The sequence below is a fragment of the Streptomyces sp. ISL-43 genome, from assembly GCF_018614195.1.
Classification (GTDB): domain Bacteria; phylum Actinomycetota; class Actinomycetes; order Streptomycetales; family Streptomycetaceae; genus Streptomyces.
The window spans coordinates 1-57,671 of the sequence record NZ_JAGGOT010000029.1 but is presented as its reverse complement, the minus strand read 5'-3'; the positions used below and the strand labels follow the sequence as shown (position 1 = coordinate 57,671).

The 57,671-nt window shown below is 71.9% G+C and carries 39 protein-coding genes (1 of these 39 running past the window's edge); 24 read left to right on the top strand and 15 right to left on the bottom strand.

Annotation, left to right across the window (positions count from 1 at the left end):
* On the bottom strand, positions 1–662 hold the 5' end (the start) of the coding sequence (gene eccCa, locus J7F03_RS16365; protein WP_374104345.1) for a type VII secretion protein EccCa. The gene continues 3,346 nt to the left of window position 1, outside the view; only the first 662 of its 4,008 coding nucleotides appear in the window; the start codon lies at positions 660–662; its stop codon lies off the left edge, out of view.
* Between the two features lie 245 nt (positions 663–907).
* Here eccCa and J7F03_RS16360 point away from each other — a divergent pair, with 245 nt between their 5' ends.
* The 18 genes from J7F03_RS16360 to J7F03_RS16275 all read left to right on the top strand — a co-directional run bounded on the left by J7F03_RS16360 (position 908) and on the right by J7F03_RS16275 (position 31,989).
* Positions 908–1,441: a hypothetical protein gene (locus J7F03_RS16360; protein WP_214950101.1), complete on the top strand. Its 534-nt coding sequence runs from the start codon at positions 908–910 to the stop codon at positions 1,439–1,441.
* A gap of 136 nt (positions 1,442–1,577) precedes the next feature.
* Positions 1,578–2,978 carry a type VII secretion integral membrane protein EccD gene (eccD, locus tag J7F03_RS16355; RefSeq protein WP_214950099.1) on the top strand — a complete coding sequence of 467 codons (1,401 nt, stop codon included), beginning with the start codon at positions 1,578–1,580 and terminating at the stop codon, positions 2,976–2,978.
* A gap of 49 nt (positions 2,979–3,027) precedes the next feature.
* On the top strand, positions 3,028–4,488 hold the full coding sequence (gene eccB / locus J7F03_RS16350) for a type VII secretion protein EccB (RefSeq protein WP_214950097.1): 1,461 nt from the start codon (positions 3,028–3,030) through the stop codon (positions 4,486–4,488).
* A 142-nt stretch (positions 4,489–4,630) separates the two neighbouring features.
* Positions 4,631–4,969, top strand: coding sequence for a hypothetical protein (locus tag J7F03_RS16345; RefSeq protein ID WP_214950095.1), 339 nt, complete (start codon positions 4,631–4,633; stop codon positions 4,967–4,969).
* Between the two features lie 74 nt (positions 4,970–5,043).
* Positions 5,044–5,343, top strand: a complete 300-nt coding sequence (locus J7F03_RS16340) for a WXG100 family type VII secretion target (protein WP_214950093.1) — start codon at positions 5,044–5,046, stop codon at positions 5,341–5,343.
* 236 nt (positions 5,344–5,579) lie between these two features.
* Positions 5,580–6,044: a hypothetical protein gene (locus tag J7F03_RS16335; protein ID WP_214950091.1), complete on the top strand. Its 465-nt coding sequence runs from the start codon at positions 5,580–5,582 to the stop codon at positions 6,042–6,044.
* 17 nt (positions 6,045–6,061) lie between these two features.
* Positions 6,062–8,212, top strand: coding sequence for a hypothetical protein (locus J7F03_RS16330; RefSeq protein WP_214950089.1), 2,151 nt, complete (start codon positions 6,062–6,064; stop codon positions 8,210–8,212).
* 34 nt (positions 8,213–8,246) lie between these two features.
* A complete protein-coding gene (locus J7F03_RS16325; RefSeq protein ID WP_214950087.1) occupies positions 8,247–8,696 on the top strand; it encodes a YbaB/EbfC family nucleoid-associated protein in 450 nt (149 codons plus the stop codon).
* Positions 8,689–9,000 (top strand): hypothetical protein, encoded by a 312-nt coding sequence (locus J7F03_RS16320; RefSeq protein WP_214950086.1) that lies wholly within the window; start codon positions 8,689–8,691, stop codon positions 8,998–9,000. The genes J7F03_RS16325 and J7F03_RS16320 overlap by 8 nt, the downstream gene beginning before the upstream one ends.
* Before the next feature lie 107 nt (positions 9,001–9,107).
* Positions 9,108–21,818 carry a hypothetical protein gene (locus J7F03_RS16315; protein WP_214950085.1) on the top strand — a complete coding sequence of 4,237 codons (12,711 nt, stop codon included), beginning with the start codon at positions 9,108–9,110 and terminating at the stop codon, positions 21,816–21,818.
* A 61-nt stretch (positions 21,819–21,879) separates the two neighbouring features.
* Entirely contained in the window at positions 21,880–22,671 is a 792-nt protein-coding gene (locus J7F03_RS16310; protein ID WP_214950084.1) for a type VII secretion system-associated protein, read from the top strand.
* Positions 22,672–22,736: 65 nt separating this feature from the next.
* Entirely contained in the window at positions 22,737–24,161 is a 1,425-nt protein-coding gene (locus J7F03_RS16305) for a hypothetical protein (RefSeq protein WP_214950083.1), read from the top strand.
* Positions 24,162–24,219: 58 nt separating this feature from the next.
* Positions 24,220–27,564 (top strand): right-handed parallel beta-helix repeat-containing protein, encoded by a 3,345-nt coding sequence (locus J7F03_RS16300; RefSeq protein WP_214950082.1) that lies wholly within the window; start codon positions 24,220–24,222, stop codon positions 27,562–27,564.
* A complete protein-coding gene (locus tag J7F03_RS16295) occupies positions 27,561–28,850 on the top strand; it encodes a S8 family serine peptidase (protein ID WP_214950080.1) in 1,290 nt (429 codons plus the stop codon). Before J7F03_RS16300 ends, J7F03_RS16295 begins: the two co-directional genes overlap by 4 nt.
* A gap of 102 nt (positions 28,851–28,952) precedes the next feature.
* The gene (locus J7F03_RS16290) at positions 28,953–29,540 is read left to right on the top strand and encodes a sigma-70 family RNA polymerase sigma factor (RefSeq protein WP_308379607.1); all 588 of its coding nucleotides are present in this window, start codon (positions 28,953–28,955) and stop codon (positions 29,538–29,540) included.
* An 18-nt stretch (positions 29,541–29,558) separates the two neighbouring features.
* Positions 29,559–30,182 (top strand): hypothetical protein, encoded by a 624-nt coding sequence (locus J7F03_RS16285; protein WP_214950078.1) that lies wholly within the window; start codon positions 29,559–29,561, stop codon positions 30,180–30,182.
* Between the two features lie 172 nt (positions 30,183–30,354).
* Complete coding sequence (locus J7F03_RS16280) at positions 30,355–30,561, top strand: hypothetical protein (RefSeq protein ID WP_214950077.1); 207 nt, start codon at positions 30,355–30,357, stop codon at positions 30,559–30,561.
* A 3-nt stretch (positions 30,562–30,564) separates the two neighbouring features.
* Positions 30,565–31,989, top strand: coding sequence for a cytochrome P450 (locus tag J7F03_RS16275; RefSeq protein ID WP_214950075.1), 1,425 nt, complete (start codon positions 30,565–30,567; stop codon positions 31,987–31,989).
* 69 nt (positions 31,990–32,058) lie between these two features.
* Here J7F03_RS16275 and J7F03_RS16270 read toward each other — a convergent pair whose 3' ends face one another.
* Positions 32,059–32,700 (bottom strand): PadR family transcriptional regulator, encoded by a 642-nt coding sequence (locus J7F03_RS16270; RefSeq protein WP_214950481.1) that lies wholly within the window; start codon positions 32,698–32,700, stop codon positions 32,059–32,061.
* A 71-nt stretch (positions 32,701–32,771) separates the two neighbouring features.
* Between J7F03_RS16270 and J7F03_RS16265 the strand changes: the two genes are divergently transcribed.
* From J7F03_RS16265 to J7F03_RS16255, 3 genes are all read left to right on the top strand, one after another.
* Positions 32,772–33,623 (top strand): class I SAM-dependent methyltransferase, encoded by an 852-nt coding sequence (locus J7F03_RS16265; RefSeq protein WP_214950073.1) that lies wholly within the window; start codon positions 32,772–32,774, stop codon positions 33,621–33,623.
* Positions 33,624–33,820: 197 nt separating this feature from the next.
* Entirely contained in the window at positions 33,821–34,495 is a 675-nt protein-coding gene (locus tag J7F03_RS16260; protein WP_214950071.1) for a hypothetical protein, read from the top strand.
* An 8-nt stretch (positions 34,496–34,503) separates the two neighbouring features.
* Positions 34,504–36,831, top strand: a complete 2,328-nt coding sequence (locus J7F03_RS16255) for a M48 family metalloprotease (RefSeq protein ID WP_214950069.1) — start codon at positions 34,504–34,506, stop codon at positions 36,829–36,831.
* A gap of 29 nt (positions 36,832–36,860) precedes the next feature.
* Here J7F03_RS16255 and fusA read toward each other — a convergent pair whose 3' ends face one another.
* The 9 genes from fusA to J7F03_RS16210 form a co-directional block, all read right to left on the bottom strand.
* Complete coding sequence (fusA, locus tag J7F03_RS16250; protein ID WP_214950067.1) at positions 36,861–38,936, bottom strand: elongation factor G; 2,076 nt, start codon at positions 38,934–38,936, stop codon at positions 36,861–36,863.
* Between the two features lie 483 nt (positions 38,937–39,419).
* Positions 39,420–40,475, bottom strand: coding sequence for a tartrate dehydrogenase (locus tag J7F03_RS16245; protein ID WP_214950065.1), 1,056 nt, complete (start codon positions 40,473–40,475; stop codon positions 39,420–39,422).
* Positions 40,476–40,532: 57 nt separating this feature from the next.
* Positions 40,533–41,426: a LysR family transcriptional regulator gene (locus tag J7F03_RS16240; protein WP_214950063.1), complete on the bottom strand. Its 894-nt coding sequence runs from the start codon at positions 41,424–41,426 to the stop codon at positions 40,533–40,535.
* Positions 41,427–41,456: 30 nt separating this feature from the next.
* Positions 41,457–42,062: an ATP-binding protein gene (locus tag J7F03_RS16235; protein WP_251072022.1), complete on the bottom strand. Its 606-nt coding sequence runs from the start codon at positions 42,060–42,062 to the stop codon at positions 41,457–41,459.
* A complete protein-coding gene (locus tag J7F03_RS16230) occupies positions 41,990–42,928 on the bottom strand; it encodes a GAF domain-containing protein (RefSeq protein ID WP_214950059.1) in 939 nt (312 codons plus the stop codon). Before J7F03_RS16230 ends, J7F03_RS16235 begins: the two co-directional genes overlap by 73 nt.
* A gap of 146 nt (positions 42,929–43,074) precedes the next feature.
* Positions 43,075–43,701: a hypothetical protein gene (locus J7F03_RS16225; RefSeq protein ID WP_214950058.1), complete on the bottom strand. Its 627-nt coding sequence runs from the start codon at positions 43,699–43,701 to the stop codon at positions 43,075–43,077.
* An 89-nt stretch (positions 43,702–43,790) separates the two neighbouring features.
* The gene (locus J7F03_RS16220) at positions 43,791–45,791 is read right to left on the bottom strand and encodes an RICIN domain-containing protein (RefSeq protein ID WP_251072021.1); all 2,001 of its coding nucleotides are present in this window, start codon (positions 45,789–45,791) and stop codon (positions 43,791–43,793) included.
* A gap of 563 nt (positions 45,792–46,354) precedes the next feature.
* Positions 46,355–47,548 (bottom strand): MFS transporter, encoded by a 1,194-nt coding sequence (locus J7F03_RS16215; protein ID WP_214950057.1) that lies wholly within the window; start codon positions 47,546–47,548, stop codon positions 46,355–46,357.
* A gap of 301 nt (positions 47,549–47,849) precedes the next feature.
* Positions 47,850–49,037: a glycoside hydrolase family 64 protein gene (locus J7F03_RS16210; protein WP_214950056.1), complete on the bottom strand. Its 1,188-nt coding sequence runs from the start codon at positions 49,035–49,037 to the stop codon at positions 47,850–47,852.
* Positions 49,038–49,346: 309 nt separating this feature from the next.
* Between J7F03_RS16210 and J7F03_RS16205 the strand changes: the two genes are divergently transcribed.
* A complete protein-coding gene (locus J7F03_RS16205) occupies positions 49,347–49,967 on the top strand; it encodes a nucleoside/nucleotide kinase family protein (RefSeq protein ID WP_214950055.1) in 621 nt (206 codons plus the stop codon).
* 80 nt (positions 49,968–50,047) lie between these two features.
* Here the strand turns inward: J7F03_RS16205 and J7F03_RS16200 are convergent, their stop codons facing one another.
* The 4 genes from J7F03_RS16200 to J7F03_RS16185 form a co-directional block, all read right to left on the bottom strand.
* Complete coding sequence (locus J7F03_RS16200; RefSeq protein WP_214950054.1) at positions 50,048–50,488, bottom strand: hypothetical protein; 441 nt, start codon at positions 50,486–50,488, stop codon at positions 50,048–50,050.
* Between the two features lie 187 nt (positions 50,489–50,675).
* On the bottom strand, positions 50,676–51,869 hold the full coding sequence (locus J7F03_RS16195) for a serine hydrolase domain-containing protein (protein WP_374104343.1): 1,194 nt from the start codon (positions 51,867–51,869) through the stop codon (positions 50,676–50,678).
* Positions 51,870–52,041: 172 nt separating this feature from the next.
* Positions 52,042–54,243 (bottom strand): efflux RND transporter permease subunit, encoded by a 2,202-nt coding sequence (locus J7F03_RS16190; protein ID WP_214950052.1) that lies wholly within the window; start codon positions 54,241–54,243, stop codon positions 52,042–52,044.
* A gap of 100 nt (positions 54,244–54,343) precedes the next feature.
* Positions 54,344–54,742, bottom strand: a complete 399-nt coding sequence (locus tag J7F03_RS16185; protein WP_214950050.1) for a hypothetical protein — start codon at positions 54,740–54,742, stop codon at positions 54,344–54,346.
* Between the two features lie 56 nt (positions 54,743–54,798).
* Here J7F03_RS16185 and J7F03_RS16180 point away from each other — a divergent pair, with 56 nt between their 5' ends.
* Positions 54,799–55,005, top strand: coding sequence for a hypothetical protein (locus tag J7F03_RS16180; protein ID WP_214950048.1), 207 nt, complete (start codon positions 54,799–54,801; stop codon positions 55,003–55,005).
* Positions 54,992–57,484, top strand: coding sequence for a SpoIIE family protein phosphatase (locus J7F03_RS16175; protein WP_214950047.1), 2,493 nt, complete (start codon positions 54,992–54,994; stop codon positions 57,482–57,484). The genes J7F03_RS16180 and J7F03_RS16175 overlap by 14 nt, the downstream gene beginning before the upstream one ends.
* Positions 57,485–57,671: the final 187 nt, after the last annotated feature.

Below are 57,671 nucleotides of genomic sequence, written 5' to 3'. Positions count from 1 at the left end.
GGATCCTCGCAGCGCAGCATCACCTGCGCGAAACCGCGCAGGTGGATGGCGATGGGCTGGCCGTCGACAGTGCCGTACGCGTGGATGAAGCGGCGCAGCGCGTGGGCGGCGAGCGGTTCGAGGTCCTCGACCGGTTTGGTGGCGAGCGGTGCGAGGCGTACGGCGAGCCGCTGCGCGCCGACCGCGATGCGCACGTCGCTGAAGTCGGGGTGCGAGGAACGGCGCTCCCAGAGCCGGGAGGTCCGCACGAGGGAGGACAGCTCCTCCGGTCCCGGATTGCGCCAGGCGAGGGCTTCCTGCTGTTTGCCGATGTCCTTGCGGACCTGGCGGCGCATCTGGCCGAGGTAGCGCAGGTAGTCGCGCCGCTCTCCGACCAGCTGCGCCTTGCGGTCGCTGTTGCCCCGGATGATCTGGGTGACGAGCATGCCGACGGCGGAGAGCACCATGGTGCCCATCGCCACGTACGTCATGATGCCGCCGTTGGGGCGCAGGAACACGAAGACCATGGACAGCGAGCTGAGGGCCATCGGCACCATGGTGATCATGTTCGACGCGCTGCTCTGCCTCTCCGGCAGAACGGGGGGCTCCTGCAGCTGGAGCTCGCCCTCCGGCATTTCGGGACCGGGACGCCGGGCCGGCCGGCTGACTGGCACCACGCTCAACGGGAGGCTCCTCACTTCCGGACGGCCGTGCGGTCCGTCCCTCCGGGGAACGTGCGGGGCACGCGCCGCGGTTCAGGGGCCCCGCCACCCCGGCGCACGTCGGTGAACCGCTGCCCACGACGGGGACGTTGCAGTCGCCGACGGCGCTCGGCGGCCCGCGACCGCGGATACGGCCGGCGCCCGGCCACCGGCCGGGACGATCTGTAAGGTGCGCGGATGCGCGTCCAGACGACAGGGAGAGCCCGGTGGAACCGGTGAGCGGGAACAAGGACACCGAAGAGGTCAGCCGGACCCTGCGCGGCTGGCTGGCCGCGACCGCGCCGACGCACTCCGTCGGACCTTCGGATGCCGCCGATCACGCGGATCCCTCGGACGCCACGGACCCCACGGACGCCACGGACCCCTCGGACCCCACGGACCCCGGGAACCATGGGGCCCCAGGGGACTCCGGGGACCCCGCGGATGCCTCCGAGTGCACCGGCCTCGACGTACCCCCGGGCGACGCGGCGGCAGTGACCGGGGCCGTACGCGCGCTGCTCGGCCTCGCCTCCGCCCGCGGCGGCCTCTCCGCCCTCCTGGCCCGGTCCTCCCTGTCCGCGGCGGGTTTCGCCGAACTGCGGCTGCTGGCCCAGGCCTTGGTGGTCGATGAGCACCCCTCCGCCGGGCGGTGGACGAGCACGGAGCGGCTGGACGTGGCGTCCTGGGTGGCGCTCCTGCTCGACCGGTACGGCGAGGACGGGGTGCAGTGGCTGGTGGCCTCCTTGCGCGGGGAGGACTGACCCCGGGCGGCCGCGGACGGAGACGGGCCGGCCCCGCCCCGGCGACCCGCGGCCGACCGGTCGGCACGCCCGGTGAACCCGGTGGCCCGTCCCGGCCGTTCTCGCCGATGACGGTATTCCGGCATGCGGACGTGCCATGGGGAAGGGCGGGCGGGCAGTGAGCGGTGGCGCGGTGGCAGGGCTTTGCCGATTGAGGTTTCGCGGACCGCTGAAGGTGGTCGAGCTGTCCGTGCCCTCCGACGTGCCCTTGGCCGACCTGCTGCCGACCGTCGTCGATTTCTCCGGCGACGAACTGGCCGAGGAGGCCGTCGAGGCGGGCGGCTGGGTGCTCCAGCGGCTGGGGGCCGAGCCGCTCGACGAGGAGCTCTCCGCCGAGGCGCTCGGGCTCAGGGACGGGGAGGAGCTCCACCTGCGCCACCGCCGCGACACGCTGCCGCTGGTCCACTTCGACGACCTCGTGGACGGGATCGCCACCGGCCTGCGCGGCCGCGGCGACTCCTGGCGGCCCGCGCTGACCCACCACCTCGCGCTCGCTGTCGCCCTCCTCTCGCTCGCCGGCGGAATCGCCCTGCTGGCCCTGCCCGGACCGCACCCACTGCGGATCACGGCGGCGGCCACCATCGGGATACTGCTGCTGCTCTGCGCGGGCAGCGCCTCGCGTGCGGTGGGTGACGCCGGGGCGGGAACCGCGCTGGGAGCGGCGGCCGTGCCGTACCTGGCTCTCGCCGGAGCCCTGCTGCCCGCCGCCGGCGGCGGCGATCCGACGGCGGCGCGGTTGCTGGCCGGGAGCTCCGCGGCCGCGGGCGGCGCCGTACTGGCGCTCGCGGCGGTGGGCTGCTCGGCCCCGCTGTTCCTCGGGGTCGCGGTGACCGCGGCGCTCGGCATGGCGGCCGGCACCATCGCGCTGGCCGGGCTGCCGCTCGGCCACACCGCGGCCCTGGCGGCGGTGGTCGTCGTGGCGTTCGGCGCCTTCGCACCCAGCCTCTCGTTCCGGATGTCCGGGCTACGGCTTCCCGCGCTCCCCCGCAACGCCGAGGAGCTCCAGGAGAACATCGAGCCGTTCCCGGCCGCCGATGTGCTGGCCCGCAGCGCTGTGGCCGACGGCTTCCTCACCGCCTTCCACGTCGTCGTCGGTGCCGCGTGCGCGGGATGCCTGACCCTGGTCGCGGGCCTGAGCGGCTGGGCGCCGGCCGCCCTGACCGCGGCCCTGTCCGCGCTGCTCCTGCTGCACGCCCGTACGGTCGGCAGCGTGCCGCAGCGCATGGCGCTGCTGCTGCCCGGCGTCTACGGTCTCGCGCTGCTGACGGCCGGCTTCGCCGCGGGCCTCGCTCCCGGGGAGCGGCCCTTGCTGCTCTCCGCGCTGGTGGCGGTGGCCGGGGCGCTCGCCGTCGTGTCGTGGACGGTGCCGGGCCGCCGGCTGCTGCCGTACTGGGGGCGGATCGCCGACCTCGCGCACAGCCTGACGGCGCTGAGCCTGCTGCCGTTGGCGCTGACCGTCGCCGGAATCTTCCGGATGATCCGCTCGGCCGCCGGCTGACCTGGCGCCGCCCGCACGACGAATACGGTCTTCTTCAGAAGGAGTTGGGATGCAATCCAGGCGCGACCAGGTCCAGGCGCACCTGTTCGTCATGGGGCGCCTCGGGGCCGGCATGCTGCGGGCCGAGCCCGACGCACCGGACACGCCGACCGGCCGTACCAACCAGGGCATCCGCAGGGGTCTGTACATCGGCATCGCCATCGCCGTGGTCGTGGGCCTGTACGGGGTGATCTCACCCGGCGGCTCGACCGGCTGGCGCAAGCCCGGGACCCTGGTCGTGGTCAAGAAGACGGGCGCACGGTACCTGTTCCTCGGCGGTGAGCTGCATCCGGTGCTCAACCAGACGAGCGCGAGGCTCCTGGCCGGCGAGAAGATGCAGTTCGCCGAGGTGAGCGAGAAGTCGTTGAAGGGCGCCCCGCGCGGCGCCCCGGTGGGCATCGTGGGCGCCCCGGAGGGTCTGCCGGCCGCCGGCGAGCTGTCGGTGGAGGGCTGGCTCGCCTGCGGTCTGCCGCAGCCGGCGTCCGGACCGGCCGCGCCCCAGATCGCGCTCGCCGTCGCGATGGCCTCCCAGGGCACCCCGTTGACGGACGGCCAGGGAGTACTGGTCGCCACACCCGACGGTGAGCGCTACCTGCTGTGGCAGGGGCAGCGGCTCCGGCTGGACACCCGCAACGGGGCGCTCTCCGCGCTCGGCTACGGCGCCGCCACGCCGTTCACCGTCGCCGCGGCCTTCCTCAACACCCTGCCGGCCGGGCCCGATCTGGCGGCGGCGGACGTGCCCGGGCGCGGCGGCACCGGACCCGTACTCGCCGGGCACCCGACGACGACGGGGCAGTTGTTCACCGGGCCCGGCGGCGAGTACTACGTACTGGCGCAGGCGGGCCTCAGGGCGCTCACCCGGACGGAGTTCGAGCTGCTGCGCGGCGATCCGCGCACCCAGCGGGAGGCCTACGCGGGCGCTCCGGCGATCGCCACCCCCGTGGGAGCCGCGGACCTCGCCGCCCATCCGGTCGCCGCCGCGCCCACGAGCCCCGGTGCGGGTACGGTCCTGCCGGCCGAACCTCCCCGGCTCCTCACCCCGGCCCGGCACCAGAGCGTGTGCGCGGGGCTGCGGCCGGGTGCCGCCGGGCCGGCGACCCTGGTGACGCTGGCGGACACCGCGGCCGTCGCGGGAGCCCCGCCGGCGGTCCAGCCGGGGGTCGTCCCGACCTGCGCGGACGCCGACCGGATCATGGTCAGGCCCGGTGGCGGAGCGCTCGTCACTGCCCTGTCCGGGGCCGGCACGGGCGGCACCGCCTACCTGGTGACGGACAGCGGGGTGAAGTACCCGCTGCCGTCCGCGGACGCCGCGAAGCGGCTCGGCTACGCCGCCGCGCGCACGGTGGGCGTGCCCGCGGGCCTGCTGAAGCTGCTGCCCACCGGCCCGAGCCTGGACCCGGAGGCACTGGCGGCGGGCGGCATGGTGAGCGCCTCCCCGGGCGCGCCCTGTTCGGCGCGGAACTCGGGGTGAACCCTGCGCGGGTGGAGGCCCGTTACGTCTGACAGAGGCTCCCGGCACACGCCGTCGACGCGCTGGGCGGGCAACCGGAACCGGGCGCGCCACCCACCGGAACCACCTCATCGGCCGCCCCTGAAACGACCCAGGAGAACACGTGACAGCCAGCCCCGAAGAGCAGTTGGTCACTTCGGACCAGGTCATTCTCAACACCATCCAGCACCTGGACGGCTACCTGGTCCAGATGATGAACGCCCGTTCCCAGGTGGACGAGGTGATGGAGCGGGTCGGGTGGAACTACCAGGCCGAGTCGGCCAAGGCGTTCCTCCGCAAGGTCGAGGAGTGGATCATCGGCTACGACACGATCATGCAGAAGTACCAGACGCTCATCGACTCGACCCAGGGTGCCCAGAAGTTCCTCACCCAGGCCGAGGAGGAGGCGCACGCCACGGGAGGCAACTGGGGCGGGCCGATCTTCGAGGCGCTGAACGGCTGACGCCTGCCGGCACTCGTTCCTCCGTCCGAACTCGCGCAACCGCTCACCGGATCCCAGAGAGAGGCCCCGCTCCCGTGGCAGACCTAGACATCAATCACAACGCGCTCGCCGAGGCCAACGAGGACATGAAGGCGGCGGCCAAGAAGATGCACACCAACCTGGAGATGCTCGTCACCGAGCTCTCCACGGTCAAGGACAGCTTCAAGGGCGCGGCCGCCGCCGCGTTCCAGGACTTCGTCACGACCGTGCACCAGCTGGACACCGCGATGTCCCAGGAGTTCGACAGCGGCGCCGACAAGCTGGCGGACATGCACCTGACGATCAGGAACGCCGACAAGCGGAGCGCCTCCCTGTTCCCCGGCGGCCGCACCTGACCCGGCGGGCGACCGGCCGTACCGGCGGACGCCCGCCCCCACAGACCGGCATGACCGGAGGTCCCCCACCTTCGACGTGCCGACACGGACCCGGCCACGCTCCCCCAGCAGGCCGGGTCCGTGCTTTCTCCCCGTGTGCCTGAACCCCCTTCCGAGGGCGGCCCGTTCCTCTGGGTGGCGGCGCGCGTACGACCGGATCCACGAGCCGCAGCCGGCACCCCGACGAAGGAGCACTCATGGCGAAGGAACCGAAGCCCGACGGCGACGAGGGATCGGGCGACGGCGGCGACCTCAAGATCACCGACAAGTACCTCCTCGACTTCGCCGAGAAGAAGATCGCCCCGTACCAGGCCCTGCTGGAGGGCGATCACTCCCTCTTCATGCTCAAGAACAAGTGGCAGAACGGGTCGTTGATCGGGGACGAGGGCAAGCTGCTGCCGGGCAACACCGTGCGCCTGCCGAGTGCCGAGCAGTTGCAGACGAACTTCCAGGCCTACGCCAAACAGCTCGTGAGCGCGTTCGCCATCATCTCGGCCGCCGCCCACGGCTCGTACGTCACGCTGCACGACATCCGGCTGCTGCTGCAGAACGCGGACGACGAAGCGCTGAGCGCCGCCGAGATGTGGGAGGTGCTCACGCAGGTGCAACAGCATTCGAAGCCCCCCACGAGCGGCAACCCGCCCGCGGGCAACCAGAGCTGACGAGAAGGGCCCCCGCGATGCACAACTGGGACGAAGTCGTACCGATCTTCCTGCCCAAGACCGACTCCGTGAAGACCCGCGTCGATGTGGCGGGGCCGGCTTCGCCGAAGTGGATCGACAAACACCTGAAGGTCGATATTTCCATCCCCAACCCGAGCGAGGAGCATCTCAAGGCGAAGGCAGTCGCAGCCAGTCCACCCCTCGACGTCTTCAGCTTCGTCTCGAGGCCCTCGGGATACGGGTACCTGATCGGGCTGCGCATGAACTGGGACATGTTCAACGACAGCACGGCGAATTACAACACCTACCGCACCGGCGTCTACGCCCTGCTGGAAAACCTGAACAACACGAAGAAGAACGAGAACGTCAACGCCACGACCTTCGATCGGGCCGCCGACGCGCTCCAGGGGGTCGCGAAGCTGCTGGTCACGTCGCTCGACAAGAAGAGCGGGCTGCTGGGCTGGATCGACCAGCTCGGCGACACCGGGGACAACTGGCGCGGCAGCGCCGCAGGCGAGTTCAAGAAGTACCTCTCCAACATCGCCCTGGCCCTCACCCACATCCAGACCGACCTCCTGCACCCCGACGACTTCGAGGCCCAGCTCAGGGCCGCCGGGACGTCCCTGCGGCAGTCCCACCAAGAGATGCTCGAGGTGGAGGCGAAATGGTTCGCGACCCCCGACAGCGGCGCGACGCAAGTACTGAAGAGGGCCCTCGACCACCATCTGGCGATCGGCCCCAGGATCGACGAGCAGTACGCCGTCTGGGCCGATGGGCTGAACATCGCTCACGACCCTTTCTGGGACAAGGTGGAGCAGACCGCCAAGGGCTACTGGCTGGCCGGCCTCAGCGCCAATGTGCTGACCCTGTCCACCAGGGCGGGGACCCTGTACTCGATGGACTCGCTGGCCGACAGCGTCTACACGTACCTCGACGCCGAGTACACCCGTCTCGCCGGCGCCCTGGGGCGCGGCGTCATCCAGCCCAACCTCGGCCTGCCCCAGAGCCCCGGCGGCGGCGCCGGCGGCCCGGTGCCGGGGCCCGGAGCGGGCGGCGAGGGCGGAACGGGCGACGGGGGCGAGGGCGGGGGCGGGAACGAGCAGGGCGGCAGCCAGGACATCCCCCCGCCCGGCGGCAATCTGAACCTCGGCGGCGGGAGCGGCGGGAAGGGCGGGAAGGGCGGGGGCGACAAGAACACCGTCAAGCCCCCGGGCCCCACGCCCGGCCCCCTCATACCGAACCCGAGCACCGGCCTGCCCGGCAACGGTACGGCGAACCTCCTCGACAAGGAGGGCAAGCCGGTCCTCGGCAAGGACCACCAGCCGATCACGGTGCCGGTCGGCTCCGTCATCGGCAAGGACGGCAAGATCCGGGATTCCAAGGGGAACCTCGTCCTCGGCAAGGACGGCAAGCCCCTCGTGGCCCCGCCCGGCGCCAAGCTCAAGGAGCAGCCGGCAACCAACCCGGGCGGCGGCCTGGACCCCTTGCTGCTCGACCGGATCAAGGTGCCCGAGGGCGCGAAGGTCAACCCCGACGGCGTACTGGTCGACGCCAAGGGCAAGCCGCTGCTCGACTCCAACGGCAACCCGTACGTCCTCCCGAAGGGCGCGAGCGTCAACGCCGACGGCATACTCGTCGATGCCAAGGGCCGCCCCATCGACCGCTCTTCCCAACTGCTCGCCGACACCGAGCACGCACTGCTCGACTCCCGCCGGGACCTGCGGCCGGTCACCAGCTCCCAGTCACTGGGCTCCGGCGGGCGGGACGCGCTCGGCCTCTCCGGCGGCGGACACCTCTCCGGCCTCGGCGCCTCCGCGGGCGGCGGCGCCGGCGGGAAGGGCTCCGGCTCCGCCGGCCCGCTGCTGGCCGCCCCCTCCATGGTCAGCGACCGGGCCCTGCAGGCGGCCGACGCCGCGGCGCCCCCCGGTACGGAGGCCGACCGGGCCAAGGCCACCGCCGCCGAGGACGCGGCCAGACAGCTGGCCACCCAGCAGCAGACCCAGAGCGGGCCGATGATGCCCCCGATGGGCGGCGCCGGTATGGGCGCGGGCGCGGGTGCGGGCGGCGCCGGCGGCCAGAAGGACCGCCAGCGGACCACCTGGCTCTCCGAGGACGAGGACACCTGGGGCACCGACACCGGGACCGTCAGCGGAGTCATCGGCCGATGACCGTACGGACACAGCACACAGGAAAGAAGGACCAGTGAGTCTCGAAGCCGAGGGCCGGATCGAGCTGGTGATGGCCAGCCTGCGGGAGCAGACCGCGAGGATGACCGAGGCGCGGGCGGAACTCGACCGGGCGACCGCGAGCGCGACCTCCAAGGACCGCATGGTCACCGTGACCGTGGGCCCGCAGGGCCAGGTCATCTCCATGAACTTCCGCACGACGGCGTACAAGGAGATGGCCCCCGCCGAGCTCGCGGACGTCCTCACCAACGTACTGAACGACGCCCGCGGCCGCATGGGCGAGCAGGTGATCGAGCGGATCAAGTCCTTCGCGAACGTCGGCGAGCAGATCCGCATGGCGGCCGGGCTGACCGACATGCCGACGGACATGGACGAACTGCTCAAGCCCCTGCGCTCCATGCGCCCGGGCTTCGAGGCGGAAGAGGCGAGGAAGCGCTCCACGAAGCAGGAGGAATTCAATGGCTAAGCCGAAGCTCAAGTCGCTGGCGGACCTCAAGGGCAAGTTCGCCCACTACGAGGACTACGAGGCGAAACTGCACGACCTCAGCCTGCGCATCGCCGAGGTCAACCGTCTCAACAAGGACTCCGCGGGGCACGACGCGATCGGCAAGAAGTACCACGAGGTGGTGGACAAGCCGACCGAGAACCTGACGGGGACCGTCAAGTACATCGGGAAGTCCCTCGGCCGGGTCACCACCGCGGGCAAGGACTCGAAGGACATCACCGACAAGGCCGACGAGCAGGCCGGGGAGAACGCGGGCGACTGGTAGCCCGCGCGCACGCCGGCCGCCGCTCCTTCCCGTCCCGGTCCTGCCCTTGTCACGCCCCGTCCGTCGCCCCGCCCATCGCCCCGTCCGGCAAGAAGGTTGCCCGCACCATGTCGATCAAGCCCTCCGAGGACGTCGCCAAGTTCTTCTCGTTCCTCACCGGCATGCCCTGGCCGCAGGCCGACGAGGACTTGATGCGGAAGGTGTCGGACAACTACAAGGCCATGGCCTCGGACCTGGACACGCTGGCCAAGTACATCGCGGAACTCGTTCCGATGATCAAGGAGGACTTCGAGGGCGAGGCCGCTGACGCCTTCGTCGCCTCCATGCGGGACCTCATCGGCGGGGTGACCGGCTCCAACGTCATGCAGCAGACCAGCGAGCTGGCGCTCCAACTCGGCGATGCGGCGCGGAACGTCGCCAACCAGGTCGAGTACACGAAGATCATGGCGATCCTCCAGGTCGTCGAGCTGATCGCACAGATCCTGTTCGCCATGATCTTCGGGCCGGTCAGCTTCGGCGCGTCCGCCATCAACGCGGCCCTGCAGTTCGTGATCGTCCGCGAGGGCCTGCGCAACGTGCTGTCGTACCTGCTGCGGACGATCATCACGCAGACGTTCATCGGGATCACCGCCGGCATCTTCCAGGACATGGTGATCCAGCTCTACCAGCTCTCCTCCGGCCACACCGACAAGTGGGACACCGAACACACCCTGGAGGCCCTCAAGGGCGGCGCGCTCAACGGCCTGGTGGCCGGGCCGCTGGAGATCCTCGGGCACTACGGCGGCCAGTTGCTCGGCAAACTCCTCGGCAAGGACGCCGGCTCGATCATCTCGAAGAGGATCGACGACTCGATCACGGGCAAGCTGGGCAAGGAACTGGCCGACGCGGCCAAGGAGAACGGCCTCAAGACGACGGGCAAGGGCCTGGCGAAGGACGAGCTCAACACCATCGTCAAGAAGGACGCCGCCCCCAAGCCGCCGCTGACGGCGAAGTCGCCGGTCAACGACCTGCCGGGTACCGCCCCTACGCGCACGGCCAGCGCAGGTGCGGTGTCGAAGCCGGGCGCCACGGCCGGCACGACGGCCGGCGCGAACGCGGGCACCAAGACGGGCGCCAACGCGGGCAGCAAGGCCGGCGCGAACGCGGGCACCAACGCGGGCGCCAGCGCGGGCACGCGAACGGGCACCAGCGCGGGCTCCAAGACGGGCTCGACCGCCGGTTCAGGAGCCGGGACGAGCGCCACCGGTTCGGGAAGGGCGGTCACGGGCGGGGCCTCGGGCACGGCCAGGAACGTCGCGGGCGATGCCGGTGCCCACAATGCCGCCAACGACGCGAAGGCAGCGGCCGGGGTCAGGAACAGCGGCACCAAGACGGCGTCCGAAGGCCTGGACGGCATGAAGCCCACTGCGCCCGGCAAGAGCGCCACGGGCAAGGGTCTCGTACCCGACGAGGCCGCCGGCGCCGCGAGCAAGGGCACCCGTACCGCTTCGCAGGGCCTGGAGAGCCCGAACGCGAAGGCCGCGGAGGCCCCGGACGTAGCAGGGGCGGGTGTCAAGGACGTGGCGGGCAGCGCTGCCGCGGACACCGCCGCGGGCGTCGCCAAGGGCGAGAAGAAGGCCGTCGCCGGCGCCGCCGAGGGCGAGGCGAAGGCCACCGCAGGGGCAGCGGCCAAGGGAACGGTTCCGGACAGCAGCATCACCAAGCTGCTGACGACGGACGCGGCGCGCAGCGCCTTCGCCAAGGACGTCGGCAAGCTGCTGGGCGCTGCCGGCGGGCAGATCGAGCAGGGCTTCGTACGACAGGGCAAGGGGAGCATCGCCCACAAGGTCTCCGACGAGATGGGCAAGATCTTCGAGAAGCACCTCGCCAAGGAGGGCAGCGATCTCCTGAAGGACCAAATGCGTGCGGTCGGCAAGGAGTTCGGCGAGACCTTCACCAAGAAGTGGGGGCGGCTCGCCGCCGATCACACGGGGCTCGGCGAGGCCCTGGAGAAGTCGCTCGGCGATCTCGCCGGGAACAAGGGGCTGAAGAACCTGGCCAACGACCTGCCGGACCTCTTCTCCCCTTCCAAGATCACCGGAAACGCCTTCACCCAGCCGTTCAAGCGGATGTTCCAGACAACCCCGCTGCACGGAAACCCCATGTACCAACTGGGTCTGGCCGTCTCGGCCAACCTCAAGGACGGCGTCCAGAACAACCTCAGCGAGGGCTTCTACAACCTCATCTTCAGCGAGGAGCACGAGTTCACGACCACCTGGTCGACCTTCGTCTCCGGCATGGCCATGGGTGCCCTCGGCAAGGCGCTGCACAAGCTCTTCGAACCGGCCATGAACCGCTACGCGGAGTGGTTCGCCAGCCACCAGTTCAAGGCGAACCCGAACGACAGCAAGTACTTCGGCGCCCTGCACCCGCTGAACGTCGTCTCCTTCCTGGCCAATATGACGGGCCACCAGGCCCCCTATCCGGTGCCGCGGCCCACCTCGTTCGAGCACGACGTGACCTTCAAGCAGCAGACGAAGGACATGGTCGAGTGGGTCTTCTCCCACCCCTTCACCGGACGGTCCTTCTTCGACCGCCCGCTGCCCGTCCTGACTCCCGAACACGACGCGGACCACACCCCGGACGCCCTCTCCGAGGCGGACAAGGTCGCGGACGCGCTCCAGCCGAAGACGGAGAGCGCGGACGGGCCGGGTTCGGACAAGGACCCGAAGCACGCCCGCGAGGAAGGCGACGGCGACGCCAAGGACGACAAGGACGCCAAGGAAACGGACGACGGTACGACGAAGACGGACGAGGGGTCCGCGAAGGAGACCGCTCCGGGCCGTGCCGTGGGCAGCGACGGCGCGCCGGTCGGGAGCCCGTCCCGGCCGCGCACCGAGGGCGGCCTCCCGGAGAACCGCGACACCACGGCTGGGGACGACGACACCACCACCCCTCCGAAGAACGACGACGCGGAGGAGCTGGAGTTCCTGCCGGTCTCCGACGAAGCGGACGACGCGGACTCCGGCCCCGTGCCGCCGGACACCGGCGAACCGCTGCCGGAGGGGCAGCTGCCGCCGCCCACCGTCCTGGTGCCCCCGACCGCCCGCCCGTTCGACAGCGACACCGACCAGGGCGGCAGCCACATCGAGATGGGCCCGTACCAGCTCCAGCACGCGCTGACCCCACCAGGCGCCGGGAACCTCCCGAGTCCCTCCTCGACCCGCCTGCTCACGCGCCCGATCAGGGACGCGAGCGGCGAAGAGGTGGGCCTGTCGTTCCACCACGAACCGGACTGGAAGCTGCGCGAGCAGTCGCTGGCCCGGTTCGGCGGAACGTCCGGCGTGTACCAGGTGCACGAGGAGAACAAGGGCTACGACCAGGCCAGGCCGTTCGACTGGAGCGGAACCACCGAGACGGTGCTGGGCCGTCAGGCGGGGCGGCAGACCGGCGGCGACCTTGCCGCACCCTGGCAAGGGGAGCCACGGCCGTTCTTCCTCAACCTGCACAGCAACGGCGCGGGCGTGAAGGTCCTCGCCCCCGGCGACCACGACTACCGGACCGTGACCCTGCGGGACTTCGGCACGCAGATCAAGGAGCGCGTCAGCAGCCTGCCGCCGGGCGCCCCGCTCGTGCTGACCGCCTGCCGGATCGGCCGGCACGCCCCGGAGCTCCAGCAGTTCGCCGACATCACCGGTCGCAAGGTGTACGCCTCGACCGCCCAGACGTACTCGGCGCTGCGCCCCCGGCCCGGCACGGACGAGTCGGCCGTCGGCTCCGACCGGTACGAGGGGGTCATCGCCATGGTGAGCGACCCCTCCGGCCCCGAGACCGTCTGGACCTCGGCAACCCCCCGCCCCCAGACCCCCGAGGTGGCCGCCGCACACGCTGCCCCGCCCCCCGGCCCCCTGGACCCCGCCGGACCGCGCCGGTTCGTCCACGCCCTCACCGACCACGGCGCCGCGCAGCTCGGCATGGCCCTGCCCGACCGGCTGCCGGTGCGGGAACTGCACGCACGGCTGCGGCAGCTCTCGACCGACGAGACCGCCCTCGACGCGGGCCTGGCCGGGCAGCTCCACCCGGACGCGCTGAAGTCCGTACTGCCGTACCTGCTGCACAAGGACGGCTGGCCCGTGCCCGCCGAGCTGCTGGGCGGCCGCGCCGTCCGGCTGCGGCTCCAGCTGTCCGATCCGCAGGAGGCCCACCCGCTCGGCACGGAGCACGGGCCGCAGCCTGAAACCCGGCTGGAGCGCCGCGCGGGCGCCGGCAACGAATTCTCCCAGGCTCTGGGCGGCGGCAACCGGCGGCGCGTGACGGGTACGTACGGTGAAACCCTCGACATCCCGGCCGCGGGAATCCTGGCGAAGGCGCCGTGGAACGTCTCGGTCTCCGTGACCCACAACGAACTGACGCACAATCAAAACCTTTCCCAGGGGCACCAGGCCGTCCAGGCCCTGCGCAGCAATGAATCGTCCACGCCCCACACGTACAAGGCGACCTGGGTGATCGAGAGCGGCGAAGGCGGTAGCGGTGGCGACGGGAGCGGCCCGGCCGCCGACGACCACCGCCCGGTGACCGAGACCGAGCCGCTGACGGTGTACTTCCCGCAGCACCTGCTGACGTCGGTGGAGGGGGTGCACCAGCCGCCCACCGTGGAACAGTTGCGCACGGCTCCCCTGTGGGGGGTCGCCGGGATCGGCGAGCCGGGCGGGCTCGCCCAGCTGGTGGAGCACGCCCGGTTCCGGCCGACCCTGGACAGCCTGTCGGCCGAGTCCCTCGCCGAACTGCACCACTGGACCTCGGAGGAGTCACTGCGCGGCGGTCTGCCGATCGCCGTGTCCGGCGAGTTCTTCTCGTCCGTCCTGCACGACACGTCCGGCCGGGCACTCGGCTTCTTCGGCCTCAAGGCGGTGGTCGACCCGCAGGGCGAGGTCACCGCGGTCACCAGGTCCATGAACCTGGAGTCGCACAACCTCCGTTTCAACCGGTACACCGGCAAGTCCACCCTGACCAGCTCCCTCGCGTTCGAGGGCGGCGGCCAGGCCGGCTTCACCTCCTCTCGCGATGTCGGCCACCCGGGCGCCGGCACTGCCTTCGGCGGCGCGGTCGGCGGCAAGGTGGGCGGCAGGTTCCAGGCGAGCGAGGACTTCTCGGCGGGCGGCGGGGCACAGTTGGACCAGAGCCTGCGCAGCCCCGCACGCCACCTGCTGGTCGGCGGCACGGCCCGGTACACGGTCACCTTCCACGAGGGTCTGCCGCCCGACAAGGAGAAGAGGGTCGACGGCGACGCCACCCCGCTGTCGCTGTACGTCCCGGCCCGCAGCACCCTGGACCTGCAAAATGCGGGCACCAGGCGGCTGCCGCCCGAGCTGGACGGCCTGCGCTCGCTCGGCATGTCCGCCACCGCCACCCAGGTGAAGGGCGCGGAACGACATTTCGAGGCGGCCATGGCCGAGCTGACGACCCGGCACTACCTGCCCGGCGATACGGCGGGCGGGGCTTCCGACGGGCCGGGCGCCCCCGACCGCCGCACCCAGCTGATGAACCTGCACCGCCTCAAGGCGGCCTGGAGCGAGTTCGCGCTGCGCGGTGCCGCGGGGGAGATCGTCGACGGCGGTCATGTCGTCCGCCTCGACGACCCCCGCCCGGGCCGGATGGGGCAGATCCAGGTACGCCTGACCGCCGAGCTGACCGGGGAGCCTCCCCGGCACATGGGGACCCTGGACAAGGACCGTATGGCCTTGTCGAACTCCGTCAGCCACACCCTCCCCGCCTCCGGCCAGCGCACCACCTCTCCCTCCGGCACCCTCGGCTTCACGGGGCAGGTGAACATGCCGTTCGGCGGGTCGAACTGGCAGGCCCAGAGCTCCGTCGACCCCGGGTACGCCTACACCCGGGGCACCGCGGAGGGCTGGTCCACCTCGGTCAGCCACGACCAGCAGATCATCACCAAGGACGGCGTGGACTTCTTCGACGCGCACGTCACCTACCGCCTGGACATATCCGACGGTGGCTCCTGGCGCACCGTCGGGCCCGCCGAGGCAACGGACCCGGGCACGCCGTCCGTGATCTCGCTGGCCGTGGCTCACGACCGTACGACGGCGGCCACGGCCGCGGAGCCCGTCGCGGCGCCCGCCGCGGCGCAGGTCCTGCGGACGCCCGCCGCCATGGACGAGCGCATGGGGACGCTGGTGGACCCCGAAGGCGTCCTGCAGCCCGGTGTCGTCACCCTCCCCGGCGACTCCGTGGTGGAACACGTCCGCGGGGCACACGTCCTGCAGGACGTCGTACGGGAAATGCTGCGGGGCCGACCGCCGCGGGAGCCCGCGCCACAGCAGGATCCGGCCCCCGTCACGACTCCCGCCGCGGCACGCCCCGTCACCGACCTGGAGGCGCAGCGTCAGCAGCCGACCGTACCGCCGCCGCTGCTCCATCGTGTCGGCCCCGCGCTGGCCGACGCCGTCGCGGGCGGCGCCCTCTCCACCTGGAACTGGCTGACCGGGAAGCCGCTCGGCGACGTCCTCCCGCACGGCCACGTCCTGCTGGACAGCCAGCTGAACGCCACCGCGCTGCTGGCCCGGGGCCACCAGGTCTTCGGGGGCACGTACGTGGTGGAGCACGCGACCGGCTACGGCGCGGCGGCCGACCACCACCTGTTGCTGGAGGTCAAGGGGTACCTGCACGCCTCCACGGGGCCGAACAACGAGTTCCGGATCTCCCGCCAGGGGGACGCCTTCGGCCTGTACACGGAGACCGGCATCACGCACGCGGACAGCAGTACCTCGGGCGACACCTCCACGCACGGCGGCCGGGTCGGCGGCAGCCTGGCCTTCAAGGACACCGGCCCGCAGGCGTCCCCGAACGCGGGGACGCCCTCCGGCGGCTACCAGTACACGCGCGACACCACCACCGCCTCCTCCCGGACGACGGCGCTGACCGCCGTCCAGGTACCGAACGACGCCGGCCACCACCACCGCGTGCGGCTGAACGCCACCTACGAGATCACGCTCCGGCAGGGGTGGCGCAGCGGCACGGCCAACATGCTGGGTTTCGGGCAGGAAGCCCCGGTGCGCCGGGTCGTCACCCTTCCGGACTCGGTCGGCGTACTCCTCACTCCGGAACAACTCCTGCGTCACCGGCAGCAGTTCGAGACGGCCGGTCTGGACGTCGGCGCGCTGCTCCCCCCGGGGAACCAGGCCGGCGGTGCCCGCCTGCTCCCGGACCGGTTCGCCGGGGCGGGGCACATCGGCCAGGGGTCCGTCGACGAGGTGACCCTGCGCCCGCACGACGAGGGGATCGACGCCCCGGGCCTGCGGCGCGAGCCGTTGCGCGAGCGCCTCACCGAGCTGATCGACAGGATCGCCCCCGGCGTCCGCACCCCGGGGCACAGCTCGCACGTGGCCGGTGTGGAGACCGCCCTGACCAACCTCGCCTCGCCGGCGGTCATCCGCTCACTCCCCTCCCGGTCCCCGGGAGCGGTGACGCTCTCCTTCGAGCACCACGCGCTGGGCGGCGCCGACCGGGTCGAGGTCTCCCTCCAGGCGAAGCTGGTCCCCGGGCAGGGAGACGCACGCGGTACCGAACTCCCCGGAACCTCGGGCGTCGAGAACCAGACCCACCTGACGCGTACCGCCGTCGCCCCGAACCTCGGTACCACCGCGGCGCACACGTACTCCTTCTCCCCGCAGGTCACCTACCCGCATCCGCCGGCCGGCGCGATGAACGACCGCAGCGGCGCCACCGTGACGGGGAGCCACGCGGGGACGCTCACCCAGCCCACGACCCGCTTCTCCGAGAAGCGCACCTGGCTGCGCACCGAGCACGTCACCCAGTTCGACGGCATCCACTACGAGTACACGGTGTCGGTACGCCGGACGCCGCTCCACCTGAACCCCCTGCACGCGCCGGGGAACGTGGTCAGCGCGCTGTCGGGGCGCCCGCGCGACGGCAGCTTCATCCTGCAGGGGCGGGGGGTCATGCGCTTCCCCGTCGTGGACACCCCCCTCGTCGAGGGCGGCCAGGCCGGCCCCCGGGCCTGGCAGCCCGGGCTGCCCCTGCCCGCGCCGGTCGCCCCCGCGGAACCCGCGGCACCCGCGGAGCGGCGCGCCGGGCCGACGGCTTTCGTACCCGTACGCCACTTCTCGGTCCTGAGCTTCGACGCTCTACCGGGGTTGGCCTCGGCCCTGACGGGCCCCCGAAACGGCTCCGCGGGCGGCGGCCCGTCCTTCCTCTTGACCTCCGCCTCCCACCAGTTGAACCTCCTCGGCGACCTGGTGCGGGCCCGCGGGGGTCTGACCCTCGACCCGTCCTTCGCCTCGGTGTTCACCGGCACCATCGGCACCTCGGGCGGGGCCCACGTCAGCGTCCGGCTCTCCAACCCCGAGCACGCCGGCCAGGCCGCGGGCAGCGCGAGCATCGCCGTGGACCGGGTCAGCCGGCAGGGCACGACCAGTTCGGCCTCCTCTGCCCCGCGCGCCCAGCTCGGCGCCGACTACGTCCAGCGGTTCGGCGGCTCCGGCCTGACCGTGCCGGGAACCGGGCCCAACACCCGGCACAGCGCGACGAACGCCGCCTCCTCCCTGTCCATGGACATCGTCAAGAGCGGCAAGACCGATGCCCCCGGCGACGACCGGCTGCCCCCGGCCGGCGCCCCCGTGCAGCACGTGGTCCGGCTCGACGCCGAGATCACGGTCACGGGCCGGGACGGTACGGCCGGCGACCCCGTCCGGGGCCGGATCGAGCTGCTGGTGACCGAGGAGGACCTGCTCGGCCACGGCCTCTTCGACCGGTCCTCCCGCGGCCACCTCGACCTGCGCGACATCAGCCGCCCCGTCCCTCCGGCGACCGACGCCGTCCCCGTCGCCGACCGGATCAGCCGGCTGAGGACGGCCCTGGAGCGGCCGGACGGGACACCCCGGCAGGTGTGGTTCGCCGCCGACGACCATCTGCAGAGCGCCGATGCCCTGTACGTGGCCCACCGCACGGCCATGGCGCTGGGCCGCCCCGTGGAACTCGTACTGCGCGGCGACCACGGCCCGGAGTCCTACCGCTTCGCCGTGAACGGCGACCTGGAGACGGGGCAGGAGCAGCCCGCCCGACGCCTCCGGGCACTGTTCGACGCCCACGACACGGCAGAGGGGCCGGCGCTGGCGGACGCCGCCAGGACGCTCGCCGAGGCCCGGCGCGAGGCCGGTGAATTCTCGGTACGGCCGCTGTCCGCCGAGCTGGTCGCGAACGTCTACGACGCGGGTCACGGCAAGCAGATGAAGAAGGCACAGCCGTGGGAGGTGCTCAAGAGCGCCGACACCCATCCGGTGGTCCTCAGCCAGCCGGGATACGCGACGGGCGACCAGTTCGCCATCGCGGCGGCGCTGCGCGAGGTCCCCAGACTGCACGTCGCGATTTCCCAGGGCTCCATCGACCCGGTCACCCAGAAGCCCAGGGAGTCGGAGGACAAGGCAATGGAGATCCGTAATTTCTACTTGGCCAGCGGCATCGACCGCGAGCGGATCCACCTCGTCACAGTGGACGACCTGTGGAAGGACAAGAAGCTCGCCGACGCCAAGATCGACGGCCTCGTCCGGATCCTGCCGGCAAGGATCGCGTGGACACCGCCCCAGGGCGGGACGAACACGCACGGGGAACACCTCGGGACACTGGAGAGGGTGCTGGAGGTGTGGAACGCGTCCGAGCTGTGGCCGACCCCGGTCGCACAAGACGGTGCCGAGCCCCAGCGGGCCAAGGCCGACCCCAATGACCTGAACCGCCTGCTGGAGGCAGCCGGTCTCCTGGCGCCCTCCCCTGTCACCCGAGACGCGGAGGTGGCACGTCGGCAGGAGATCGGCGCACTGTGGCACGAGCGGGGCGAAGGTTTGCGGGCGACCACCCTCCCCGCCGGTGAGGCCCTGGCCGACGGGATCGGCCTGAGCAAGACAGTGGCGGGGAAGCGGAACCTCCCCCTCAACGGCGGCACGGGCTACGTGGCCGGCATGCACGGTCCTGACATGCAGGCACGGGTTCGCGACATGTGGCGCGTTTCCCCGGAAACGTTCCCCCCCGTATCGGAAGACCATCCCTCCGAAGGAAAGGTGAAGGCCTGGCTGGACGCGAAAGAGGTATCGGACATCGCGGGGCGGGAAGTCATCGTCCTGTGGTCCCGTTTCAGCGGAAAGCTCGGCGGCGCACACCTGGAACACGACACGAGCTACGAGGGAGTCCGCCAGATCATCACCGAGGTCGGCAGCACGGCCGCGGAGTCGGGCAACGGCCGGAAGCCGATCGTGCTGATCGTCGGAGATTCGCACGCGGACCCCGACCACCGGGAAAAGTACGCCACGATGGCCGCGGACCTGAGCGACGACCACGTCTCGGTCCACAACCTGACGGCGTTCTGGAACACCTCGAACTCATCGATCCGTGAGAAATTGGAAAGTTGGAACGGGCACGACCGAATCGGCCAGTTCAAGCTGTACGAATATCTCCAGCGTCAGGCCGCATCGGTACGCCACCTGGGTTTCCGCAGCGGCAACCTGGAAGCCATGGCGATGCTCGGCTACGAGCTCAGGTACATGGAGGAGCCCGGAAGCATCGGAACCGACCGCATGGCCCTCTGGCACAAGGCGGCCGACGGCTTGACGGTATACGGCGGCCAGCCCGTCGGCTACGAGCTCCTCAAGGTCGACAAGCCCCCCACGCGCAGCGGCAAGTACTTCAACGAAGCGGGCTTGCTCGGTGAGATGAAGAAGAACACCGACCGGACCGTAAGGATCGATGCCGACCCTCCGGACTTCATCCACGCGAAGCGCAGCGCGGCCGACCCCGTTTCCCGCGTGAGCGACGAGGCGAAAGCAGAATTCAAGAACGGCTTCGACAAGGGCTTCACATCGAAGGACATCCGCAACATCGTCCGGTTCCTCATGGACACCGGCCCTCACCCGGAGGGCGGCGCGGCATCCAGCGCCCCGCTCACAGCGCATGTGCTCGACGGCGGGCATGATCCTTCCCCGCCAGCCGAGCCGCCCGCCGGGCCTCCGGCGACGGAGCTGAGGTACCGGGCGGCCCAGCCCGCGTACCACGTCGTCTCGGAGGTCCTCAAGTCGAACATGAAGAACCCGGGCGCGGCCGAAGAGCTCAAGAAGCGCCGGGATCTTCGTGTGACCGAATACGAGTCGCCCGAAGGCACCGTGCTCAAGGTGGAGTCCCTCGCCCACCGCAGCGACGTGCGCGTCGAGCGGTTGGACGGACGCGACTACGTCCGGCTCTACCAAACGGTCTACGCACCGGACGGCGTCGAGCACAAGGACATCCAGCAGACCGCCGACGGCGAGATCAAGATCCTCCCCGACACCAAGGACATGTGGGTCAACGCGGGCCGTCCGTGGCGGGCCCTTCACTACATGCGGACCTACCGCCACCAAGGACACGGGCGGATCGAAAAGGGAAAGGAGGGGACGCACGGCAAGCCGATCGTGCGCTCCTTCCTCGTCCCCGTGGAGACGTACAACCGGCTGACCGACGGGGCGATCGAAGAGGCCCAGGTCAGCGGGCTCGGGAACGGGCACGCGCTCAACACGGACAGGAACAAGGACTCCGACCAATACCTGATCCGCGACTCCGGCGTGGAAGAGATCAGGAACGACGCGCTGCCCGGCTCCCTGCGCACCTACGTACTGGACCAGTACCAGGGCGAGTACCTGCCCGGAACACGTGACGGCGAGGTCCGTACGCTCAGCGACATGCTGGACGAGCTCTCCCTGCCGCAACTGCGCGACATCCCGGAGCTGGTGCGTCCACTGCCGCCCGTGCGGCCCGCTCCGGACCCGAACGGCGTGCCCGACGTCCCGAACGTCAGCCCGCCGAAGGTCCCCGAGCCCCGTTCGTTCCACCTGGTGCTGCCGCTGAGCGCCAACGCCGGGGCCGTGTCGAGGCACGTACAGCGGCTGCAGCTCCTGCACGACCTGCTGGGACCGGATCTTCTGACCAGCAGCGACAAGGCCAAGGCCAAGGCCCAGGCCCAGTTCAGGAAGCTTGCGGGCGGTCTGATCAGGGACGGCTTCCCGCGCACCGATCAAGAGCGTCTCGCCCTGCGCACCCGGGTGAACCGGGCCGCGAACTACTCGTACATGCCGACGGTGATCGAGGCCGTCTACAAGGAGGCCGTCGCCGGCAAGTTCGGCAAAGCCAGCAACCTCGGCGAGTGGACGCAGTCGCAGGACTTCCCGGAGCGCAACCTCGTCTGGACGGAGAAGGAGATCCGCCCTGCCCAGACCGAGGAGACCGAGACCGACGAGACCGAGACCGCCGCCCCGGCCGACGGCGACGCGGTCGGCCGGGGAACGGGTGACGTGGACGCCGGGACACCGACCGACCTGCACTCGTTCCCCAGTGACACCGGCAGCGACTACCCGGCCGTCCTGGCGAACGCGGTCCGCACGGCGAACGATCCCGCGTACGTCCCCCCCGTCCGCCCCCCGGGACGCACCCGGCAGAGTGAGTTCGTCCAGACCGCCCGGGACACCGACTTTCCCCGCGCCGCCGGGACGGGTGCCGATGCCTTCCAGCAGTCGATCCAGGACGTGCTGGCCGGCGGCTCGTCCCAAGCCCACACCCCGCAGTTCCGGGCGCGGCGCATCCTGGACGGTCTCGCGCGGGACCGTGCCGACGGGGACGCCATCGCGCTGGCCAGCACCATCGCCGCACGGGACCACGACGTCACGATCGTCTACGTGGCGGTGGACGGCTCCCGGCGCACCTTCGGAACCGGGCGGACCGAGGTGTTCCTGGTGGACGACGGGACGGAGTTCCTCTGGTCGGTCGTCCGGACCGGACCGGTCGCCTGATGAACTCCCCCACCCTGTCTCCTTTCCTTCCCACCGCCCCCTTCACCAGTTCGAGGACACCATGAGCGACACCCCCGACCCGACCCCCGCCGACACCGCAGCCGCAGCCGGGCTGCCGCCCGTGCCCGAGGACATCCGCCAGGCTGCCCGGCAGGCGCCGGAGCACTGGCTTGCCGTCATCGACCCCGCGTGGGACGGCGAGGAGGCTCCGCCGGTCTGGGCGGTACGGGGGCAGTGGCGCTCCGACGAGGCCGGGGAGGTCGTGGAGTGGCAGGAGAACCCCGAGTACCGCCCTTCCCCCGAGAGCCTCGGCTGGCCCCAGCCCACCGACGCGCTCGACTCGGCGGTCCAGCTCTCCGCCACCGGATACGGCCCCGCCGAAGCGGTTTCCACCGCTCTGGCCCAGGCCTCCCTGGCCGTGCACACGACCGCCGACGGCCTCCCGGTCACGGCTGCGGCCCCGGACGGCACACCGGTCGTCGCGGTCTACTCCTCCGCCTCGTACCTGCAGGTCGCCGGGCGGTTCGCCTACCAGGTGCTGCCGTTGCCCGAACTGGCCGCCCTGCTCCCGGAGGGCCACGAGCTGTACGTCAACCCGACCGCCGGCGTCGCCATGCGGATCGAGGACTCCGTACTGCGCGCTGCCCTGGAGATCCTCCGGCGGGAGCCGGATCAGGGGCCTGAGGAACTGCCCGAGGAGCTGCCCGAGGAGCTGCCCGAGGAGCTGCCGACGGAGGGGGAAACGAGGGCGCGGCCCGAGGGCGCGACCCCCGCCACCCTGCCGGAGCCCCTCGCGCCAATCCCGCGCGTCCGCGTCACGAGCGACGGCCCGCCGAGCGACGTACGGCCGTGAACCCTCCGGGGGTGCCCATCCGTCGAGCCGTGTAGGGGTCTGAAGGCGTGCGGAGGGGATGAGCGGTGGAGCAGAGCGAACGGCGCAACGGCGAGGGCGAAGCGCCGGCACCGGCACCGGCGGCAGCAGCTGTAGCAGCGGCAGGCGGTATCCAGCTTCCGGCAGTCGCCTGGGCCGAGGAGGAACCGGACGGTCCCGCAGGCACTTCGGCCGAACCGGAGGCCGAGGCCGAGGCCGTAGCCGAATCCGAGGCCGAATCCGCGCCCCCGGGCACCCCTCGCGTACTGCCCGCGCCGCCCGGCCCCGCGTCTCCCGAGGCGGCAACCGGGGCGGCGACCGAGGCGGACCCAGAGGGGGATCCAGAGGGGGAAACCGAGGCGGACCCCGAAACCGAAGCCGAACCCGAGTCCGCCGCGTCCCCGAGCCCCGTCCTCGGGGAATTCGTGGCCGCCATCGCGGCTCCGGAAAGCGCGGCGGGGGGCGCATCGACCGGGCAGGGCGTCGGCCGGATCCCCAAGCCGGTGGTCGCGGCGGCCCTCGTCGGCGGCCTGGTCCTGATCGGGCTGCCCCTGGTGCTGTCCCAGCTGGGCGGCGGCGGGCCCGCGCGCGGCTCCGACGCACCGCCGCCGGCCGGGATGAACCGTCCGGCGGGCGGCCCCGAAGGCTTCGTACCCGGCTTCGACGACCGCGGCAACCCGGTGCCGCCGCAGGGTCTTCAGGGCGGCGCCCCCTCCCCCGGCCAGGGCGACCCGAACTCCGCGGGTGGCGCCCAGGGCGGCTACACCAACGCGGAGAACGCGGGCGGCGCAGGTCTGGGCGGATCCTCCGCCCAGAGCGGCGCGGGTTCGCCCGGCGGCACCGGCTCGAACGGCTCCGGCGGCAGTGGCGGCGGTGGCGGCACCCCCACGAGCGGGGACGGAGGGGCCGGCCGGCCCCCCGCGCCCGATCCCGCGCCGCCCGCCGCCGCGAAGACGTACCAGGCCGTCGCCGGTGCCGGCTGCTCGGACAGCGGCACCGGGTACAGCCAGCACGGCTGGTTCGACAACGGGCAGGCCGGCTGGAAGACCTACAGCTCGGGCGGCTGGAGCGGCAACGGCTGCAAGGGGAGCTTCACCGCCATCCCGATGTCGGGCGCGGCGGGCGAGGACAACGGGAACTACGCGCTGTGGACCTTCCGCACCGGCCCGGTGACCAGCGGCCGCTGCAAGGTGTCCGTGTACATCCCGAACAACAAGGACATCAAGGCGGTCGGCGGCAGCCCGGCCTACTACACGGTGCAGAACTCGCTCTCCCCGGGCAGCGGAACGATCGACTCCTTCGTCATCAACCAGCGTTCCACTTACGGAAGTTGGGTCGACGGTGGCACGTATGACGTGCGCAACGGCCAGCTCGCGGTGAAACTGCACGACCGGGGCCAGGACTGGGTCGGCAACACGAAGACGTACGCCCACGACGCGGCGTCCGCCGTACGCGTCTCCTGCACCGCGTAACTCCCTTTCCCCTCACCCGCCTTCCCCCGCCCTCCCCCACCGAAGGGACCATCCAGTCATGTCGCGCCCTGTGCTGACCGTGTGCGCGCAGTCACGAAGTGGCTCGTACCGCACGATCGGCGAAGCCCTCCACGTGGCGCGCAGCGGCGCGGTGATCTCCGTACGTCCAGGTCTCTACGAAGAGAACCTGGTGATCGACAAGATGGTGACCATCACCGCGGAGGACGCCAGGGGCAGCGTCAAGGTCGCGCCGCGCAGCGGCGCGGTCGTCCAGGTCGTCGCCGAGGCCGTGCAGCTGACCGGACTGGTACTGCAGGGCAACGACGACGAACTGCCCGCCGTCGACGTGCCCCGCGGCCAGGCGGCACTGCAGGACTGCGAGGTCGTGGGCAGCTCCTGGACGGCCCTGCTCACCCGCCAGCAGGGCACTCTGGCGATGCGCGGCTGCCGGGTGGTCAACCCGGCGGGCGCCGGGATCGTGGAGACGTCCACCGGAGCCAGTGTCATCGAGGACTGCGTCATCGAGCACCTCGGCACCTCGGCGGTGGTGATCGGGGAGCGCGCCAATCCCACCATTCGCAACTGCGTGCTGCGCGACGCGCGCGGCAACGGCGTGTGCGCCAACGGGGAGGGCAAGGGCTCCATCGAGGACTGCGAGATCTCCTCGACCGACAAGCCCGCCGTGGCACTCGAGGAGAACAGCACGACCCGCGTCCTGCGCACGACGGTACGGGACTGCGTGCTGGGCGTGTACATCAGCTCGGCCTCGCGGGTCCTGTTGGAGGACTGCACGGTCACGAACACCACCGGCCACGGAATCGCGCTCGCGGGCGGCACCGATCCGGTGCTGAGGCGCTGCCGTACGTCCCGCACGAAGGGGGACGGCCTCCACGTCACCGGCCGCTCCCGGGGCACCTTCGAGGAGTGCGAGGTCAGCGGCGCGGAGGGCGCCGGGGTACGGGTCGACGAGTCGTCGAGCCCCTCGTTCGCCCGGGTCGCCGTACGCGACTGCGGGGCAGCAGGCGTGTGGCTGAGCGGGGACAGCGCACCCGATTTCGACCGGCTGGAGGTCCGCGACGGGGTCGGCGCCGGAGTACTGGTGACCGACGGCGCCAATCCGATGCTGCGCCGTCTGACGGTCCTGGACGTCCGCGGCCACGGCGTTGAGGTGACGCGCAACGGCCGCGGCCGGGTGGAGGGTTCGCAGATCGGGTCCACCGGAGGGTCCGGGATACGGATCTCCGAGGGCGGCCACGCCTACGTCGGCGACACCTCGGTACGGGGTACGGGTGCGGCCGGGGTGTCGGTGGGCGGCGGGGGCGTCGCCTCGCTGCGCGACTGCGATCTGGCCGAGTCGGTGGAGGACGGAGCGGTGGTGGAGGACGGCGGCGAGCTGACCGCGACGCGCACCCGGGCCCGCGCCAACCGCCGCCACGGCATAACCGTGGCCCCCGGCGGCCGCGCCACGCTCACGGCGTGCGAGGCGGCCGAGAACTCCCACGACGGCATCCGGGTCGACTCGACGGAGGCGGTACGGGTGCACGACTGCGCCGTCGTCGACAACCGGGGGTCGGGACTGCGCCAGACCAAGCCGGGCACGCGACTCGCGGTGGAGAACCTGACCAGCCGGGGCAACGCGATGCCGGACGCGCACGGCTCGGCGACCGCCCCCGCGGGTGGCGGGTCCGCCGAGGAGGGGGCGGGCGAACCGGCCGGGCCCGGGGGGCCGGCGCAGCCGGTCGCACCCGACGGCCCGCGGGCGGTCCTCGACGCCCTGGTCGGACTGGCCGGCGTCAAGGAGCAGGTGGAGACACTGGTCAACCTGAACAAGCTGGCCAAGCGGCGTGAGCTGGCCGGGATGCCCGCGCTCCCCATGAGCAGGCACTTGATCTTCGCGGGACCCCCCGGCACCGGCAAGACGACCGTGGCCCGGCTGTACGGGACGATCCTGGCGGAGCTGGGGGCACTGCGCAGCGGCCACCTGGTGGAGGTGGCCCGCGCGGACCTGGTCGCGTCCATCATCGGCGGTACGGCGATCAAGACCACCGAGGTGTTCAAGGGGGCGCTGGGCGGGGTGCTGTTCCTGGACGAGGCGTACAGCCTGTCGCAGGGCGGCGGCGGCAGCGGTCCCGACTTCGGCCGGGAGGCGATCGACACGCTGGTGAAGCTGATGGAGGACCACCGCGACGACATCGTGGTGATCGTCGCCGGGTACTCCGAGGAGATGCGCGGGTTCCTGGACTCCAACCCGGGCCTCGCCTCGCGCTTCAGCCGTACGGTCGACTTCGAGAACTACTCGGACGCCGAGCTCACCACGATCGTGGAACTGTCGGCCCACGGCCACGGCTACGAGCTGTCCGAGGGCACTCACGAGGCCCTGACCCGGCACTTCGAGACCATGGCGAAGGGCGCGGACTTCGGCAACGGCCGGGCGGCCCGCAAGGTGTTCGAGGAGATGGTCGACCGGCAGGCCTCCCGGCTGGCCGGCCTCACGGAGTTCGCCAACGCGGACCTGGCACTGCTGCTGCCCGAGGACGTGGCGGCGCCGGCCCCGGACTCGGCGGCCGACGGCGCGCCCCGCGCCGCACTCCTCGACCAGCTGCGGGCGATGATCGGGCTGTCGGCCGCGAAGGAACAGGTCCAGGACCTGGTCAATCTGATCAAGCAGGTGAACCGGCGGCGGGAGGCGGGGCTGGCGACCGCGACCATCAGCCACCACCTGGTCTTCGCGGGGGCGCCCGGTACCGGCAAGACCACGGTGGCGCGGCTGTACGGGAGGCTCCTCGCGGAGTTGGGCGTGCTGCCCGGCGGCCAGCTCGTGGAGGTGGCACGGGCCGACCTGGTGGGCCGGTTCGTGGGCCACACCGCGCAGCTCACGAAGGAGGCCTTCGACCGGGCCCGCGGCGGTGTCCTGTTCATCGACGAGGCGTACACGCTGACGCCGCGCGGCGGCAGCGGCAACGACTTCGGGCAGGAGGCCGTGGACACGCTGATGAAGCTGATGGAGGACCACCGCGACGAGGTGGCGGTGATCGTCGCCGGGTACTCCGACGAGATGGAGGGCTTCTTGGCGTCCAACCCTGGTCTCGCCTCCCGGTTCTCCCGGCAGATCCTCTTCGAGCACTACTCGGACGGCGAGCTGGTGGAGATCGTGACGAAGCAGGCGGAGGCCGCGGGCTACGTCCTGGCGCCGGACACCGCCGCCGCGCTGCACGAGCTGTTCGCCGCGGCACCGCGCGACCGCACCTTCGGCAACGGCAGGTTCGCCCGGCAGACCCTGGAGTCGATGATCACCCGTCAGGCGGGGCGGCTGAGCCGGCTGGAGCTCGACGACCTGTCGGAGATCAGCCTCCTGCTGCCGTCGGACCTGCCCGTTTCCGCGCGGACGGGAAGCGCCGCGTGAGGGCGGGTGCGGTACGCCGCAGCCTCACCGCCACGACCCTCTTCGGGGTTTTCGCGGTGTGCGGTGCGTCGGGGGTGTTCGGGCTGGTTCCGGGGGCCGCGGCCGCGCGGGCGGACGCGGCACGGGCGCTCGCCGACGGGGAGCCGGACTCGCTGCCGGGCATGACGCAGACCCTGCCCGACGTCCGGCAGAACGGCTGCCGCAAGGGTTCGGACCGGGTCAGCGGCCGGGTGCCGTGGGCGCAGGCGTACCTGCGCCCCGACGCGGTGTGGCCGCTGACCGAAGGGGAGGGCGTACTGGTCGCCGTGGTGGGCTCGGGCGTGGACGACACGGCCGGGGTCCTCGGCGAGCGGATGCTGTCCGGACCCAGGTTCCACGACGCCGGACAGGGAGCGGACTGCGTGGGACACGGCACCTTCGTCGCCGGACTGATCGCGGCGAAGCGGGGCCCGGGCACCGGGTTCGCCGGGATGGCACCCCGGGCGCGGATCCTCACCGTCACCGTCACCGACGCGGCCGGCAACACCGACGCCGAGCTGCTGGCCAAGGGCATCCGGGCCGCGGCCGACGGGGGCGCCCGCGTCATCGCCGTGGCCGCCGTCAGCCCCTCGGCCGGCGACTCCCTCGCGGAGGCCGTCAAGTACGCCACCGCCAAGGGCGCGCTGATCGTCGCCCCGGCCGCCGCCGACACCCCGGGGAACAAGGCACCCGTGTATCCGGCCGCCTACCCCGAGGTGCTCGCGGTGGCCGACAGCGGGCCCGGCGGAGCGCCGGCCGGGCAGGCCCCCACGGGCCGGGTGGATCTGGTGGCGCCCGGGGACTCGGTGCTGAGCACGGGCCCGTCGGGCAGCGGGCACTTCACGGCGTCGGGACCGAGCTTCGCGGCCGCCGAGGTCGCCGGGGCCGCGGCGCTGGTGCTCGGCTACCGGCCGGGCCTGAGCGTCGGCCAGCTGGTCCACCGGCTGAAGTCCACGGCCTACCACCCCGGTACGACCCTGCCCGACGCGCACCTGGGCTACGGCTTCCTCGACCCGGTCGCCGCCACGACCACCGTCCTGCCGGAGGAGGGTGATGTGACCGAACGGTCCCCTGCCCTACAGCGGCTGGCCATGCCCGAGGAGCCCGGCGACGGGGGTGCGCGGGTGGCCTACGGAGTCATGGGCGCGGCTTTCGCCACCGCGCTCGCGGCGGTCGGCCTCGCGTGCGTGGTTCCCCGCGGCCTGCGTCGCGGCTGGCGGCCGGGCCGCTACGAGGAGAGCGACGCGGGAACCCGCCGGGACCGCTAACGCGCGGTGCGGGCGGCGTTAGGCGTTGCTTAGCGGGGCGTTTGCGCGCGCTGACAGGCTGCGTTGCAGTCCCGTCCCCACCCCCTGCCCGGGAGCAAAGCAGTGACGACACCCGCATTCGAGTCCGCCGACGGAAGCACGGCGGCGGCCACGACGCTGGACCAGGACACCCTGGCGGAGCTGTACCGGCTCCACGCCCCCTATTTGCTGCGGGCCCTGCTCCGGATGGCCAACGGGGACCGCGGCAAGGCCGAGGACATCCTCCAGGAGACCTTCCTGCGCGCCTGGCAGAATCCGCGAGCGCTGGTCCGCGGGCCCGAGCACGCCCGTCCCTGGCTGTTCACCGTGGCCCGGCGCATCGCGATCGACCATTTCCGGATGGCGGCCGCACGCGTCAAAGAGGTAGGCGGCGAGGCGCACGAGGAGCGGGGCACCGCCCAGGACCCGTACGACGAGGTCCTCGCCGCCCACGACGTGGGCCGCGCACTGGGCGAACTGCCGCCGCACCAGCGGGAGGTGCTGAGGCACCTGCATTTCGACGATCACACCGCCGCCAGGACCGGTCGCGCCCTCGGCGTGCCCACGGGCACGGTCAAGTCCCGCAATTTCTATGCCGTCCGCGCCCTTGCGCCCCTCTTGGAGGCGCGCGGTCTGGCCCCCGTCAACCACGGATCGACCCGCTCCCGGTAGCGGAAGCGAAGGAGAGTCATGGCCTGGTATCAGGGATCCTGCCGCATCACGGTGATCGGTGTGGACGCCGACTGGCCCCAGCGGGCGGTGGTGACCGTGCACGGCAGCCGCACCCGGCTGGTCATTCCGGGCACAGTGGGGGCGACGCAGTTGGTGGACGCGCAGAGCTGGGATCTGGCGCTGGAGCACCGGTACGACAACCAATGGCGCCCCAACATCCGTGCTGTGACGAGCCGTTGGGAGTCGGTGGGCGGGATGGAGAGCCAGGTGGTGCGCAGCAAGGACCACGACTGGCCCGGCCGGACGCAGGAGCGCAACCTCGTCCTGCGCATCGACCGCGCCGGCGCCGCGCAGGAACTCCACCACACGCTCGTGGACGCCGTCCCCAAGGGAACCGCCCTCCTGGTCCCCAGTGTCACCGTCGGCGAAGCCCTCGCCCCGCAGCGGGCGGGCGCCGCCCTGCCGGCCGCTGCCGCCCGGCCGGCCTCGTCGAGCAACGGGATCCCGGCGTCCGGAGGGATCCCGGCCCGCCCCGCCACGTCGGGCGGCACGGCCGCTCCCGCCACAGGGGCCGCAGGGGCCGCACCCGCCGCAGGGGCGGCTCCCGGCCGCCGGGGTTACCCGACCACATCATCGGGCTGACGCCCTCCTGGCCATGATCGTCCGCGGGGGAGGCGGAGCATTGTGCCAGACGCGGGCGCGAGGGGCACGTCACGTATTGCCGTGGCGTGCCCCCAGGGCCTCCGGGGTGGCGTACTGAGTGCAACGTACCGGGCGGATCCGCCGCTCAGCACCCCGAGACAGGAGGACAGCCATGGCTGCCCTGATCCCCCTCCGCAAGTCGCTCCTCATCGCCGCCTCCGCCGTCGCCGCGCTCCTCGGCGCCGGGTCGGCCCATGCCGCAACGAGCTCCGCCCAGCTGGCCAACGATCCCTCCGGGGCGAAGGTGCAACGGAGCAGCACGCTCGGAGGCCAGGACCATTCCAGCGCGTATTACTACTACTACGTACAGGCGCGGTAGCCGATGCTGTCCACTCGTGTGCCGCCCGGCCCCGCAGGGGCCGGGCGGCACGGCAACAGGCGCGCGTTCGAGTGGGACCACCTCGGTTTCCTGCTCGACCAGCAGCAGTACGGAGACGTGGTCCGCTTCGACGACGACCTGTACATCGTGAACTCGCCCGTCCTGGCGGAGGAGGTCCTCAAGCACACCAACACCACCTACGCCATCTCCAGTGACCTGCTGGGCGAGGCGACCGACGGAAGCCGCGCCTCCGAAGACCTGGCCCTGTGGATGCGGGCCCGAAGCCTGGCAGGACGCGGCCTGAACCGGACCAGCCTGCGCGCCGCCGATGACAGCCTCGCGTCGACCGTCGTCCGCCACGCGGAAACCTGGCGCGCACGCGGCAGGATCGAAGCGATCCCCGCACTGGAAGATCTCACCGCGCACCTCATCGCCGAATTCTGCCTCGGGCCCGAGACCGGCAGTGTCCCCGACCGCCTCGCCCGCCTGCAGGACGCACTCCTGCCCCCCACCCTGCCCCTGCCGGCCCGCTGGCACTCGCTGCGCAAACGCCGCCTCCAGCGCGCCGGCCGCGACCTCGCCGACGAAGTCTCCTACCTGATACGCCGGCGGCGCACGACAAGGCGGGACGACTCCCCGTCCGTCGTCGCGGACCTCCTCAACACCGCAGGCGACGAAGGCGCCATCACCCACGAAGGCGCGACCAGCGTCATCGTCGCCAACCTGTTCGCCGCCCACGAGACCACCGCCGCCGCACTCGCCTGGCTGCTCCTCCTCCTCGACCGGCACCCGGAAGTCCATCAGCGGGTACGGGACGAGGCCGACCGGGAGCTCGCGGGCCGACTCCCCACCGCCGTCGATGTGCCCCAACTGGCCTTCACCGAAGCCGTCGTGAAGGAGACCCTCCGCCTCTACCCCCCGCTCTGGCTCCTGCGACGGACCGTGGAGGAGCCCACGGAACTCGCCGGCTACCCGCTCCAGCCCGGCCAGAGTGTCGCCGTCAGCCCCTTCGCCCTCCACCGCGACCCCCACCACTACCACCAGCCCACCGCGTTCAACCCGGACCGCTGGATCGACCGTCCCGCCAACCCGCTACCCAAATACGCGTTCATGCCCTTCGGCGGCGGACCGCGCAACTGCCTCGGAACACATTTCGCCACCACCGCCATGACCATCGCCACCGCAACCCTCGCCCGCCACTACGCGATCACCCAATCACCCGGCACCTCAACCGTCTTCAGCACGCGCACCATCCTCCAACCCCACAACCTCACCCTCGATGTCACCCATCGCCCCCACCCTCCCGGCCACCGACCCGGCGATCGGCAACCAACCACCTCGGCACAGCCCCACGACGACCAGGCAGCCCGGTGTCCGTTCACCGGAACGCCCCCGTCCGGCCTCCCGCAGGCACCACAACGGACGTGACCCGCAGGCCCGGTCCGGGCACGGGAGCCGCGACGGGAACCCGTCGCGTCCCCCGGTCCGGTCTCCTCATCACTCGGCCGCTGCCGTACCCCAGCTTGCCCGTCGAAGGGCCTCGGCCACCTCCGTGGGGTCGGGGGCGGCGTCCGCGGGATCGTCGGGCCACTGCTGGACGATCGCCGCGGCCCACTCGGCCCAGGTGGCGACGAGCCGGTAGTAGTCGGTGAGGAAGCGGCCGACGAGTACGGTCTGGGCGGCCCGTTCCTGGAACGGGGCGTTGCCTGCGAGATAGGCCTGCGCGGCCGCCACGTTGCCCTGGTTGCGCTCTTCGGCCCAGGCCCGGGCGGCGTGGAGGGTGGCCAGGGTATCTGCGCTGGTCCCGGAGTCGGCGAAGAACACCTTCAGTAGCTGTTCGGACTCCAGCACCGGCCCGGCGCTCGGTCGGGGCAGCCAGTCGGCCAGCTCGCGCCGTCCCTCGGCGGTGATGCTGTAGACGGTGCGCGGCCGCCGCCCGACCGCCTCCTTCGTCGCCTCGGCCAGGCCGTGACGGACCAGCTTCTTCGGCTCCTCGTACAGCTTGCTCTGGGCACGGGGCCAGATGCGGCCCAGGCTGCGGTCCATCTGCCGCGCGAGCTCGTACGTGCTCCAGGGCCGGACCGAGAGCAGCCCGAGGATCGCGTAGGACGTGGTGGTGAGCGCCGGGTCCATTGACATCGCCACCCTTGGGATGTAATCCGGTAAATAGTCCCTTTGGGAGTATTTTGAGAGTATAAACGGTGGTGGCCATGATCAGCACTCTTCAGGTCGATCCCTCCAACGCCGAGCAGGCCCGCGCCTGGGACGGCGAGGAAGGCGCGTACTGGGCCGAGCACGCGGATCGGTTCGACCGCGCGGTGCGCCCCCATAGCACGCACCTCCTTGCCGCGGCCGGCATATCCGCCGCCGACCAGGTGCTGGACATCGGCTGCGGCGCCGGCCAGACCACCCGCGACGCCGCGCGGCGGGCGAGCGGCGGCGGGGCCGTGGGCGTGGACCTGTCGGCCGCGATGCTGCGGGTGGCACGGCGGCGAGCGGCGGCCGAAGGGCTGCACAACGCCGGTTTCGTCCAGGCCGACGCCCAGGTCCACCCCTTCCCCGCCGCGGCGTTCGACGTGGCCGTCAGCCGCACCGGGACGATGTTCTTCGCCGACCCGGTCGCCGCGTTCCGCAACATCGCCGGCGCGCTGCGCCCCGGCGGACGCCTCGTGCAACTGGTCTGGCAACCGGCCACGGCCAACGAGTGGTTCCTCTCGTTCACCCAGGCCCTGGCCGCCGGACGCCCGTTGCCCACTCCCGCGCCCGACGCCCCCGGGCCCTTCGCGCTCGCGGACCCGGAGCGGGTCCGGACCGTCCTCGGCGCCGCCGGCTTCACGGACATCCGGCTGGAACCTCACAGCGAGGCGATGTGGTTCGGCGAAGACGCCGACGACGCGGAGCGGTTCACACTCGGCCTGCTCGGCTGGATGGTCGACGAACTCGACGAGGAAGGCCGGCGCCGCGCCGTCGGCAACCTGAGAGCCACCCTCACCGACCACGACACCGACACCGGTGTCCTCTACGCCTCGGCGACCTGGACCATCCGGGCGACCCGCCCGTGACGACCCGCCGGGAGGCGAAAGGGAGCCGAGTCGCCACAGCCTCAAACATCGCCCCGATGTGACACAACACTCCCGGCCCATGCGCCGGGCGGCCTTGTCATACCGCCGGAACACGCCAGACACTTTTTCACGTACGGTAGTTGCGAAGATCCCACGGGTGATGATCCCACCGGGGTGTGAGGGGCTGACAACCACCCATGACGACTCAATCGGCGGCGACGACGCGCCTCGGCGAGGCATCCGGACGGCTTTCCCGGGAGCGCCGGGAGCTGGCCCAGGACATCGCGCGGCGTGTGGTCATCGACCTGGCGCCGCTCGAGGCACGGCGCTTCGAGCAGCGCGCACGGGCGCACTTCCGCCGGCGCCTGCCCTGGAGCGGCCGCCGCACGACACGATTCGATCCGTTCGGGCTCCCCGCGGACCTGCTGACGCCGACCGCCCTGGCAGTGGCCACGGCACTGCTGGGAGCGGTGTCCACGGAAGTGGTCGGCGGTCTGACCCAACGGACCCGGGGCCGGCTGCGCCGGCGCAGGCAGCGTCGGGCCGAGGCCGCGGCGGCGGTCACGCCGCCCCACGTCCCCACCCCGGCCGCCGCGCCCGAGCCCACGGCCGCCGAGCTGGTGCGCTGGCACGCCAGTGCCCTGGCTGCCGCCCGCGGCAACCGTGTACCCGAGGAACTCGCCCGGCGCATCGCCGACGCCGCGCTGGCGCACCTCGTCCATTCCCTGGGTACGAGGACGGCCCCCACCGCCACCGAGGGCACCGCCCCGGACGCCCTCCCACCGAACCCGCCGACCCCCTCGACCCCCTCGACCCCCTCGAACCCACCGAGCCCGCCCGCTGACGACGGGCCGCCGTCGGCCGACCGCTGACGACCGCCGTGTTCCTGCGGGCACTCTTGTTCTGGTTCGCCCTCACCGTCGCTGCCGGCGCCATCGCCTTCCCGACGACACCCGACAGTCAGGCACAGGCCGCCTCGAACCACCGGTCCTGTGCCGCGGAGATCGAGTCCGAGTTCCGCCGCACGCTGCCCTACACCGCCGAGGAGGCACAGCGAGCCGCCGCGACCCCTTTCTGGCAGCGGACCCTCATCCCGGAGCCCTACCGCTCCGAGGTCGCCGAGACCATCGCGCGGAAGTGCGGAGTACGCCCCGTCGACCGTCCCGAGCAGCGTGCGGGCCTGGCCGTCGGCGTGCTGGCGGGCGGCGGATTCCTCCTCTACTGGCTGCTTCCCTACCTGACCATCCTCCGGTACGGCCTCAAGTCCGAGCATCCGCAGGAGGCCGGCGCCGTCGCCGCGGACGGCACGCCCCTTCCCTGCCTCGACACCGCCTTACGACGGCTCGCGGCCGACGCGGGGGTCACCGTGCACGCGGTGCTGTTCAACGCCGTCGACAACACGGCCAACGCCGTCGCCTTCGGGCACGCGGGCCGGCGGTACATCGAGCTGGCGAGCGGCATGGAAGGCCTGCTGGTGAAGGACCCGGCCGCCTTCGACGCCGTCGTGCTCCACGAACTCGGTCACATCCGCAACCGCGACCTCGACGTCACCCAGGGCATCACGGCCCTGTGGTGGGCGTTCGTCACGCTGGTCGCCGCCGCCTTCTGTCTCTCCCTCACGGGATTCGCGGCCGACGGCTCCGGGCTGCGCGCGCTGTGCCTGCAGCTCGCGCTGCTCACCTGCGTGGTCTACGCGGCCCGCAACAGCTACCTCCACTCCCGCGAGTTGCACGCCGACGCGTTCGCGGCCGCCCACCCCGCGGGCGCCGACAACGCCGAGGCGTCCCGGCAGTCGTTGGACCGCTTCCTCGTCCGGCTGGCCGAGCAACGCCCCGACAAGGGAGGCGAGACGTCCGCCTGGCCCTTCGCCACGCATCCCTCGCTCGCCCGCAGGAGGGCGGCGCTGGTCCGTCCCGCGCTCGCCGACGAGTTCACCGGATGGGAGGCGGCCCTGATCGGCTGCATCCTCACCTTCGCCGTGAACCTCGTGCTGGTGCACAGCTTCGACCTCACGATGTTCGCGCTCCGCACGGGCATCCTCGAACTGGCCGATCTGCACACGCTCCGGCCGGTGTACGTCTGGGCCACCCTGCCGCTGCTCCTTGTCGCAGGGCCCGTCATCGGCCTGGGCCTGCGGTACTCCGTCCTCGCGTGGGGCAGCCCGCACCACCGCGGCGTCCACCTGACGACCCGCCTGGCCAGGCTGTCCGCCTGTCTCTGGGCCGGGCTGTGCCTGGGCTGCCTGATCCATCCCGGGCCGATCACCGATGAGCACCCCCCGGACGAGCAGCCCGTCATGCTGTGGCAATCGCTCACCGACTCGGCGGTCCTCGGCCTGGCCGTGACGGCCGCCGTCTCCCTGGGTCTCTGCACCCTCCTGGTCCTCGGCACCGAAGCGGTGGCGCTGCGCCGCCGGCCCGCCCTGCTCCTGACCGGCGTCTACGGGGCGCTCGTCCCCATCGCCTGGTTCCCCACCGCGCTTCCGGCGGCCACCACGCCGTACCGCTACACCGTGGTCTTCGGCCTTCCGCTCCTCGGTGCCGTGTGCCTGCTCCTGTCCCGGCGCTCTCAACCGGCCCGCCTCCTTCAGCAGCCGGTGCGCGACGGCCACGGCCCCGGCACCGTGACGGCCGCATCGTCCCCCATGCGCACCTCGCTTCTCGTCGTGTGCCACCTGACGACCCTCGGGGTGACGGCCTGGGCTCTCGTCGTCGCGGGCCGGCTCCTGACCTTCTCCACGTCCCCCACGCCGTTGGTCCTGGCCAAGTCGCTGGGACTGATGCTGTTCGTCCTCGGCATCGCAGGTGCCGCCCTCGCGCCGCACGACACCGTGTTCCGGCAGCGCGTGCGCGCCGCGATGTGCTGCCTCGCCGGCGCCGCGGCCCTGACAGCGGTGGAGGGTCTCGTGGTCGGCACGATCCCGCCTTCTCTGTGCCTGACCCTCCTGGCCCCTGCCTGTGGCGTGCTCGTGTCCTCCCGCGTCACGGCGGCCGCCCTCTACGACCTGCGGCGCGGCAGGGCCGGCCTGCCGCGCGCTGCCTCCGCTCCCCCTTTCTCGGCAGGGCGAGCACCGGAGGGTTCACGGTCACCGGCGGGCGGAGCGCACAGAGCGCCCCGATCCGGCCTGCTGCGACGCACCGCCCACGGGGCGCACGAGTCCAGGCGGCCGCAAGCACGGCAGGCCGGCTCGGAACCGCGTCAGGGCTGACGCGGTTCCGAGCGCCGCCCTCCTTGCCGCTAGCGGGCGGCCAGGACCGCGTCGGCCACCGACCCCGGCACGGGCGCGGACGCGGCCGGACGGGTGGTGAAGGTGCCCCGGCCCCGGGTCCGGCCGCGGAGCCCGGACGCGTAACCGAAGAGTTCGGCCAGTGGAACGGCCGCCGTGACCACCGCGGTGCCGGCCTGGGCGGTGGAGCCCGAGACCCTCCCCCGGCGGGCCGCGAGATCGCCGAGCACCCCGCCGACGGCGTCCTCCGGGACGGTGACCGTGACCTCCACTACCGGCTCCAGGAGTTCCATCACGCTCGCTCGCAGCGCCGCGCGCAGCGCGAACCGGCCCGCCGCCCGGAACGCCATCTCCGAGGAGTCCTTGGAGTGCGTAGCGCCGTCGGTGAGCGTGACCCGCAGTCCGGTCACCGGGTAGCCGCCCAGGGGACCCTCGGCGAGGGCGTCCCGACAACCGGCCTCCACGGCGCGCACGTACTCCTGGGGCACACGGCCTCCGACGACCGTCGACCGGAACTCCATCCCCGCCTCCTTCCTCGGCTCGACGTCCACGACGACGTGCGCGAACTGGCCCGCGCCGCCGTCCTGTTTGACGTGCCGGTAGACCAGGCCCGTCACGCCCCGCACCACGGTCTCCCGGTAGGAGACCTGCGGCCGGCCGACGGCGACGTCCAGCCCGTGGCCGCGGCGGATCTTCTCCACCGCGACCTCCAGATGGAGTTCGCCCAGACCCGACAGAACGGTCTGACCGGTCTCCGGGTCGGACCGCACCACGAGGGAGGGGTCCTCGACGGCGAGCCGCGCCAGCGCCGACGACAGCCGGCCGATGTCGGCGTTGTGGCGGGCCTCCACCGCCACCGTCACCACCGGTTCGGCCACCAGGGGCGGTTCGAGGACCACCGGCGCCGTCGGCGTGCACAGGGTCGCCCCGGCACGTACGTTCTTCAGCCCCACTACGGCGACGATGTCACCGGCCGTCACCTCCTCCATCTCCTCGTGCCGGTCGGCCTGGACGCGCAGGATCCGGCCGATCCGCTCCGTCCGGCCCGTGCCGGCGTCCAGCACCGTCTCCCCCTTGCGCGTCGAGCCCGCGTACACGCGCAGGTAGGTGAGCCGCCCGGTCGCCGTCGCCGTCACCTTGAACGCCAGGGCGGTGAAGGGCTGCGCCGGGTCGGCGATGCGCTCCTGCTCCGTGCCGTCGAGCGTGCCGCGTACGGCCGGCACGTCGGCGGGCGAGGGCAGGTACGCCAGGACCGCGTCGAGCAGCGGTTCGACCCCGCGGTTGCGGTACGCCGAGCCGCACAGCACCACGACGCCGTCACCGCTCAGGGTCAGGTCGCGCAGTGCGACGGCCAGGGTGTGCTCGGTCAGGGCCGCCGCCGCGCAGAACTCTTCGAGTGCGGCCGGGTGGAGTTCGGCCACCGTCTCCTCCAGCGCCCGGCGCCGGCGGCCGGCCTCCTCCCGCAGCTGCTCGGGTACCGGTCCGGTCTCACACGTGTCGGAACCGGTACGCCAGACCAGCGCGCGCATCCGCAGGAGGTCGACCACACCGGTGAAGCCGTCCTCCCGCCCGATGGGCAGCTGGACCACCAGGGGGACGGTGCCCAGCCGCTCCCGGATCGACGCGACCGCGGTGTCCAGGTCCGCGCCCGCCCGGTCCAGCTTGTTGACGAACGCGATCCTCGGTACACCGTGCCGGTCCGCCTGCCGCCACACCGACTCGCTCTGCGGCTCGACGCCCGCGACGGCGTCGAACACCGCGACCGCCCCGTCGAGCACCCGCAGCGAACGCTCCACCTCGTCGGAGAAGTCGACGTGGCCGGGTGTGTCGATCAGGTTGAGGCGGTGCCCGCCCCAGGCGCAGCTCACGGCCGCCGCGAAGATGGTGATGCCGCGGTCGCGTTCCTGGGAGTCGAAGTCGGTGACGGTGGTGCCGTCATGGACCTCGCCGCGCTTGTGCACGGCACCGGTGGCGAACAGGATCCGCTCGGTGATCGTCGTCTTGCCCGCGTCGACGTGCGCGAGGATGCCCAGGTTGCGGGTGGTGGAGAGAGAAGCGGTGCTGCGGGGTCGCTGGTCGGTGCGCATGGCCCGATGCCTTTCGGGTGATGAGGATAGGGCAGCGCGATTCCCGGACGAAGAGGGCTTCGGTGGTCGGTCCTGACGGCCTGCGGGCGGCCCCGGGGCGGGGCGTCCACACGCCGCCACGCCGTAGGCCGGCGGACACGCACGGCCGGGCCCCTGTCGGGGGCCGGGCGGTGGGCGTGCGGAGGCGGCGGGACGGGCGGAACTCGGACCTCAGACGTGCGTCACGGGCATACGGTGGCGGCCGCGCAGCCGGCACCGCGCGTTCCGGGACACCGGGATCACGTCGTACCGCGCATGGGGAACGAAGGCGGCGGTGCGGTGACGGCACATGGCCCGGTTCCCCTTTCCTCAACTCGGCGACGAGCGCGCCGTGATGTGCTGCGGCGCGTGAGGCGAGTGTAGTGAGCCCGGCCGACCGGTGCACCGGACTTTCCTCCCGGCCGGCCTGGCCGGCGCAGTCGCTGTCGCGCCGGGCTCCGCCCGTCAGAGGTGCCGAAGGACGGCGGAAGTGAATTCGGCGGTGGAGGCGCGGCCGCCGAGGTCGCGCGTGCGCACGGGGGTGGTGGCCAGGACGCCGGCGATGGCATCGGTGATGTCGGCTGCGGCCCCGGGGTGGCCGAGGTGGTCGAGCATCATGGCGGCGGACCAGATCGCGCCGATCGGATTGGCGATGCCCTGCCCGGCGATGTCGGGGGCCGATCCGTGGACCGGCTCGAACATGGAAGGGTGCTCGCCCCGCGGGTTGAGGTTGGCGGACGGAGCGATGCCGATGCCGCCGGCCACCGCGGCCGCCAGGTCGCTGAGGATGTCCCCGAAGAGGTTGGACGCGACGACGACGTCGAACCGGGCGGGGTCGAGGACGAACTTCGCGGCCAGCGCGTCGATGTGCTCCTGGTCCCAGTCGACCGTGGGGTGCTCGGCGGAACGCTCGGCCACCAGCTCGTCCCAGAACGGCATGGTGTGCACGATGCCGTTGGACTTCGTCGCCGACGTGAGGCGCCCGCCGCGCCGTTCGGCGAGGCCGAAGGCGAAGTCGAGGACCCGGGTCACGCCCGGCCGCGTGAACACGGCTTGCTGCACGGCCATTTCATCGGGACGCCCGCGGTTCATCCGACCGCCGATCTCGCTGTACTCGCCTTCGGTGTTCTCCCGGACGACCACGAAGTCCACCTCGCCGGGCGCGGCCGCGCGTACGGGGCTGGGAAGGCCCTCGAACACGCGGATCGGTCGGAGGTTGACGTACTGGCCGAAGGCCCGGCGGATCGGGATGAGCAGCCCCCACAGGGAGACGTGGTCCGGCACACCCGGGTAGCCGACCGCACCGAGGAGGATCGCGTCATGACGGCGGAGCTGCTCCAGTCCGTCCTCGGGCATCATCGATCCGAGGCGCAGGTACCGCTCGCAGGACCAGTCGAACTGCTCGTAGGTGAAGGTGATGCCGTGGCGCTGTCCCACGGCGTCGAGGACCTCTCGTGCCGCCGGGAGGACTTCGGTGCCGATGCCGTCACCGGGTATGAGGGCGATGCTGTGGTTCGTCATGGCTCGAATTCCAGCAATCAGGCACCGTCCGGGTCCAACACGTATCCCCGATGTGCCTCATAGGCTGCTCCTATGAGGCGGTGGGACGGCGATCTCCAGGAAGGCACGGGCCGCCGGCGTCAGCTGCGCCTTGCGGCTCACCAGGACGTTGTGCTGGACGCAGGCCGGTTCCAGGTCGAGGACGAGGGCTCCGGCCCGTTCGGACAGGTCGGCCCAGGATTCCGTCACCACCGCCAGTCCGACACCCCCGAGCACCAGGGGCAGGAAGGCCATGCGGTGCTCGGTCTCCACCGCGATGCGGACGTCGATGCCCTGTGTTTTCAGGTCGTCGACGTAGCCGCGGATCCCGGTCCCCCGCTGCCCGACGATCAGCCGGTGCCCTCCGAGCTGCTCACGTTGGACTGCCTGTCCGGCCGGGAAGGGACCGTCCACCCGGGTGACCAGGACGAGCCTGTGGTCTCCGACAGGGTGCGGGACGACGTCCCGGCCCTGCAGCGGCGACGAGGTGGTCAGCAGTCCGAGTTCGCAGCCTCCCGTGCGCACCATCTCGACCGCGTCCGCGCGGGTGAGGGCTACGCGCAGGCTGAGCGACACCTCTGGATAGCGCTCGGTGAAGCGCTGGATCATGGTGCTGAGGGGTTCGACCGTGAGTGAGGCCATCGCGGCGATCTCCAGGCGTCCGCCGCGTAGTTCACGGACGGCCCCCACGCTGGCCCTGGCCAGCTCCAGGGCGTGCAGGGCTTCCCGTGCCCGTGGAACCAGTGCGCTACCGGCCTCGGTCAGGACCACCCTCCTGCCGATCCGGTGGAACAGGGAGCTGCCCACGTCGCGTTCCAGGGCCTGGATGGACTGCGACAGGGACGGCTGCGACACGTAGAGTGCCGCGGCCGCGCGGTTGAAGCCGCCCTGGTCCACGATGGCGAGGAAGTACGTCAGCTGCCGGAAGTCCACGGTTCAGCGTAGGCCGTCCCGTCTCCTGCCTCACGCCGCACTGGCGTCCCGGACCAGGGGGCCGCCGATCGCCTGCTCCGTCCAGATGGTCTTCCCGCTACTGGTGAACCGGCTGCCCCAGCGGTCGGTGAGCTGGGCCACGAGGAAGAGGCCACGCCCGCCTTCGTCCGTCTCCCGTGCGCGGCGCAGGCGCGGCTGGGTACTGCTGGGGTCGGACACCTCGCAGACGAGCACCCGGTCGCGGATCAGCCGGAGCCCGACCGGGCCGCCCGCGTAGCGGATCGCGTTCGTGACGAGCTCGCTGGCGACGAGCTCCGTCACGAAGCTCAGTTCGTCCAACCGCCAGTCGGACAGCCGGCCCACCACCAGCTCACGGGCGTGCGCGACGAGGGACAGGTCGGGTTCGAGTTCCCACTCGGTGACCTGATCGGACGAGAGGGCGTGGGTGCGGGCGAGCAGCAAGGCGACGTCGTCGGCGGGCTCTTGAGGCAGCACCCCGTCGAGAACGTCCTGGCCGATCTCGCCCAGGGTCCGGATCTGGTTCGCGCCGGCGAGCGCGCTCCTCAGTCTCTCCATTCCCTCCTCGATGTCGCCGCCGCGGCTCTCGACGAGTCCGTCCGTGAAGAACGCGAGCATGCTGCCGGGCCGCACTTCGAACTCCGTTGCCTCGAAAGGCATTCCGCCGACACGTCGAACCAGTCCCCGCCGACTCCCAAGCCGCCCCCCGCCGGCTGGTAGACGCCCACCGTCTCCGCGGCGGCGAAGTCCAGGGCGGAGCACGGCAGCAGGCTCCGCTGCAGGGCCACCACCGACAGGTGTTCCTTCGTGTAGCGGCGCGCGTTGTCCACGCCGAGGGCGGCCCTGGAGGCGATGTCCTGCAGGAGGGCCGCGTCCTCCTCGCCGAACGCGGAAGGCAGCTGACTGCGCCAGACCGTGACGCAGCCGAGGATCAGACCGCGCGCGTAGAGCGGCACCGCCACGGAGGAGTGCGCCCCGCTCGGGACGAACAGGCGCAGGGTCTCGGGGTCCACGCCGAGCGTCGCGCGGAGTACGGCGACGTCGGACACCAGTACCGGCCGTCCTGCCATGAGCGGCCGCATCACCTCGGTGTCCGGTACGGGAGGGAGCGCCTCTCCGACCGGCAGGAGGTCCTCCGCGGAGATCCCCGGGCTCTGCGCGGCGGCGGTCCGGCGCAGGCGGACATCACCGCTGGCGTCGAGGTGCGCGGGCGCGTCGCCCACCAGCACCGGCTCGGCGAGGTCCACCGTCGCCAGATCGGCGAAATCAGGGACGAGCAGATTCACGAGGATCCGGGCCATGTCCGTCACGTCCAGGGAGGCCCCGATGCTCGCGGCGGCGGCGTGGGACAGCCCCTTCCGGCGTCGCTCCGAGTCCCGCTCGACCGCCTCCGCCGCGGTTTCCGCCGGGGTGACCAGGACGAGCCACTGATCGTCGGCGTCGGAATCGGAATCGCCTGGAGCGTGCGCTGCGAGCCGGACCACCGTGCAGACCAGAGGGACCTCGCTAGCGGGAACCGCCAGCGGGCGACCGGCCGCTCCCGGCTCCGTCCCGGCGCGCGCGAGCAGCCCCAGCAAGAGCGCACAGGTCTGACCCGGCGACCCGCAGCGCGCCCTCGCGGGGCGGCGGGCTAGCCGCGCGCGCGCCGGCGCCGTACGAGGATCCCGACGGCCGCCCCGGCCAGGGCCGTTGCCACCACGCCCGCCGTCGTCCACCAGAGGGCGGGCCCCGATCCGGGCTCCGCGGGCTGTGCGGGGGCCTCGGAGGCCGGAGCCGGCATCGGTGTCTGGACCGGTGTCTGGACCGGTGTCTGTGTCCGGGTCGGTGCGGGCGACGGTGTGGCGGGACGGGGAACCGGGGTGCCGGTGACCGGTGCCGGGTCCACCACGGGTACGCCGACTTCGAGCTCTCCGTGCCCGAGGGCGGGGAAGCCCACGTCGACGGTGACCTTCCAGGCGCCGGGCGGCAGGGATTCGGCCGTGGTCCAGCCGGCCGGCGCCGCGGCGGGGTCACGCACCAGCCGCCAGGGCCCCATGGTGCGGGCGCCGTCGCCGCTGACCGCGTTCACGGTGGCGGCGACCGCCTCCTCGATGGCGTCCCCGTCGTTCTCCCAGGTGATGTCGGCGGTGATGCGGCCCTCCCGCTGCCCGGTCATCACCACCTTCACGGTGTCGCCGTGGGCGTGCGCCGCGGCGGGGGACAGCAGGATCAGGCCGAGTGCGGTCAGGACGGCCTGGAAAGCGATTCGTATGCGCATCGTGGCGGTGCTCCGGGTGGGGTGAGGGGCCGGCGGACGGCCGCGCGACGCGGCCGTCCGCCGGAGGGGACTTCAGGGGGCTGTGAGGGTCAGCCGGCCTTCTGCACGGTCCAGGCCTGCGCCGGGCGGCCGTCCGCGCGCTGGAGGTCGAGCAGCCAGTTCCCGTAGTAGGGGCGGCTGCTCACGGTCAGCGCGAAGCCGCCGCTCGGGTCGGTGACGTTCACCGCGCCGCCACTGGAGGCCAGCTTCCAGGCCTGCGCACCGGCGCCGCCGCAGGGCTGCTGTGCGACCCACATGCCCGCGGCCGGAGTGCCGCCCGGCTGCAGGCACTTGCCGGAGACCGCGGAGCGGATGCGGACCAGTCCGTTGCCCGCGTCGTCGAAGTACCACTGCTGCTGGGCGTACCCGTTGGAACGCGCCCCGACGAGCACGGTGCCGTCGGCGCTGCGCCCGCCCCAGACCTCGGCGGCCATGCCGGTGCTGCCGTTCCCGAGCAGGTACCGGGTGCCGGGGCTGGTCGCACCGCCGCCCGTTCCCTTCGTGCGGAAGGACGCGGCCTTGCCGGGTCCGCTGTCCCGGCCGGCGCTGTCGCGGACGGAGACGGCGACCGTGTAGGAGGTGTCGGGCCGGAGGTTGTAGACGCGCAGTACCGGGGACTGGACCCACGCCAGGTGCTTGCCGTTCAGCAGGACCTGGTACCAGGCGGCGCCCTCGGCCTTGGGCCAGTTCACGACGGCGGAGTCCGACTGGACCTGACCCACCGTCACAGCCGGTCCGCCCGTGGGCTTCTTGGTCGGTGTGGGTGTCGGCTTCTTGGTCGGCGTCGGGGTCGGGGTCGGACCGGGGTCGGTGCCGCCTCCGCCCTTGTTCCGCATCAGGAACTGGTTGTCGGCGATGTTCCAGTGCGTGGCCAGGTAGCTGCCGGCCTTCGGGCCGGTGTGGAAGTAGTCGTCGTGGTTGCAGTCCAGGATGTTCTCGGACGCCTGGTTGGTGCAGATGTTGCGCATCTGCGGGTAGTACGGGGTGTCCGAGTAGCACATGACGTCGAACTCGTCGGTGCAGTGCGCGCCGCGGCTGGTGTTCGGGGCGCTGTTGTTGACGGCGCCCAGGTTGTGGCCGAGTTCGTGCGCCGCGGTGTGGCCGCCCCAGCAGCCTGAGTCCGTACGCCCGTACGAGGGGCCGAAGTTGCTGAGGTTGGCCTGGCCGGGTCGCTCGTCGCCGTTGAAGGTGCCTATGCCGCAGTAGACCTGGGTGTCCGCGAAGATCATGTACTTGCGGTCCCGGCGGTCGAGCCCCTTGCCGGCGAGCGCGGCGTTGGTCGCGCTGAACTCTGCCAACGCGGAGTCCGGGAGCTCGATGTTGAGCACGGTCGGGGTGCAGTCGGCGGCCGTCACGTAGCGGATGTGGCGGACGCCGCCGGTCTCCTGGGCGCTCGCCGCGTAGATGAGGTCGGCGTCGGCCGCCCACTTGCGGAACGAGGCCACGTACTCGGAGAAGCGGTCGCGGCCGGGGCCGTGGATGTACACGACCTGGACGCGGTTGCCGGTGCTGCCGTCGCCGTCGCACTGGACGGTCTGGCCCGCGGGGCCGGCCGCGACGTCCTGGCCGGCGGCCGAGGGCGCGGGCGCGGCGGACTTGTCGGCAGCGCGGTCGGCGTCGGCGGCGGGCGCGTCCTGAGGACGTCCGCCGCCTTCGCCGGTCGCCGGGTCATCGGCGGCGGGGCGGGCCGGATCGGCCGCCGGCGCCGACGCCTTGACGGCGGGCGGGATGTCCTTCGCGATGTCGACACCCTTGGGCGGGGCGTCGGGGCCGTGGGTGCAGAGACCGGCACCGGTCCGGTAGACGCCGGCGCACCGGTCGCCCTTCGGTGCGGCGGCGAGGCCGTCGTAGACCATGCCGCGCGCGCTCTCGTTGGCGGGCGCGCTCGCGAGGGGTTCGGGCTCCTGGTCCCGGGCGGGCGCGGCGGCCGGTGCGGCGGCCTCCGCACCGGCTTGCACGGTCACGGCCTGGGCGTCGTCACCCAGTCCGGAGTAGGCGATGCCGGCGGCGATCACCGCCGCCGTGGCCATGGCGGCGGTGAGGAGTATCAACCGCCGGGGTTTGCGGCGGTGTTCACGCCGTCTGCGTCGTCCTGGCATGGGCACCTCAAGTCTGTGTCGAATGAGTGGGTGCGCGGAAGCCTGCCAGACGAATGCGGCGGAGAATTCGGACAAAGAGGAGCGCGCTTCGAGAAATCGTTCCGTTACCTGTCCGCCAAATCTGACGAACACTCAATACTCAAGTAAACAAGGCAAGTTACGCGCGTCACGTGTATTGGTCCAGGCCTTATCGGAGGGAGTCGTTATCAAATCGAGATAAGGGGCAAGGGCCTATTGACGGGAATTCAGTCAGGGATTCATCTAATTACTACCTGTCGAATTCCCTTCGTCACGACCCGTGAGGAACTCGGTGCCCGGCCGGCTCAGCGGAACAAGGCGGGGTTCTCCGTGGGCCCCTGACGCAGCGTCCGGGCCGGGATGCCGGTATCCGCGCGACCGTGTCGCGCGCCATGAGCAGCTCGTCATCGAGGCCCCGCCGGAGTTCGAGGCGAACCCCCGTGGGACACCAGCACCGCCCTGGACGACCGATCGACGCCGCCGACGGCCTTACGCGATCAGGCCCCGGCGGCCCGCACCGGACGCCGGATCAGGTAGAGGGCCGCGGACAGGACGAGCACCGCCATGCACGCGATGAACACCAGCCCCGCACCCTCCAGCCCGAGCGGACCCACCAGCAATCCCACGCCGATCACCGGCACCGAGATGCCCGCGTACGCCACCACGAACAGTGTGGAGATCACGGCCGCCCGCTGGTCCGCGGGAGACGCCTCGGCCACCGCGGACAGCGCCCCGCGAAACGCCAGCCCCTGCCCGAGTCCGCCGACGAGGGCGCTCAGCACCACCAGCGGCAGCAGATCCCACCACAGCGCGCCCGCGAGCAGCGCCAGCCCGGCGAAGAGCCCGGCGCACCCCAGGGGCAGCGAGCGCCCCACCCCGACCGCGCCGACCGCCAGCTGCCCGGCGGTCGAGGCGAAGAAGGCCAGCGCGACCACCAGTCCGCTCACGGCATGGTTGTGCACGTCCAGGGACTGTGCGAGGAACGCCGGGCTGACGGACGTGAACACCCCGAACAGTGCGAACCCCACGAACGAGGCGATCGCCGCCGGCCCGAACACCGCCCGCACCTGCGCGGGCAGACCGGGCCGCTGCGGCCTGACGGTGCTCAGCGGCCGCCGCTCCCGTACCGTCTCCGGAAGCCGCAGCAGGACGACGGCCGAGCCGGCCACCAGCGCGAGGTGCACGGCGAACGGCAGGTACAGCGGCCGGGAGGCGTACTGCGCGAGCACTCCGGCGAGCAGCGGACCGCAGCCCAGCCCGCCCATGTTGGCGGCCGTCGCGACGAGAGTGGCCCGCGAGGCGCCGCCGTGCGGTGCCAGCTCCATCACGTACGCCGTGGCGGCCCCGGTGAACAGGCCGGCGGACAGACCCGACAGCAGCCGCCCCGCGTACAGCCAGGCCATCGCGTCGGCGCACAGGAAGCAGACGGCGCTCCCCGCCGCGAAACCCAGCCCCGCCAGCAGCACCGGCCGCCGGCCCACGGCGTCCGAGGCATTGCCCGCCAGCAGCAGCACACCGATGACGCCGAAGGCGTACACGGCGTACACCACGGTCACCGTCAGCTCGGAGAAGCCGAACTTCTCCTGGTAGAGGCCGTAGAGGGGGGTCGGCAGCGTGGTGCCGGCCATGCACACGGCGAACACCGCCCCGCTGAGCAAACACTCGCGCCACCCTCGGCGATCACCGTCCATGCCGCCGACGGTAAACCCGCGAGGCACCCCGGACCGGGCCCGACCTGCGCGGCGCGCCGCCGCCCCCACCTGCACAGCGGAGAACGTCGCAGTCCCCGCCGCGCGCGGCGGCCGGGTAGGACTCGACGACCGGCCCTGCGCAGCCGGGCGGATCGGTGCTGCCCCCGTTCCCCGTACCCTTCCGGCGCGTCCGGTCGCGACCTCCCCCGACAGGGCGGCGAGCCCGCCCTGTCGGAGCCGGTCTCCTGCTCCGGTCCCCAGGTCTACAGGTCCCCGGGTCCCCGGGTCCCCGGGTCCCGGCCTAGTTGAACGGCTCCAGCGTCATGAAGGCCTCCTGCGGGTTTCCGTCGTGCACCAGCGACTCGTGGGCGCCGACGTCGTCGAAGGCGAAGCCGTACGCCTTACCGTCGGCCATCTGCTCGTGGATGATGCGGGAGTAGTGGTTGGTGACGGCGTCACGGTAGAAGTCCGCGCCGTTCGCGTCGGGCTGGTCGGGGTTGGTCAGGAGCGTCGACCGGTTGAAGCCCGCACACAGAGTGCGGGAGATCGGGCCGCGGACCAGGTCGTTGGGTGCGTCCAGCAGCTTGTAGCAGCCGAAGATGCTGTCGGAGTCCGGCTTCTGGAAGCTGGTGACCACCGCTCCCGAGCTGTTGGTGAAGTTCATGACGTTGCCCGAGACCCGGCCGTAGTACTTGGTGTTCGGCTGGTTCACGAACGGCGTCACGGTGAGCGTCGAGGAGCTGTACTTGTTCCAGACCCGATTGACGTAGTCGTTCATGACGCCGGCCGAGATTCCGCCCGCCTCGATGCCGTGACCCGGCGAGAGCGCTCGCAGCGGTGTGCCGTCGGGACGGTTCTGAATCAATCCTCCCCAGCCGGCCGAACGCAGCTTGCTGAAGACGGCGTTGTAACCGCCCGGCTTGAGCCGACCGGCATTCACGACCGTGCCGTTGGCCGCCTTCACACCCACCGCATACGGAGCCGAGAACATGTCGACCTGCGTGCTGTTGATCCACAGGCCGGCATCGTTGAGGGTGTACTCGGACCAGTTGAAGAGGATGTCGCGATTGGGGTCGGAGGCGTTCTGCACGGCAGGCTGCACCAGGCCGCCCGTGCTGACCTTGAAGACGATCTTCTGGCCGATGGAGAAGTAGACGCGTCCGGAGAACTTGGGCATCCGGATCGTCTTGGTCTGCCCGTTGGCCGGACCCGCGATCGACGCGTCGGGGGCCGGGGTGGGGGGATTGCCCCCCACGGGCCAAGGGTGGAACGTGCCGTTGGCGTCGGCCCAGCCCTGCTGGCCCGTCGCGAGCAGGGTGCCCAGGTTGTAGACGTAGACCGGCTCACTCCGTCCCGAGCTGTTCTTGATCGTGAGCGGGATGGTGACCGGTACGGCCTCCGCGGACGCCGACTGACCGAGAACCGTCAGGCATGCGGCGACGATCGACGTCGCGACCCCGGATGCCAGTACTTTCGATAAGCGGAACACGCTTTCCTCCTTGTGGGGGGACACGATGCCGGGCAGTGCGGTGCCCGGTGACGCAGATGGAGCGGGCGGACGGACGGAGCATGAACGGACGGATGGATCGATGGAAGGCTGGAAGGCTTGGACGACTTGAAGTCTGAGAGCGCTCTCAGAGTCGGGCCGCGTTCACCTTCTGTCAATGAATCTCGCACGGCCCGGACGTGACGGCGCCCGCTCGGCCCGCCGGCAGGCGACCCGATCCACGTACCACCGTTCGACCGGGCAGAAGGTGCGGCAACACCGCCGGGTGCGGTCCTCAGGCAAGATGCACAGGTGGACAAGACGACGGAACTCGTAGCGAGGGCGGGCGCGCTGACCGCCCGGGGAAACCGGCGAATCCTCGGCATCGCCGGGCCACCGGGGTCCGGAAAGTCGACGCTGGCCGCCCTGCTCGCCGACGCGCTCGGGCCGGAGACGGCCGTGGTCGTCCCGATGGACGGATTCCACCTCGCCCAGACCGAACTGGCCCGGCTGGGGCTGGCCGACCGCAAGGGCGCTCCGGAGACCTTCGACGCCGCCGGCTACGTCTCCCTGCTGCGCCGACTTCGCGCACCCGGCGCGGCCACGGTGTACGCGCCCGCCTTCGACCGCTCCCTCGAGGACCCGATCGCGGGCAGCGTTCCCGTCACCCCGGCCCTACCGCTCGTGATCACCGAGGGGAACTACCTGCTGCACGATGCGGGAGAGTGGGCGGCGGTACGGCCACTGCTGGACGAAGCCTGGTACCTCGCCCCGGACCGGGCCCTGCGCATCGGGCGCCTGGTCGAGCGGCACGTACATCACGGCAAGGATCCGGCGTACGCACGCGAGTGGGTGGCACGCTCGGACGAGGCGAACGCCCGGCTCATCGCCCCGGGCCGCGCCCGCGCGGATCTCGTGGTCGACACGGGCTGACCTCGCCAGGGCCGCAGCGCCCGGCTCCGCCCTGCGTCGGTGCGCCCTTGGTGTGCGTCCTTGGTGGGTGCGTTCTTCCGTCAGTACACGAGCTTGTAGGTCACGTCCTTGGGGACCGGGTCCGGTGCGGTGTCGGTGTAGAGGAGCCTGATCGTTGTGAAGCGCTGGACGTCGGGGTGCTCGGGCCAGGCCTCCGGATCGCTCAAGGTCACCGTTACCGGGTAGGCGCGGAAACGGCCGGCCGCGCAGTAGGGGCGGCAGTCGTTCACCATGTCGGTGCCGGTGGCCGTCGCGGTCCTCGCCCCCCAGGTGTCCCATCGGAGTCCGACGAGGCGGTTGTTCCCGTCGCCGCAGGCCAGGAGGTACTCCGCGGGGCGCATCTGGGCCTGCGAGAAACAGTCGACGACCACCACCGGATCCAGTGGATCCAGAGTCCGGGCCGATGACGTACCACCGGTGTGCGCGGAGGCCGGGATCACGGCGGCCGCCATGGCCGCCGCCGTGCACAGCAGGGTGGCCATACGCACCCGGCACCGGGATGCGCGTGCGGGGCGGCCGGCTGCTGAAACGTTCACGAAGGACCTTCCTCGCCTCTCTGCCCCCGCCGGCACTACGGCATTCCCAGCTTCCCCCATCGGTGTGAACCTCGCACCCCCTGGATCGGGGCTGACGGCGCCTGCGGCCTCGGCGGTCTCCACGACCGCCTGGTCACCTGTGCAGCAGGGCGCAGACGAAGTCCTCCTGGACCTCCCGGACCTGTGCCGACAGGTCGGGGTTGCTGGTGAGGGACGTCTGCGTGGTGATCGAGAAGGTCAGCGAGCGCCGACCGTCCGCCGTGGCCGCCACCAGCTGCGTGTAGCCGGGTGTATTGCCGGTGTGGCCGTACACCGCTCCGCAGCGCGTGGTGTAGCGGAAGATCGCCAGGCCCGCCTCGGTGCGGCCGGGTCCGGGGGGCTGGGACAGAGCGCCGGGGATGAATCTGAATTGCTGCCGTCGGGTGCGGTCCGAGACGAGCGCGCCGCCCGCGTAGCCCCGGATGAACGCGGTCAGGTCCTTCGGCGTCGAGACGATGCCCCCGGCCGCCCACGCCCCCGAGGCACTCACGGCCTCACTGACGTCGACGGGCCCGGCCTGCGGATCGATCTGGTAGCCGTGGAGGAAGGGCATGGGCAGCCGGTACCCCTGCGGCAGGCTCGTGGCTTCCATGCCCAACGGCTCGTAGACGAGCTCGCGCAGCAGCGTCTCGTACCGGCGTCCGGTGGCGGCCTCGGCCATGAGGGCGATGGCGATGTTGTCGGAGTTGGAGTACTCGTAGCGGCTGCCCGGCCGGAATTCGAGGTCCTCGTCGGCGATGAACTCCAGCAGGCGCCGGGAATCGAAGTGGTGGCGGGGGTCCTCGGAGATGATGTCGATGAACCCCTGGGAGGCCGGATAGTCGGGCAACCCGCTCGTGTGGTTGAGAAGTTGGCGCAGCGTCACCCTGTGCCAGGCAACCGGCTGACCGGGCAGCACCTCACCGATCGTGTCGTCCAGGTGCAGCCGGCCCCGGTCGACGAGCCCCAGGGCCACCGCTCCGCTGAAGGCCTTGGCGACACTGGCGATCCGCATGTGGTCGGTCGCCCTCGGCGGCCGGCCACTCTCCACGTCGGCCACGCCCGCCCGGTAGATCTCCGTACGGTCGCCGTCACGCAGGACGGCGATGACTCCGGGGGGCCCGTCGGGCCTGTCCACCAGCTCCCGCAGCTCTTGGCGGAGAGCGACCCCGGGCGGCGGATTGCGGTCCGCTCCGGCCTGGGCGGGCTGCACGGAGGCGGCGAGCACGGCGCCGCACACAGCGGTGGCGGCAGCCAGGCGCAGCGACGGGCGGATCCGGCCGGCGTGGCCGTACGGGCGTGGGGACACGGAGGTACCTCCCGGCGAAGACGGAGTGCGGTGGCCCACGATGGCAGGGGCCGTCCCGCTGCCGACGGCGACGCGGCCGCACTCCGCCGAGCCGTGGCCCATCCGGCCTCTCTTCTGCCGATCTCGGCGGATCGGCCTGCTCCGGAAACGCGGCTCAGAGCATCCGCCCAGGTCAGCGGCGCGCCGCGTGGGCGTGGGCACGGACGACGGTGCGGCTCGGGGAGCAGCGGCCCGGGGGGCACCTTCTCGCGGTGGCCGGTCGAGGACGAGGAGCCGGAGGCGGCACCTTGCGCCTCAGCGGCTTCGGTGCCCACCAGTTCAGGCCGCCCGCCAGGCGCATGAGCGCCGGTACGAGGACGCCCCGCACGAGGGTGGCGTCGAGGAGGACGCCGAGGCCCGCGCCGATCCCGAAGAACTGCAGGAGGGAGACCTGGGAGGTGCCGAAGCTCAGGAGGGTGAACGCGAGCAGGGCGCCGGCGGTCGTCACGATGCCGCCCGTTCGGGCGATGCCCGAGACGATCGAGTCGGCGTTGTCCTGCCCGGCGTCGCGCGCCTCCTTGATCCGTGCGAGAACGAACACCTCGTAGTCCACCGAGAGCCCGAAGACGATGCAGAACAGCAGCACCGGCATGGTCGTGCTGAGTGGTCCGGGCGTGAAGCCGAGCAGGCCGCTCAGATGGCCCGTCTGGAAGATCCATACCATCGCCCCGAGGACGGCCGTCAGGCTCAGGGCGTTCAGCGCGATGGCCTTGAGCGGCAGGAGCAGGCTGCGTGTGAATCCGAACAATAGTACGAACGTGGTGACGGTGATCAGGGCGAGCGCCAGCGGTATCCGGTCTCCCACCGTGTCCTTGGCGTCGACCAGTACCGCGCTCGGTCCGCCGACCATGACGTCGGTGCCCGCCGGGGCGGGGGTCGACCGGACGTCGTGCACGAGCTGCTGGGCGGCGCGCGACCGGGGGTCGACCAGCGGCACCACGGAGAGCCGGGCCGGGCCGTCGCCGTCGGGACCCACGACCTGGGCGACCTGGGGGAGCGCGGACAGCCGACGGGCGTAGTCCTCCTGCGCCGACCGGGGCGCCGTGCCCGTGACGAGGACGGTGAGTGCGCTGGAGCCCTTCATGTCGAACGCGTCGCGCACCAGGTCGCCGGTCTGGCGGCCGGCCGCGCTCGTGGGCAGCGCCCGGTCGTCGGGGGTGGCGAAACCAGCGTGCGCGAACGGCGCGGCGAGGAGCACCAGCAGGCCGATCACCGGCAGCGCCGCGATCAGCGGGCGGCGTACGACGATCCGCGCCAGCCCCTCCCAGAAGCGCGACCCGGAGCCCTTCTGCACCCGGTGGCGCCACGGCACGGGCCAGGCGTTCACCCGCTTTCCGAGCAGCGTGAGCACGGCGGGCAGGACGGTCACGGCACTCACCGCGGCGATGGCCACCACGGCGATGCCCGCGTAGGCGAAGGAGCGCAGGAAGTACGGCGGGAACACCAGCAGCGTCGCGAGCGCGGCGGAGACCGTCGCGGCACTGAAGGCGATCGTGTGGCCGGCGGTGCGCACGGTCCGGATGGCGGCCGTGCGCGGCCTGTACCCGGCCGCGAGCTCCTCGCGGAACCGCGAGACGATCAACAGCCCGTAATCGATGCCCAGCCCCAGGCCGAGCGCCGTGGTGAGGTTCAGCGCGAACACGGACACGTCGGTGACGGAGCCGAGGACACTCAGGACCAGCAGGGTCCCGGCGATGGCGAGGACCCCGATCAGCAGCGGCAGCGCGGCGGCCACCACACTGCCGAACGCCAGGACCAGCAGGATCAGGGTTCCCGGCAGGACGACGGCCTCGGCCCGCTTCAGGTCGGACTCCGCGATGTCCTGCAGCTCGGCGTCGGTGAGCGCCGACCCTCCCACGTGCACCGTCAGGGCCGCGTCGGAAGCGCTGGGGGCGGTCAGCTCCTCGCTCAGCCGCTTGACCCGCGCCCCGAGCTGTTCTCCCTCCCCGTCCACGTGCGCGACCAGCATGGCCGCGTGGCCGTCCCGGCTGCGCAGTTCCGCCGCGCCGCCGGTCCAGTACGAGGTCACGGCGCTCACGTGCGGCTGGGCGGCGAGGCGGCGGGTCAGGCCCTCGCCCGCGCTCCGGGCCTCCGGGCCGTCGACGGAACCGCCGACGGCCTGCGCGACGACGACCAGGTTGGGGGACGCCCCCAGGCCTTCGGCGGCCGCGAGGGCGGCACGGCTGGACTCGGACCGGGGATCGTCGTATCCCTGCGTCTTCAGCCGGCCGGTCGCTTCCGCACCGAACACGACGGACAGCGCCAGGAACACGAGCGCGGCGAGGAGGACGAGCCGGGGACGACGGGTCACGAAGACGCCTGCGCGACGGGACATCGGAGCCTCTGATCCGGGTGGCATGCGTCCTGCTCTTGCGCAGAACGGTGGATTTCCACCGTGCCCGGAGGAGGGATGGGGCCGTAGCCCCGGCTATTCGTTACTTGACAGGAGCCGATGGGAAGGGAGCGCTTCGGTTGCGGGCGTACTCGCGGCGCAGCGTGATGCCGTAGCCGTCGAGGGCGAGGATGCGAAGGGTGCCCCCGGGTCGCACGCTCCGGGGGCACCTTTGCGCGGTCACCGGCATGACGTAGCCGAGCAGGCCCTCCTTCGTGTACGGCCCCTCGCAGTCGGCGCGGTTTGAGACGAAGTGATCGAATACGGACGGTACGTAGCACCGGTAGAGGGGCACCGAGCCCGGCACCGCCTTGGTGTACGCGTATCCGACCGCGCCGAGGAGCTGTTGCCCCTCGCACCCCGGGTCGGGGGTCAGCAGCGAGTGGTTCACCACCTTGCACTCGTAGAGCCGGACCGTGCCGGGCGCGGGGTCCCGCAGCACCTTCCAGACTCCCTCGTGGGTGAACCCGGCGGGCAGGGGGCGTGAGGAAGGACGTGGTGGACGAGCTCATGCGGGGAGCCGAGGGCTACCTGCGCACCTGGGCGGGCACCCGCGGCCACACCACCCCCTACGCGCCGCTGGTCCGCGGCTACCGCCCGAGCGGTACCGGATGGCGCAACGCCTCTGGCTCCCGTTCCGGACATCGACCAGCATGGGGACAGCGGGACCGGGCGGACGAGATGGGCACGCATGCGCGCCACTGAGAGCAACCAGGACTATCCCTTCGCCGTCGCGAACACGGCCGCGGCACTCCTGGACGATGCCGGGACGATCGTCGCCTGGACACCGGCGGCCGAAGCCCTCCTGGAGCGCCGGTCCGCGGACGTGTGCGGCCGACCGGCCCGGGACCTCCTCGCGGACCCGGACCCGGGCAGCTGGGAAGCGGTTCTGGCTCAGGGCAGGCAGGGGGAGCAGGCGGGGTGGGAGGGCCGGGCCACACTGCGACACGGCTCAGGACGCGAGCTGGAGATCGGCTTCCGCGTCATCCCGCTGAACGACGGCGCGCGTGGGGACGCGGCCCGCTGCCTCGTACTGGGCGCACCCCTGGAGCTGGTCGCCCAATGGCGGCAGGACCACGCCTTCACCCATGAACTGTTCCTGCAGGGCCGAGTGGGCCTGGCCGTCTTCGATGCGGACCTGCGCCTGCTGCGGACGAACACGCACCTGTTGCCGTACACCGGGGTGCCCGTCGACTTGAACGGCCGGCGCCTGGCCGACTTCCTGTGGGCGCAGGACGCGCGGATCATCGACGACCGGCTGCGGGAGGTCATGCACAGCGGGAACCCCCTTGTCGGTTTCAACACGACCGCGCGCACCTTGGACGACCCCAGAGGGGGCCGGGTCGTGACCATCCAGGCGTTCCGGCTGCAGGAACCCGACGGACATCCGATGGGTGTGGCTGCGGTGTTCACCGACGTCACCGACCACGAACGGTCGCGCGGGCGCCTGGACCTGCTGTACCGCGCGACCGGAGCGCTGGGCGGTTCGCTGTCCGTCCTGCGCACCGTCGAGGACCTGGTCAAAGTGCTGGCGCCCTCGTTCGGCGATTGCGCCGCGGTGGATCTCGCGGAGACCGTTCTGAGCGGCGGTGAACCACCCCCGGACGGACATCTCCCGCTGCCCCTGATCCGGATGGCCGTCGCCGGAGCGAAAGCGGACGCGCTGCGTACGGGTACGGCCCGGTTCACGGCTCCTCTCGCCACGGCCGTTCCCCACCCGACCGTGACCGAGGCGGGAGGGGCCGAACCGGCCGCGCCCGGGGCCCGGGAGTGCCAGGGAGAGCTGATCACCGGCCTCGGAACCCGGCCCGCGGGACCCGAGAGCGACGCGGCCCCGAAGTGGGCCACCGCCGTCCCGGGTGCGCATTCGGCGATGACGGCGCCGCTGTGCGCGCGGGGCATCAGGTTCGGAAGGCTCACGCTCTGGCGCACCGGGGACACTCCCCCGCTGGAGGCGGACGACCTGGCACTTCTGGAGGAGATCGCGGCCCGTGCGGCCGTCGCCGTGGACAACGCGCGGCGGTACACCAAGGAGCGCCGCACCGCTGTGGGCCTGCAGCGCAGCCTTCTGCCGCCGACCACCTCGGAAACACCCGCACTGGAAGCCGCCGGCCTCTACCTGCCCGCCGACGCGGACAGCGGAGTGGGCGGCGACTGGTTCGACGTCATCCCCCTGTCGTCGGCCCGTGTCGCCCTGGTGGTCGGGGATGTCACCGGTCACGGGCTGCACGCCACAGCCATGATGGGACGCCTGCGCAGCGCCGTACGCGCGATGGCGGACCTGGAACTGGAACCCGAGGAACTGCTGGCGCACGTGGACGACATGGTCCTGCAGGTCGCCGCCGAAGCTGAGAGCGAAGACGCCGAAGACGGCTATGCGGGCACGCCGGTGCCCAGTGGACCGGCCGGGGCCACCTGCCTGTACGCCGTCTACGACCCGGTCACCCGAAGTTGCGTCATGGCAAGCGCCGGACACCCGCCTCCGGCCGTGGTCAGCCCGGACGGAACCGTGGAGTACGTCGAGCTGAGCCCCGGCCCGCCCCTGGGGGTCGGTGGCTGGCCCTTCGAGGCGGTCGAACGCGATCTGCCGCCGGGGAGCGTCCTCGCCCTGTACACCGACGGGCTGATCGAACGCGGAGAAGGGGACATCGACCAGGGCATGCGCGACCTGACCGACCGACTGCTGCGCGCGGACGTACTCGGTCGGCCGCTGCGTCAGGCCCGGCATGACATCGTGGAAGGGTTGCCGCCGGGCAGGCTGAGGGACGACGTCACCCTCCTGCTGGCCCGTACCCGGGTGGTGGATGCCGGCTCCATCGCCACATGGCGGCTCGACGCGGACCCGGCGGTCGTCGGCGACGCGCGCCATCTCGTCCTGGATCAGCTGACCGCCTGGGACCTCGACGAGCTTGCCTTCAGCACGGAGCTCATCGTCAGCGAGCTGGTCACCAATGCCATTCGCCACGCGGGTGGCCCGGTCCGGCTCCGGCTGATCCGGGCGGACACCCTGACGTGCGAGGTCTCGGACTCCAGCAACACACAACCGAGGATGCGGCGTGCGAGGAGCTCCGAGGAAGGCGGTCGCGGCCTGTACATCGTCGCCCAGCTCTCGCACCGCTGGGGCAGCCGCTACGCCATGGGAGGCAAGACCGTCTGGTCCGAACAGAACCTGCCCCTCCCTTGACGGTCCGGCCTGGCCGGGAGTCGCCGGTCGGACCGTGGCTTGCGGGGTGGTGGCTCCTCCTGCCGCATAGTCCGAGGTGTGACTCCTCCCCCTCATAAATGAGGGGGCTTCTCGCTATGCCGGTTGAGGCTCGCGACGGACCAGCCCGGCCCGTAGAACGTTCAGGGCGCCCACCGTGTCAGCGTGC

What these genes read in the sequence shown, in the direction of transcription:
- eccD (WP_214950099.1), top strand. Translation starts at nt 1,578, where the DNA reads ATGGGGAAGGGCGGGCGGGCAGTGAGCGGTGGCGCGGTGGCAGGGCTT.
- eccB (WP_214950097.1), top strand. Translation starts at nt 3,028, where the DNA reads ATGCAATCCAGGCGCGACCAGGTCCAGGCGCACCTGTTCGTCATGGGG.
- J7F03_RS16335 (WP_214950091.1), top strand. Translation starts at nt 5,580, where the DNA reads ATGGCGAAGGAACCGAAGCCCGACGGCGACGAGGGATCGGGCGACGGC.
- J7F03_RS16330 (WP_214950089.1), top strand. Translation starts at nt 6,062, where the DNA reads ATGCACAACTGGGACGAAGTCGTACCGATCTTCCTGCCCAAGACCGAC.
- J7F03_RS16320 (WP_214950086.1), top strand. Translation starts at nt 8,689, where the DNA reads ATGGCTAAGCCGAAGCTCAAGTCGCTGGCGGACCTCAAGGGCAAGTTC.
- J7F03_RS16315 (WP_214950085.1), top strand. Translation starts at nt 9,108, where the DNA reads ATGTCGATCAAGCCCTCCGAGGACGTCGCCAAGTTCTTCTCGTTCCTC.
- J7F03_RS16310 (WP_214950084.1), top strand. Translation starts at nt 21,880, where the DNA reads ATGAGCGACACCCCCGACCCGACCCCCGCCGACACCGCAGCCGCAGCC.
- J7F03_RS16300 (WP_214950082.1), top strand. Translation starts at nt 24,220, where the DNA reads ATGTCGCGCCCTGTGCTGACCGTGTGCGCGCAGTCACGAAGTGGCTCG.
- J7F03_RS16285 (WP_214950078.1), top strand. Translation starts at nt 29,559, where the DNA reads ATGGCCTGGTATCAGGGATCCTGCCGCATCACGGTGATCGGTGTGGAC.
- J7F03_RS16280 (WP_214950077.1), top strand. Translation starts at nt 30,355, where the DNA reads ATGGCTGCCCTGATCCCCCTCCGCAAGTCGCTCCTCATCGCCGCCTCC.
- J7F03_RS16275 (WP_214950075.1), top strand. Translation starts at nt 30,565, where the DNA reads ATGCTGTCCACTCGTGTGCCGCCCGGCCCCGCAGGGGCCGGGCGGCAC.
- J7F03_RS16270 (WP_214950481.1), bottom strand. Translation starts at nt 32,700, where the DNA reads ATGTCAATGGACCCGGCGCTCACCACCACGTCCTACGCGATCCTCGGG.
- J7F03_RS16265 (WP_214950073.1), top strand. Translation starts at nt 32,772, where the DNA reads ATGATCAGCACTCTTCAGGTCGATCCCTCCAACGCCGAGCAGGCCCGC.
- J7F03_RS16260 (WP_214950071.1), top strand. Translation starts at nt 33,821, where the DNA reads ATGACGACTCAATCGGCGGCGACGACGCGCCTCGGCGAGGCATCCGGA.
- fusA (WP_214950067.1), bottom strand. Translation starts at nt 38,936, where the DNA reads ATGCGCACCGACCAGCGACCCCGCAGCACCGCTTCTCTCTCCACCACC.
- J7F03_RS16245 (WP_214950065.1), bottom strand. Translation starts at nt 40,475, where the DNA reads ATGACGAACCACAGCATCGCCCTCATACCCGGTGACGGCATCGGCACC.
- J7F03_RS16235 (WP_251072022.1), bottom strand. Translation starts at nt 42,062, where the DNA reads ATGCTCGCGTTCTTCACGGACGGACTCGTCGAGAGCCGCGGCGGCGAC.
- J7F03_RS16225 (WP_214950058.1), bottom strand. Translation starts at nt 43,701, where the DNA reads ATGCGCATACGAATCGCTTTCCAGGCCGTCCTGACCGCACTCGGCCTG.
- J7F03_RS16215 (WP_214950057.1), bottom strand. Translation starts at nt 47,548, where the DNA reads ATGGACGGTGATCGCCGAGGGTGGCGCGAGTGTTTGCTCAGCGGGGCG.
- J7F03_RS16200 (WP_214950054.1), bottom strand. Translation starts at nt 50,488, where the DNA reads ATGGCCACCCTGCTGTGCACGGCGGCGGCCATGGCGGCCGCCGTGATC.
- J7F03_RS16190 (WP_214950052.1), bottom strand. Translation starts at nt 54,243, where the DNA reads ATGTCCCGTCGCGCAGGCGTCTTCGTGACCCGTCGTCCCCGGCTCGTC.
- J7F03_RS16175 (WP_214950047.1), top strand. Translation starts at nt 54,992, where the DNA reads ATGCGCGCCACTGAGAGCAACCAGGACTATCCCTTCGCCGTCGCGAAC.